At 36.6% G+C, this 57,671-nt stretch carries 49 protein-coding genes (2 of these 49 cut by a window edge); 28 read left to right on the top strand and 21 right to left on the bottom strand.

Annotated features, from left to right (window positions below; translation table 11 throughout):
* On the top strand, positions 1-126 hold the 3' portion of the coding sequence (locus tag B154_RS29205) for a hypothetical protein (protein WP_018616090.1). It extends 468 nt beyond the left edge of the window; the window shows 126 of its 594 coding nt (coding positions 469-594); its start codon lies off the left edge, out of view; the stop codon is at positions 124-126.
* A gap of 21 nt (positions 127-147) precedes the next feature.
* Here the strand turns inward: B154_RS29205 and B154_RS29200 are convergent, their stop codons facing one another.
* The 3 genes from B154_RS29200 to B154_RS0119900 all read right to left on the bottom strand — a co-directional run bounded on the left by B154_RS29200 (position 148) and on the right by B154_RS0119900 (position 3,094).
* On the bottom strand, positions 148-918 hold the full coding sequence (locus B154_RS29200; RefSeq protein ID WP_018616089.1) for a carboxypeptidase-like regulatory domain-containing protein: 771 nt from the start codon (positions 916-918) through the stop codon (positions 148-150).
* Between the two features lie 93 nt (positions 919-1,011).
* Positions 1,012-2,094 carry a mannose-1-phosphate guanylyltransferase gene (locus tag B154_RS0119905; protein ID WP_026260321.1) on the bottom strand — a complete coding sequence of 361 codons (1,083 nt, stop codon included), beginning with the start codon at positions 2,092-2,094 and terminating at the stop codon, positions 1,012-1,014.
* 34 nt (positions 2,095-2,128) lie between these two features.
* Positions 2,129-3,094 carry a KpsF/GutQ family sugar-phosphate isomerase gene (locus B154_RS0119900; RefSeq protein ID WP_018616087.1) on the bottom strand — a complete coding sequence of 322 codons (966 nt, stop codon included), beginning with the start codon at positions 3,092-3,094 and terminating at the stop codon, positions 2,129-2,131.
* A 295-nt stretch (positions 3,095-3,389) separates the two neighbouring features.
* Between B154_RS0119900 and recQ the strand changes: the two genes are divergently transcribed.
* The 3 genes from recQ to chrA all read left to right on the top strand — a co-directional run bounded on the left by recQ (position 3,390) and on the right by chrA (position 8,037).
* Positions 3,390-5,702: a DNA helicase RecQ gene (gene recQ, locus B154_RS0119895; RefSeq protein WP_157580886.1), complete on the top strand. Its 2,313-nt coding sequence runs from the start codon at positions 3,390-3,392 to the stop codon at positions 5,700-5,702.
* Between the two features lie 136 nt (positions 5,703-5,838).
* Positions 5,839-6,783 carry an isopenicillin N synthase family dioxygenase gene (locus B154_RS0119890; protein ID WP_018616085.1) on the top strand — a complete coding sequence of 315 codons (945 nt, stop codon included), beginning with the start codon at positions 5,839-5,841 and terminating at the stop codon, positions 6,781-6,783.
* A gap of 81 nt (positions 6,784-6,864) precedes the next feature.
* Complete coding sequence (chrA, locus tag B154_RS0119885; RefSeq protein ID WP_018616084.1) at positions 6,865-8,037, top strand: chromate efflux transporter; 1,173 nt, start codon at positions 6,865-6,867, stop codon at positions 8,035-8,037.
* Here the strand turns inward: chrA and nadD are convergent.
* Together nadD and B154_RS0119875 are read right to left on the bottom strand one after the other, a co-directional pair.
* Positions 8,025-8,597, bottom strand: a complete 573-nt coding sequence (nadD, locus tag B154_RS0119880; RefSeq protein ID WP_018616083.1) for a nicotinate (nicotinamide) nucleotide adenylyltransferase — start codon at positions 8,595-8,597, stop codon at positions 8,025-8,027. The genes chrA and nadD overlap by 13 nt on opposite strands.
* 11 nt (positions 8,598-8,608) lie before the next feature.
* Complete coding sequence (locus tag B154_RS0119875; protein ID WP_018616082.1) at positions 8,609-8,833, bottom strand: FeoA family protein; 225 nt, start codon at positions 8,831-8,833, stop codon at positions 8,609-8,611.
* A gap of 68 nt (positions 8,834-8,901) precedes the next feature.
* On the opposite strand from B154_RS0119875, the gene ybeY reads away from it, so the two are divergent.
* From ybeY to B154_RS0119850, 5 genes are all read left to right on the top strand, one after another.
* Positions 8,902-9,336: an rRNA maturation RNase YbeY gene (gene ybeY, locus B154_RS0119870; RefSeq protein ID WP_018616081.1), complete on the top strand. Its 435-nt coding sequence runs from the start codon at positions 8,902-8,904 to the stop codon at positions 9,334-9,336.
* Position 9,337: 1 nt separating this feature from the next.
* Positions 9,338-10,012 (top strand): CAP domain-containing protein, encoded by a 675-nt coding sequence (locus tag B154_RS0119865; RefSeq protein ID WP_018616080.1) that lies wholly within the window; start codon positions 9,338-9,340, stop codon positions 10,010-10,012.
* Between the two features lie 86 nt (positions 10,013-10,098).
* Positions 10,099-11,967: a tRNA uridine-5-carboxymethylaminomethyl(34) synthesis enzyme MnmG gene (mnmG, locus tag B154_RS0119860; protein WP_018616079.1), complete on the top strand. Its 1,869-nt coding sequence runs from the start codon at positions 10,099-10,101 to the stop codon at positions 11,965-11,967.
* 142 nt (positions 11,968-12,109) lie between these two features.
* On the top strand, positions 12,110-12,343 hold the full coding sequence (locus B154_RS0119855) for a hypothetical protein (RefSeq protein WP_157580885.1): 234 nt from the start codon (positions 12,110-12,112) through the stop codon (positions 12,341-12,343).
* Positions 12,344-12,354: 11 nt separating this feature from the next.
* Positions 12,355-12,627 (top strand): hypothetical protein, encoded by a 273-nt coding sequence (locus B154_RS0119850; protein WP_018616077.1) that lies wholly within the window; start codon positions 12,355-12,357, stop codon positions 12,625-12,627.
* A 37-nt stretch (positions 12,628-12,664) separates the two neighbouring features.
* On the opposite strand, the gene B154_RS0119845 is transcribed toward B154_RS0119850, so the two are convergent.
* The 3 genes from B154_RS0119845 to B154_RS0119835 form a co-directional block, all read right to left on the bottom strand.
* Positions 12,665-14,128, bottom strand: coding sequence for a S41 family peptidase (locus B154_RS0119845; RefSeq protein ID WP_018616076.1), 1,464 nt, complete (start codon positions 14,126-14,128; stop codon positions 12,665-12,667).
* 135 nt (positions 14,129-14,263) lie between these two features.
* Positions 14,264-15,292 (bottom strand): thiamine-phosphate kinase, encoded by a 1,029-nt coding sequence (gene thiL, locus B154_RS0119840; RefSeq protein ID WP_018616075.1) that lies wholly within the window; start codon positions 15,290-15,292, stop codon positions 14,264-14,266.
* Positions 15,293-15,306: 14 nt separating this feature from the next.
* Positions 15,307-16,101: an inositol monophosphatase family protein gene (locus tag B154_RS0119835; protein WP_018616074.1), complete on the bottom strand. Its 795-nt coding sequence runs from the start codon at positions 16,099-16,101 to the stop codon at positions 15,307-15,309.
* A gap of 217 nt (positions 16,102-16,318) precedes the next feature.
* Here B154_RS0119835 and B154_RS0119830 point away from each other — a divergent pair, with 217 nt between their 5' ends.
* From B154_RS0119830 to mtgA, 3 genes are all read left to right on the top strand, one after another.
* The gene (locus tag B154_RS0119830) at positions 16,319-17,845 is read left to right on the top strand and encodes a GH3 family acyl-acid amido synthetase (protein ID WP_018616073.1); all 1,527 of its coding nucleotides are present in this window, start codon (positions 16,319-16,321) and stop codon (positions 17,843-17,845) included.
* A 22-nt stretch (positions 17,846-17,867) separates the two neighbouring features.
* Positions 17,868-18,494: a LysE family translocator gene (locus B154_RS0119825; RefSeq protein ID WP_018616072.1), complete on the top strand. Its 627-nt coding sequence runs from the start codon at positions 17,868-17,870 to the stop codon at positions 18,492-18,494.
* A 164-nt stretch (positions 18,495-18,658) separates the two neighbouring features.
* Positions 18,659-19,381 carry a monofunctional biosynthetic peptidoglycan transglycosylase gene (mtgA, locus tag B154_RS0119820; protein WP_018616071.1) on the top strand — a complete coding sequence of 241 codons (723 nt, stop codon included), beginning with the start codon at positions 18,659-18,661 and terminating at the stop codon, positions 19,379-19,381.
* Here mtgA and B154_RS0119815 read toward each other — a convergent pair.
* On the bottom strand, positions 19,374-19,937 hold the full coding sequence (locus B154_RS0119815) for an AAA family ATPase (RefSeq protein ID WP_018616070.1): 564 nt from the start codon (positions 19,935-19,937) through the stop codon (positions 19,374-19,376). The genes mtgA and B154_RS0119815 overlap by 8 nt on opposite strands.
* 425 nt (positions 19,938-20,362) lie before the next feature.
* Between B154_RS0119815 and fbaA the strand changes: the two genes are divergently transcribed.
* From fbaA to B154_RS0119800, 3 genes are all read left to right on the top strand, one after another.
* Entirely contained in the window at positions 20,363-21,430 is a 1,068-nt protein-coding gene (gene fbaA, locus B154_RS0119810) for a class II fructose-bisphosphate aldolase (RefSeq protein ID WP_018616069.1), read from the top strand.
* Between the two features lie 232 nt (positions 21,431-21,662).
* Positions 21,663-23,753 (top strand): TonB-dependent receptor, encoded by a 2,091-nt coding sequence (locus B154_RS0119805; RefSeq protein WP_018616068.1) that lies wholly within the window; start codon positions 21,663-21,665, stop codon positions 23,751-23,753.
* A 147-nt stretch (positions 23,754-23,900) separates the two neighbouring features.
* Positions 23,901-25,058, top strand: a complete 1,158-nt coding sequence (locus B154_RS0119800) for a Gfo/Idh/MocA family protein (protein ID WP_018616067.1) — start codon at positions 23,901-23,903, stop codon at positions 25,056-25,058.
* Positions 25,059-25,446: 388 nt separating this feature from the next.
* On the opposite strand, the gene B154_RS0119795 is transcribed toward B154_RS0119800, so the two are convergent.
* The 5 genes from B154_RS0119795 to B154_RS0119775 form a co-directional block, all read right to left on the bottom strand.
* Positions 25,447-26,082 carry a hypothetical protein gene (locus B154_RS0119795; RefSeq protein ID WP_018616066.1) on the bottom strand — a complete coding sequence of 212 codons (636 nt, stop codon included), beginning with the start codon at positions 26,080-26,082 and terminating at the stop codon, positions 25,447-25,449.
* A gap of 314 nt (positions 26,083-26,396) precedes the next feature.
* Positions 26,397-27,392 carry an L-glyceraldehyde 3-phosphate reductase gene (gene mgrA / locus B154_RS0119790; RefSeq protein ID WP_018616065.1) on the bottom strand — a complete coding sequence of 332 codons (996 nt, stop codon included), beginning with the start codon at positions 27,390-27,392 and terminating at the stop codon, positions 26,397-26,399.
* Between the two features lie 173 nt (positions 27,393-27,565).
* Positions 27,566-28,015, bottom strand: coding sequence for a GlcG/HbpS family heme-binding protein (locus B154_RS0119785; protein WP_033412145.1), 450 nt, complete (start codon positions 28,013-28,015; stop codon positions 27,566-27,568).
* A gap of 37 nt (positions 28,016-28,052) precedes the next feature.
* Positions 28,053-29,567 carry a TolB family protein gene (locus tag B154_RS0119780; RefSeq protein ID WP_018616063.1) on the bottom strand — a complete coding sequence of 505 codons (1,515 nt, stop codon included), beginning with the start codon at positions 29,565-29,567 and terminating at the stop codon, positions 28,053-28,055.
* A 165-nt stretch (positions 29,568-29,732) separates the two neighbouring features.
* Positions 29,733-30,626, bottom strand: a complete 894-nt coding sequence (locus tag B154_RS0119775; protein ID WP_018616062.1) for a sugar phosphate isomerase/epimerase family protein — start codon at positions 30,624-30,626, stop codon at positions 29,733-29,735.
* 216 nt (positions 30,627-30,842) lie between these two features.
* Here B154_RS0119775 and B154_RS0119770 point away from each other — a divergent pair, with 216 nt between their 5' ends.
* On the top strand, positions 30,843-31,691 hold the full coding sequence (locus B154_RS0119770) for a 3-keto-disaccharide hydrolase (protein ID WP_018616061.1): 849 nt from the start codon (positions 30,843-30,845) through the stop codon (positions 31,689-31,691).
* Positions 31,692-31,773: 82 nt separating this feature from the next.
* Positions 31,774-32,967 carry a Gfo/Idh/MocA family protein gene (locus B154_RS0119765; protein WP_018616060.1) on the top strand — a complete coding sequence of 398 codons (1,194 nt, stop codon included), beginning with the start codon at positions 31,774-31,776 and terminating at the stop codon, positions 32,965-32,967.
* A 105-nt stretch (positions 32,968-33,072) separates the two neighbouring features.
* Here the strand turns inward: B154_RS0119765 and B154_RS0119760 are convergent, their stop codons facing one another.
* Together B154_RS0119760 and B154_RS0119755 are read right to left on the bottom strand one after the other, a co-directional pair.
* Complete coding sequence (locus B154_RS0119760) at positions 33,073-36,531, bottom strand: ThuA domain-containing protein (RefSeq protein ID WP_018616059.1); 3,459 nt, start codon at positions 36,529-36,531, stop codon at positions 33,073-33,075.
* A 204-nt stretch (positions 36,532-36,735) separates the two neighbouring features.
* Positions 36,736-37,053, bottom strand: a complete 318-nt coding sequence (locus B154_RS0119755) for a heavy metal-binding domain-containing protein (RefSeq protein ID WP_018616058.1) — start codon at positions 37,051-37,053, stop codon at positions 36,736-36,738.
* Positions 37,054-37,389: 336 nt separating this feature from the next.
* On the opposite strand from B154_RS0119755, the gene serC reads away from it, so the two are divergent.
* The 4 genes from serC (at position 37,390) to B154_RS0119735 (ending at position 42,773) form a co-directional block, all read left to right on the top strand.
* Positions 37,390-38,457: a 3-phosphoserine/phosphohydroxythreonine transaminase gene (gene serC / locus B154_RS0119750; protein WP_018616057.1), complete on the top strand. Its 1,068-nt coding sequence runs from the start codon at positions 37,390-37,392 to the stop codon at positions 38,455-38,457.
* Positions 38,458-38,554: 97 nt separating this feature from the next.
* Positions 38,555-39,787, top strand: coding sequence for a DUF1015 domain-containing protein (locus B154_RS0119745; RefSeq protein ID WP_018616056.1), 1,233 nt, complete (start codon positions 38,555-38,557; stop codon positions 39,785-39,787).
* A 54-nt stretch (positions 39,788-39,841) separates the two neighbouring features.
* A complete protein-coding gene (locus B154_RS0119740; RefSeq protein WP_157580882.1) occupies positions 39,842-40,894 on the top strand; it encodes a tetratricopeptide repeat protein in 1,053 nt (350 codons plus the stop codon).
* A 91-nt stretch (positions 40,895-40,985) separates the two neighbouring features.
* Positions 40,986-42,773 carry an AMP-dependent synthetase/ligase gene (locus B154_RS0119735; RefSeq protein ID WP_018616054.1) on the top strand — a complete coding sequence of 596 codons (1,788 nt, stop codon included), beginning with the start codon at positions 40,986-40,988 and terminating at the stop codon, positions 42,771-42,773.
* Positions 42,774-42,884: 111 nt separating this feature from the next.
* Here B154_RS0119735 and B154_RS0119730 read toward each other — a convergent pair whose 3' ends face one another.
* Positions 42,885-44,339: an NAD-dependent succinate-semialdehyde dehydrogenase gene (locus B154_RS0119730; RefSeq protein WP_018616053.1), complete on the bottom strand. Its 1,455-nt coding sequence runs from the start codon at positions 44,337-44,339 to the stop codon at positions 42,885-42,887.
* A 164-nt stretch (positions 44,340-44,503) separates the two neighbouring features.
* Between B154_RS0119730 and B154_RS0119725 the strand changes: the two genes are divergently transcribed.
* The gene (locus B154_RS0119725) at positions 44,504-45,601 is read left to right on the top strand and encodes a DNA topoisomerase IB (RefSeq protein ID WP_018616052.1); all 1,098 of its coding nucleotides are present in this window, start codon (positions 44,504-44,506) and stop codon (positions 45,599-45,601) included.
* Positions 45,602-45,726: 125 nt separating this feature from the next.
* On the opposite strand, the gene B154_RS0119720 is transcribed toward B154_RS0119725, so the two are convergent.
* From B154_RS0119720 to B154_RS29195, 3 genes are read right to left on the bottom strand one after another with little or no spacing between them, the layout of a single operon-like run.
* Positions 45,727-46,143, bottom strand: coding sequence for a hypothetical protein (locus B154_RS0119720; protein WP_018616051.1), 417 nt, complete (start codon positions 46,141-46,143; stop codon positions 45,727-45,729).
* A gap of 2 nt (positions 46,144-46,145) precedes the next feature.
* Positions 46,146-46,490, bottom strand: a complete 345-nt coding sequence (locus tag B154_RS0119715) for a phage holin family protein (RefSeq protein ID WP_018616050.1) — start codon at positions 46,488-46,490, stop codon at positions 46,146-46,148.
* Positions 46,491-46,548: 58 nt separating this feature from the next.
* Positions 46,549-46,908 carry a YtxH domain-containing protein gene (locus B154_RS29195; RefSeq protein WP_018616049.1) on the bottom strand — a complete coding sequence of 120 codons (360 nt, stop codon included), beginning with the start codon at positions 46,906-46,908 and terminating at the stop codon, positions 46,549-46,551.
* A 491-nt stretch (positions 46,909-47,399) separates the two neighbouring features.
* On the opposite strand from B154_RS29195, the gene B154_RS33995 reads away from it, so the two are divergent.
* The 5 genes from B154_RS33995 to tamL all read left to right on the top strand — a co-directional run bounded on the left by B154_RS33995 (position 47,400) and on the right by tamL (position 56,490).
* Positions 47,400-47,666 carry a SemiSWEET transporter gene (locus tag B154_RS33995; protein WP_018616048.1) on the top strand — a complete coding sequence of 89 codons (267 nt, stop codon included), beginning with the start codon at positions 47,400-47,402 and terminating at the stop codon, positions 47,664-47,666.
* Positions 47,667-47,772: 106 nt separating this feature from the next.
* Positions 47,773-48,243, top strand: a complete 471-nt coding sequence (locus B154_RS0119700; protein WP_018616047.1) for a low affinity iron permease family protein — start codon at positions 47,773-47,775, stop codon at positions 48,241-48,243.
* Positions 48,244-48,284: 41 nt separating this feature from the next.
* Positions 48,285-48,452, top strand: coding sequence for a hypothetical protein (locus B154_RS32830; RefSeq protein ID WP_169337682.1), 168 nt, complete (start codon positions 48,285-48,287; stop codon positions 48,450-48,452).
* Between the two features lie 297 nt (positions 48,453-48,749).
* On the top strand, positions 48,750-54,185 hold the full coding sequence (locus tag B154_RS29190; protein WP_018616045.1) for a translocation/assembly module TamB domain-containing protein: 5,436 nt from the start codon (positions 48,750-48,752) through the stop codon (positions 54,183-54,185).
* Positions 54,175-56,490: a translocation and assembly module lipoprotein TamL gene (gene tamL / locus B154_RS0119685; RefSeq protein ID WP_018616044.1), complete on the top strand. Its 2,316-nt coding sequence runs from the start codon at positions 54,175-54,177 to the stop codon at positions 56,488-56,490. The genes B154_RS29190 and tamL overlap by 11 nt, the downstream gene beginning before the upstream one ends.
* Positions 56,491-56,644: 154 nt before the next feature.
* Here the strand turns inward: tamL and B154_RS0119680 are convergent, their stop codons facing one another.
* The gene (locus B154_RS0119680; protein WP_018616043.1) at positions 56,645-57,340 is read right to left on the bottom strand and encodes a YjjG family noncanonical pyrimidine nucleotidase; all 696 of its coding nucleotides are present in this window, start codon (positions 57,338-57,340) and stop codon (positions 56,645-56,647) included.
* 63 nt (positions 57,341-57,403) lie between these two features.
* Here B154_RS0119680 and B154_RS0119675 point away from each other — a divergent pair, with 63 nt between their 5' ends.
* Positions 57,404-57,671, top strand: the 5' end (the start) of a protein-coding gene (locus B154_RS0119675) for an SDR family NAD(P)-dependent oxidoreductase (protein ID WP_018616042.1). 434 nt of this gene lie beyond the right edge of the window; only the first 268 of its 702 coding nucleotides appear in the window; the start codon lies at positions 57,404-57,406; the stop codon falls past the right edge of the window.

Raw genomic sequence — 57,671 nt, 5'->3', positions numbered from 1 at the left:
GATGCTGAGTTAGAAGGTAATGACCAGAACACAGTAGGGCAGGAAGACGAAGAAAACAGTTACTACAGCCTCGGTGGTGATGAAATGGAGAAATTAGAGGAAAATGATGATCAGAATAATTTTTAATCGAACTTGTAATAAGTATTTCTACTCCTGTGTTCTTGTAAAAGCCTGTTTGTTAACCTTTATTCCTGCTTTATAATACTTAAATGCTTCTACAATAAATTGTCCAAATTCAAGATCGTTAAATTGAGTTGTCATTTCAAAGGTTGGCCGGTACTCGTTCATAAAGCTATCTATTTCAGGGGCGTTTAATCCTGTGAGTTTTTTAACTAGGCCTTTATTGAACCGGTGATCGATGTACTTTTCCTTTTCGTCCTGCTCCAATCTTCGTTGAAAGGCCAGCATCCTTTTATTCTTTTTGAATTTAAACATGTTTATAAATTCATCCAGATCTAAACCCACCGGGGCATTAGCTTCATAAGGATTGATTGAGGTTTTAAATCCTGGTTTTCGGTAATCGAAAATTTTCTGATAGTCTAACCTGTTTTGCAAAGAATCCAAATGGTAATTTCTTTGTTTTACAAATACTTCAGGTAACTCTTTCACTTTTCTTAAAATAGAAATATCAAATGATCCGGGATTCTGAATATTTTTTACGAAATATTTGGGAGTTGGTTTATTTAAAAATGAAAAATAGATAGAATCGGTTTCGTTTACGGTCAGATTATATTGTCCCAAAGAATCTGTGACTGTTCCTTTCCCTGAAGTACTTACAACACTTACAAATTCTATGGGTGTTTTTTTGGTTATATCATATACTGTTCCGCTTATCGTTATTTTTTGAGAAATTCCTACCTGTGCACTTAAGAGGATTAAAGAAAGACAAAAAGATATTTGAAGTTTATTTTGAAACAATAACAAAAATTTTAATCTTCAATATTACACATGTACAATTGTTATCGATTTCGTAATTGGTCTTTTAACTACAATTTGGGAAACAGAAACTGCCTATAGATATTTATCTCCAATGTTTCTTTTTACTTCTGCTACATATTCCTTGATTTCCTGTTCTTTTTCTTTTTTGCATATTAATAAAACATCCTCTGTGTCTACAACAATAAAATTGTTTAGTCCTTGCAGAACCAAAAGCTTCTCATGGGGAGCTGAAATCATACACTGTGTAGAGTCTATTACCATAACCTTGTCTCCTGCTATTGCATTTCCCAGGTAATCCTTTTCGAGGTTATCATACGCACTAGTCCAAGTTCCCAAATCACTCCATCCAAAGCTGCTTGGAATTACATACACGTTGTCTGCTTTTTCCATTATAGCATAATCAATCGATATGCTTGTGCATAAGGGGTATATACTGTCCAATGCATTTTTTTCTTCTTCAGTATTAAATTTTTCTTTTTCTGCAGAAAAAAGTTCAAAAATTTCTGGCTGGTGAGTTTCAAACTTGTTGATAATTGTAGATACTTTCCAAATGAAGATACCCGCATTCCATAAAAAGTCGCCGCTTAATAGAAAAGTCTTTGCTAGCTCCAGGTTAGGTTTTTCGGTAAAGGTTCTTACTTTAAATATATTATCTTCTACAGACTCTGCCTCGTGCTGTATATAGCCATAACCTGTATTGGGGTAAGTGGGCTTAATACCTAAAGTTACTAGGGCGTTATTACTATGTACAAATTCAAATGCTTTTTTACATGTTTCTTCAAAGGTGGCATTATCTAATATGAGATGATCTGCGGGTGCAATTATTAGTGTAGCATCCGGATTTGTCTGCATTATTTTAAATGAAATAAATGCAATACATGGCGCTGTGTTTTTACGACTTGGTTCTGAAACTATATTTTCTTCATTTATTTCAGGCAACTGTTCTTTTACTATTGCTGAGTATTCCTTTAAGGTAATAATATAAATATTTTCTTTTGGAATAAATTGCTGAAAGCGTTCAAAAGTATATTGAATTAATGTTTTGCCTGTGTTTAATATATCAAGAAATTGTTTTGGATAACTTACCCTGCTTTTAGGCCAAAATCTACTGCCTATACCGCCGGCAATGATTGCTACAAATTGATTTTTATTCATTTTGGAATTTATGGTGTAATAATCCTTTTTTTTATTATACAATTCCTTCTTTTACCAGGTCATGTAAATGAAGCATGCCAAGATAAAAATAATCTTTCGATATAACTATTAGTTGACTAATATCACAATTTCGTAAAATTTCCAGCGCATTCACTGCAAGTTCATCTGCTAAAATGCTTTTTGGATTAGCAGTTAATATATCTGTAGCCTTTATATTTTCAAGAGTGCTGCTTGATTCAAGCATTCTTCTTAGGTCACCATCAGTTATAATTCCACACACCTTTCCATCTGGTGTTGTAACTGCAGTTGCTCCTAATCGGCTCTTTGTTATTTCTACAATTATCGCTTTCAACCCTGCCTCAGGTGAAACTGCGGGTTTTGCATTAGAAACGTATAAATCTTGCACCTTTAAGTATAATCTTTTTCCGAGGTTGCCGCCCGGGTGATATTTCGCGAAATCTTCACCCTTAAACCCTGCCATTGTCATCAAACACACTGCAATAGCATCTCCCATTACCATTTGTGCTGTTGTACTACTGGTTGGAGCAAGATTATTAGGACACGCTTCTTGAGAGACTGCGGTATTTAAAAAATAGTTGCAATTTTTAGCAAGAAAAGAGGTATTGTTTCCACCCATTCCTATTAGTATATTACCGAAATTCCTAATTAACGGAATAAGTACTTTTATTTCAGGGCTTTCACCGCTTTTGCTTATCAGCATTACCACATCTGGTTTTTGAACCATTCCTATATCTCCGTGTATAGCATCAGCAGCGTGCATAAACACACTGGGAGTACCAGTACTATTAAGGGTAGCAACTATTTTTTGTGCTATTATTGCACTTTTGCCCACGCCGCTGATTACTAATCGTCCTCTACAATTAAAAATTGTTTCAACTGTTTTTTCGAAATCGCTATCAATGTATTTGGACAATCCCGCTATAGATTCAGCTTCTAACCGAATGGTTCTCAAGGCTGTAGTAGATATCATTTCATTCATTGATGGTAAAAATACTATTGATTAATTTAATATAATCGACTGCGATATTAAGATTCAGAAACTCCAAACAAAGAAATACCTTTTGCCTGTTTAAATATTTATTTAGGCAAGGTGTAGAGTTAAACTTTAACAAATGGCCTTTTTATTTAACAGCGGTCATTCACTAACTTCGCTAACCATAAAAATTTTGAGGTTTTTATCAAAACTTTAAATACTAAAAGTTTGGTAAAGAATTGTTTTATCTAAAACGACCTTAAGAAAACTGCCGTATAGGTGAAATGGAAACAATTAAATGATGCCGAGTAAGACAACTATAAAAAAAACAGCAGCGAAGAAAGTATCTTCAGAAGGGACAGTATCTAAAAAAACAACTACATCAGCAGTTTCTCAGGTGCACGAACACAATTATGACGTGCATAAATATCTGGTAGAGTATTTCGGTTTTGATAAATTTAAAGGCACACAGGAACAAGCGATTAATAGTCTTTTAAGTGGTAAAGACACTTTTGTTATTATGCCAACCGGCGGTGGAAAAAGCTTGTGTTACCAGTTACCTGCTTTGATGATGGAGGGATGTGCTATTATAGTAAGTCCTCTCATTGCTCTAATGAAGAACCAGGTAGATTTGGTAAGAGGCTATAGTGAAAAAGATCATGTTGCTCATTTTCTTAATTCATCTCTTACTAAGGCGCAACAGCGCGAGGTGAAGTCAGATTTGACGGAAGGCAAAACAAAGTTGCTTTACGTAGCACCGGAAACGCTGACAAAACAGGAGAATCTCGATTTTTTTAGTGATTTAAAAATATCTTTTTTCGCGGTAGATGAGGCTCATTGCATTTCTGAATGGGGACATGATTTCAGGCCCGAATACCGCAGGCTGAAAGAAATGATGTCTGTCATTAATCCTAACGTAGCTATTATTGCCCTAACTGCCACCGCAACACCTAAAGTACAGAGTGATATTTTAAAAAACCTTGGTCTTCGTAATCCTACTATTTTTATTTCTTCTTTTAACAGGGAGAATTTATATTATGAAATTCAGCCAAAAATTAAAAAAGATCAGACAATAAAAAATATTGTTCGGTTCATTTCTCAAAATGTTGGTAAAAGTGGCATAATATATACCCTAAACAGAAAAACTACTGAAGAACTTGCAGAAATTCTTGTTGCGAATAAAATAAAAGCGGTGGCTTACCATGCAGGTTTAGATGCAAAGCTACGAGCAGAAAGGCAAGATAAATTTTTGAAGGAAGATACGCAGGTAATTGTCGCTACAATTGCATTTGGAATGGGTATTGACAAGCCTGATATTCGTTTTGTTATTCATTATAATATTCCAAAAAGTATTGAAAACTACTACCAGGAAACAGGAAGAGCAGGTCGAGATGGATTAGAAGGAAAATGTATATTATATTATTCTCATAAGGATGTGTCTAAATTAGAACACCTTATGCGTGATAAGCCATTAAGCGAACGTGAAGTGGGCGCCCAATTAATTAATGAAACGGTCAGTTACGCTGAAACAAGCGTTTGCCGTCGAAAAGTGTTGCTTCATTATTTTGGTGAGGATTGGGATACTTCCAAGTGTGCTGGAACAGGGGGTTGCGATAACTGCACGCCAAAGGAACAAATAGAGGCAAAAGACAGTGTTGTAAAAGTTCTTAAAACAGTAAAGGCGTTAGACCAGAGATTTGCAATAGATTATGTTGTTAATGTAATTATGGGCAAGCTGACACCTCAGATACAGATGTACAACCATAATAATTTGCCTGTATTTGGTACCGGCAGCGATGAAGATTCACATTATTGGAATAGTCTTATAAGGCAAATGCTTCTGGCTAACCTTCTTGTAAAAGACATAGAGGAATACGGTTTATTGAAATTTACTCCAACTTCGGAACTTTTTATAAAGAAGCCTTCAAGTTTTCTTATTTCTTTAAATAATAAGTTTGAAGATGCTAATTCTGAAGATGACGAAGAGCCGGATGCGCCTGTAGCCGCAGTAGGTTCAGCAGCTGATAATGTTCTATTTGAGATGTTAAAAGAATTGAGACAAAAAGAAGCAAAAAAGAAAGGTTTGCCTCCGTTTGTTCTTTTTCTTGAAAATTCTTTACAGGACATGGCAACCATCTATCCTACAACTTTAAAAGAATTGGAAAAGTGCCAGGGAGTGAGTGTAGGGAAAGCATTAAAATATGGTAAGCCTTTTGTTGAACTGATTGGGAAGTATGTAGAAGAAAATGAAATAGAGAAACCAGATGATTTCGTAATGAAAAGTGTTGCTAATAAAAGCAGCAATAAAATTTTTATTATACAAAATGTAGATAAGAAAATTCCTTTGGAGACAATAGCAAAAACAAAAGATTTAAGGATAGACGATTTGTTGGAAGAAATGGAGACTATTGTTGCAAGTGGAACTAAGCTTAATCTTGGTTACGCAATAGATAATATGCTCGATGAAGATGAGCAGGAAGAAATAATAGATTATTTCCGCAGCTGTGAAACTTCTTCACTAGATGTTGCTCAAGAGGAATTAGCGGACGGTGGATATGATTGGGAGCAGCTTAAAATCATGCGGATAAAGTTTTTGAGCGAATATGGTAACTAAAATTATTTGAACCCCACCTGTAATGTGGGGTTTTTTATTATTGTTATTTTTGAGCTCGTAAGTCGTGTTTCAAATTCGAGAGCAGTTGTAAGTTAAACTAGAGTAATTTTTTAATTTTCTTTCTTTAATATTATTTATGTCAGTTCCAGCTGTTGATCTTTCTGACTTCTTAAGCGGTTCGGTTAACTTAAAAACGTCTTTTGTTAAGAAATTAGGAAAAGCCTACGAAGAAGTTGGTTTTGTTGCTATAAATAACCACGGAATACCTGGAGAAACAATTACAAAGCTTTACAAATGTGTTAAGGACTTTTTCTCATTACCAATGGAGAAAAAAACGCAGTATGAGATTCCCGGTTTAGCCGGCCAGCGCGGTTATACAAGTTTTGGAAGGGAGCATGCAAAGGGGAGTAAGAGTCCAGACTTAAAAGAGTTTTTTCAATACGGTCAAACAGTTAAGGATGGAGACGTGGTTAAAAGGGAGTATCCTAATAATGTTGAAGTGCATGAAATTAAAGAATTCAATGAAATTTTAGCACAAGCTTTTACAAATTTTGAAAAAAGTGGCACTCATATTTTACAATCAATTGCTTTATACTTAGGGTTGGATGAACATTTTTTTGATGAGCATATTTATAATGGCAATAGTATTTTAAGATGTATTCACTATCCGCCCATCACAGCTGAGCCAAACAGTTCTATACGGGCAGAGCAGCATGAAGATATAAACCTGATAACTCTATTAGTAGGAGCAAGCGCAGATGGTTTAGAGATACTGACAAATAAGAGACAGTGGGAGCCTGTTATTTCCGCGCCTGATCAAATTGTAGTAAATGTTGGTGATATGCTTCAAAGGTTAACAAATAACAGGCTTAGGAGTACAACTCATCGTGTTGTTAATCCTAAAAGAGAGCTGTGGGGCGCGTCAAGGTTTTCCATTCCCTTTTTCTTGCATCCGAGAAGCAGTATGAGTCTTGCAAGCCTAGACAACTGTATCAGCAGTTCACATCCAAAAGCTTATCCGGATATTACCGCTGGTGAATACTTAGATGAAAGACTTAGAGAAATTGGATTAAAAAAGTGACGATCTTTCACTCTTATTAATTACTTCTAATTCTCCTGATAGTTATTGAAGATCATTAGACATATACCTTTTTTAAGGACAGTGCTTCGTCATAGTCTTACTGCTTTTGGCGGTCCTCAGATGCATTTTGTAAGAATGCACAAGTTATTCGTTCAGCAACATAAATATATATCAGAACAAGAGTTATTGGAGATAAATGCTTTCGTTCAACTTCTTCCTGGTGCCAGCAGTACCCAAACTGTTACCTTAATAGGATACAAAAGGGGAGGAGTAGCTTTAGCAGTTCTTACCCTGGCCATTTGGATTATTCCTGCGTGCGTATTGATGGGTGGCCTGGGTTTTTTACTTGAATATAATAATAAGAACCTCGACTTTATTTTTAGGTTTATCCAACCTATGGCAGTGGGATTTTTGGCCTATTCTGCTTTTAAAAGTTATTCAATATCTATAAAAAACCCAGCGACCTTTTTTATAATGCTGGGAGCTGCATTAGTTACTTATCTCGTAAAATCACCCTGGGTATTTCCTTCGCTTATTATAGCCGGTAGTATTGTAAGTAATTTTAGTGATAAACGTATTCCTAATTTTGATTCTAAAAAGTATCCGGTTAAGTGGCAAAACCTTTGGCTATTTGCGTTTATATTTTTGGTTGCGGGGATAGCCAGTGAATATGTCCGTATTCATAATTTACCTATAAGAAGACCTATTAGTTTATTTGAGAATTTTTATCGTTTTGGCAGTATTGTGTTTGGAGGTGGGAGCGTATTAATTACAATGATGTTTGAGCAATATGTTATTCGTGCTAAAACTCCTTATATGTCTGCTTCGGACTTTCTTACTGGTGCTGGTATGGTTCAAGCTTTTCCAGGTCCTATTTTTTCTATTGCAAGTTTTGTTGGTGGCATGGTTTTGAAGAATTGGGGTCCTGGCTTTCAGCTTCTAGGATCTTTAATTGGCACGATCGGTATATTTCTTCCTAGTCTTTTGCTTGTACTTTTCTTTTACCCTATTTGGAATAACTTGAAAAAGTATGTCATTATTTTTAGGGCTATGGAAGGTATAAATGCGGTGGTAGTGGGTATTATGTTTAGTGCTACTATACTTTTATTTTTATCTATTCCCTCGCGTTTTACTTCTGGAAATGTTATTGCTGTTATTTTGACTTTTCTTATGCTTCAATTTACCAAAATTGCATCGCCTTTTATTGTTGCTTTTTTCCTCCTCGCCGGGTGGCTTTATAATCAATTCTTATAATAGCCATTCCTTTCTATTTCTTCTAGAACTTTATCTGGAACCAGATATTGAATTGATTTTCCCTCTTGGACTGCTTTCCGAATATATGTAGACGAAATATCAAGAAGTGGAGCAGTTAGGAAATGTATATTTTTTTCGGAAGAAGTTGCTAGTTCAAATCCTGGTCTTTGATACACGTTGAAAGAGTAGTTTTTCAATAATAATTCACTGTTTTTCCATTTACTAATGTTTTGCAAGCTATCAGAGCCTAGTATCACGGTAAACTCATTTTCAGGGTATTTTTCTTTTAGATATGTCAAAGTATCAATAGTATATGAGGGACGCGGAAGTTTGAATTCTACATCAGATGCTCTAAATCTAACATTGTTCTCTATAGCCGCTTGAACCATATAAAGTCGATCGTATTCATTTAAGAGTGTCGAAGATTTTTTTAAAGGATTTTGTGGAGACACGACAAACCATACCTGCCGTATATCTGAATACTGTGCAACAAAGTTGGCAATAATTAAATGACCAACATGTATGGGATTAAAGGAACCAAAATATAAACCGATCTTCATAATTAACCAGGCTAAATTTCTTCGACTAAAATCATTTCGGCCTCATTCAGCCGTAAACTAAGGTTATAACCGGCAACAAATATTGAAATGGGATCTCCTAAGGGAGCAATTTGTTCAACTTTAATTTTTTCACCCGGTACGCAACCCATTTCCATTAATTTAATAAAAATGTCATCCTTTTCAAAGGAATGAATAACTACTGTTTTGCCTGCTTTAATCTCAGATAATTTTTTCATGATTTGTAATAGCAAAAGTAGATGCTAAATCCGTTTTTTCTTGCGATTTTTGTTTTGAAATATTGATTATGGCTCTAATACGCTTTAACTATGCAGATGTGCCGCCAATTTCCTTAAGCCGAAAGAAGTTGATTAAGGATCACATCAGGGAGATTTTTTTAAAAGAGGGAAAGCAGCTTCGTTCACTAAGTTTCATTTTTTGTTCTGACCAATACTTAATAGAAATAAACAAAACGTTTTTAAAGCATGATTTTTATACAGATATCATAACTTTTGACTTGTCTGAAGGTGAAGAGACTGTAGGTGAAATCTATATAAGCGTGGAAAGGGTAAAAGAAAATGCCGTTGACCATTCCTCATCTTTTACTGATGAACTTCTGCGTGTCATTTTTCATGGTGCGCTTCACTTATGTGGATATAGAGACAAAAAGAAAAGTGAAATAACGACAATGCGCGAAAAAGAGGATTATTATTTGCAGACATTTCAGAAAAAAACTTCCTAGTATGTTTCACGTGAAACAATTTATTCTGCTTTTTATTCTATTTCCTTTTATATCGTTTTCGCAGCATTTCGGATCAACAGTTTTGCCCGTAAAGCCTTTACCAGTTTTGCCGGCTAAAGATGCTTTGATTTTGGATCTTCTTCAAAGTGCTCCTGAATATAATTCTCTTAATCCTTATCAGAAAGAATGGTTTTACTGGACCAACTATAGCCGGAGGAATCCTAAGGTGTTTTGGGACAGTGTTGTGGTTCCTATTTTAGAGAATTATCCCACACTAAATAATTCCAACACTGTTAGTCTTAAAAGCGATTTATACAATTCAACCCCATTGCCACCAACCAAACCGAGTTTGAAGTTGCTGGAAACATCTCAGCGTTTAGCATCAGAACTTTCTTCTAAAACAGCTTCTCCTTCTCATACGTCTCCGTCGGGTGCTACTTTTTCTGACCGGATGAAAGCTTCCGGTATAACTAAATGCGCTGGAGAGAATATAAGTTTTGGTCCGTTAAATCCGGTACTTATGCTTGTTTTATTATACCTAGATGAAGGGGTGCAGGGTGTCGGACATCGAAGAGCGCTTCTTAATCCTTCTTTTGTTGAAATGGGTATTGGGATTGCTGATTATCCTGATAATAAAGCGATCGTTGTACAAGATTTTGCCTGTGAACAAAAGTAGCAGAAACTGTTTCACGTGGAACAGGAGTAGTTAAATAAGTAACTCTTGCCGTTATAGGATTTATCTTTGCCTCTTAATAATACTGAATGTTTAATAAGTACGATGTAATTGTGGTTGGCGCTGGGCATGCGGGATGTGAAGCCGCGGCAGCGGCAGCAAATCTAGGAAGTAAGGTTCTTTTGGTCACAATGAATATGCAGACATTTGCTCAAATGAGTTGCAATCCTGCCATGGGAGGAATAGCTAAGGGTCAAATCGTTCGCGAAATTGATGCGTTGGGTGGTTACAGCGGTATTGTTACCGATTCTAGTCTCATTCAGTTTAGGATGCTTAATAAAAGTAAGGGCCCTGCTATGTGGAGTCCGAGAGCGCAAAGTGATAGGATGCTTTTTTCGCAAAAGTGGCGGGAAATGCTGGAAAACACTCCTAATGTTGATTTTTACCAGGACACTGTTAGTTCTTTGATAATAAAAGACGGAAAAGCATGCGGGGTTATAACGGGCCTTGGGCATTCTATTTTTTCGACCTCAGTTGTAATTACTAGTGGGACCTTTTTGAATGGCGTTATTCACATAGGGGAGAAGAGGTTCGGTGGAGGAAGAATGGCAGAAAAAGCGTCTACGGGTATCACAGAACAGTTAATAGAGTTAGGATTTGAAAGCGATAGGCTAAAGACAGGAACCCCGCCACGAATAGATGGGAGAAGCCTGGATTATAGTAAAATGGAAGAGCAAAAAGGTGACGAAGAGATAGTAGGGTTTTCTTATACTGATATTGATAAAATTAATCCTGCCCAGCAAAGAAGTTGCTTTATTACCTATACCAGTCAGGCCGTTCACGACACGCTTAAGACCGGTTTTGATCGAAGCCCAATGTACCAGGGAAGAATAGAAGGAGTGGGGCCGAGATATTGCCCAAGTATAGAAGATAAAATAAATCGATTTGCAGAGAGAGACAGGCATCAGTTGTTTGTAGAGCCTGAAGGATTCAATACTATAGAAATTTACGTTAATGGTTTTTCAACATCTTTACCAGAAGAAGTTCAGTTTCAAGCGCTTCAAATGGTGCCTGGGTTTGAACATTGCAAGATGTTTAGGCCTGGCTATGCAATAGAATATGATTATTTTCCACCTACTCAACTGCTATACTCCCTTGAAACAAAGGTTATAGAAAATCTTTTTTTTGCCGGACAGATAAACGGCACGACGGGATACGAAGAAGCGGCTTGTCAAGGATTGATTGCCGGAATTAACGCTCACCAAAAAGCATTTCATTTAGAGCCGCTTGTATTAAAACGGAGCGAAGCATATATTGGAGTATTGATCGATGATCTTATAAGTAAAGGAACAGACGAACCGTACCGGATGTTCACCAGTCGTGCAGAATATAGAACACTGCTTCGCCAGGATAATGCGGACCTAAGGTTGACGGAGAAGAGTTATAAATTAGGACTCGCATCGCAAGAGAGAATGGAGAAAGTAAGAGATAAAAGGCAGAATGTAGAATCCATTAAAGCAATAATGAAAGAATATGCCGTAGATCCGGAAGATATTAATACTTATTTGCAAACTGTAGGTTCTGCCCCTTTAGTTAACAAACAAAAGCTGTCTCAATTATTACTACGACCTGGTTTAGAGCTAAAAGAGATGATAGCTTTTTCTCCTAAAATCAGTGAAATTTTCAATACATTTTCTCCTGATTCTTTAGAACAAGCGGAAATACAGGTAAAGTACGACACTTATATAAACAAAGAGAAGGAATTGGTGCAGCGAATGAGCCAGTTGGAGGAGCTGGTTATTCCTGATACTTTTAACTATGAGAAGATCATTTCACTTTCTAACGAGGCGCGTCAAAAATTTAATAAGATTCGGCCGAGAACGTTAGGTCAAGCGAGTAGAATTAGCGGTGTTAATCCAAGTGATGTTCAGATTTTAATGGTCTATATGGGTAGATAATAATACCAATAGAAAAGTTTGGCTATTTCTATTGGTATTTAATTTGTGCAAAGACGGTGGTCTTCCTAACATACTTTCTTTTATAAATAAGTTTGATCATGGCCTGATTATTTTATTTCATTATCTGCATAAACAAAATAAGATGAAACCTATAATTATTAGATTAGACCTGGCAGGAACAACAGTGCATGTAAATGCAAACCATATTTTATATTACTATGCAAAGCACGCTGAAAGTGGAGGAGTTGTGACCGAATTATTTTTCACAGAGAAGTTCGGTTTGGAAGTGTCAGAGACGCCCGCTGAAATAGATGCTCTAATAAATAGTAGCGGAAAAGTCGCGGAGTTAGTAAATGCTGCAGGTGATAACATTTAATAACTAAAGTTATGAACAATAAAATTTATGTCGTTGATCCTAACGTAACGGATCCTGATAATCCAGGAATTGATCAGGCCCCTGTTGATCCTAGCAATACAAGTAACATTGGTCAGAGAGTCGAGCAAGGCGTTATTAGCACCAAAGAAGGAATAAGTGAACAAAGTAGCGAATGGGAGGATAGCCAGGAACGAAATATTCCGAAAAGTAGCGGCATTAGTAACAAGGGTGAAAACTATTTAAAAAATCCGTCTCCCGAGGAAAGAAATGACAGTGACAGGTAAAAGAGATTGAAAAAGGAGAGAGAAACATTCTGAAAATTTAATGGATCTTATCTTTTTTCCTGATCATTTGAAGTACCCTTTCCAGTTTTCTGTCTTCGTTTTTTCTTATAGATTCAGATGAAGGCGTTACTTCTACGTCAGGAAAAATACCTCTGCCATTTTTTATACGGTGGGTGTTTAAAACCATTCTATAAAGAGGTAGGGTAATTCGTAAGCCGGTATTGGGTAGCACGATGTTGGTTAAAAGCATCGCGGAGTTTCCATAAGCACCTCCACCAGTTTCTTCACCTACAAGTGTTACGTTATGCTGATCTTTTAAGTTTCCGGCTACTAATGTGGCTGCTGAAAAAGTGTAGCCCCCGGTTAAAATATAAATATTACCATTAAAATGGTTTTTGTTTTTCGGCTTAAAGTAGTGTTTTTCAAAATACTGAAAATGTATCCTTTTATCTTCGTATTTTCTTCCAGAAAGATGCATGCTTAGCCAATAAATTAGCCAGGGTTTGATGTACCGCTTATAACGGAATGAACGGGTATATGCTGCGACGGTGTCTGCGACATGAAAAGGTTTATCAACAAGATATTGGCAAAGTCTTGTACAAGCCATTACACTGCCCCCGCTATTTAACCTTAGGTCAATCACAACATTCTCGATATTACTATTTTTGATTTGCTTAAAACTACTTCGGAAAAAACGTATTAGTTTTCCGGTACTAAAAGTATTTATCGAAATAATCGCAGTTTTCAAAGATGAATCTATCTCAAGGTTTCTTTCTGCTAATAAGCTAAAGCGACGGTGGTTTTTCCTGGTCATTTCTATTGGTAAAAGCTGCTGTGTTGAACGCAGCGACGCTACGTTACCTTCGAAGTTTTTACATACAATTTCTTTTGGCGTCCCCGTGCTGTCTATAAATCCAACCCTATAGGTACTGTCAAGCCCGTAGGCATTTTTGTAGAAAGCCGGAAAGTTAAAGCTGATAACCTGGTATTTGAATATGTTGGAATATCCGTCGGCACTGATTAGCTGACAAATGCTATCAACTACATTTTTAATAGGAGTTCCATTAATAGCCGTTACAGCTGTTCCCCGCTTTATGATTTTGTCTCCTGCTGTTAAATTGTTTATTACAACTGCGCTGTCACCCCAAACTTTTAAATAAAATGGAAATAATTTAGTTTTCCGGGTAGTAAAATATTTTGAATACGCTTTTGACGGTCTCGCAATTGTATGCCCGCAATGAATTTTACTTAAAGCCCATGCAACTCTTTTCCTAAACTGCTCTTCGGTAAGGGAGTCTTGAATAGAATTATAAGTGCCGTCAAAAAAGCTGGAAATAGAATCCGGAGTTGAATACCAGTATAAGCTTGGATGATTAGTCTTTAAAATTGCAGTTAAAATGGAAAAATCTTCGTGTAGTTGTGAAGAACTGTATTTTGCATTCGGATTGTAAGAACTTTTTTTAATAATATTACATGATATACATGAAATAAGTATTAACAAGTAAAAGTTCTTTTTCACTACTGCAATATACTACTCCCTTTATTTACCGAGACGTATAATTGAAGATTTAGGTGCATAAAGCTAAGGCCTACTTTGATATATACTAAAACAGGGAAGTGTAAGGAAACAGGTAGATTAAGTAAAGGCATTCCAGCCTTGCGCTGTAAGTTGATGAGTGTTTCCCCCTTTAGTTGTTATGTTAACCCCTTCTTCAATATCGGTAATATAGCCTATTACAGATATTTGTTCATTTAGAACAAGTTTTTCATAATCTCCCTGGTTTAGTGTAAACACAAGTTCATAATCCTCACCGCCATTTAAAGCACACATGGTAGGATCTAACTTAAGTTTGTAAGCAAACTGCCTTGCATGATCATTTATCGGTATTTTATCTTCATATAATAAACAACCTACATTGCTTTGTTTGCAGATATGTAAGATTTCACTACTGAGGCCGTCACTTATATCCATCATACTTGTAGGCAAGATGTCTTCACTAGAAAAAAAATCTATAATGTCTCTTTTTGCCTCAGGTTTTAATAACCTTCCAATTATATACTGCTCATTTTCAAGGTCTGGCTGAATCGATGGATTTTCGAGATAAATCTTTTTCTCTCTTTCTAACAGGGTTAAGCCTAAAAATGCAGAACCAAGATCTCCACTTACGCAAACTAAATCACCTTGTTTAGCCCCGCTTCTTTTTACGATTTTCTCAGGGACTATTTCGCCGATTGCAGTGACGCTTATAATAAATCCTTTTTGAGATGAACAGGTATCGCCGCCAACCAGGTCAACATTATATTTTTCACAAGCCGCATACACTCCCTCATAAAACTCATTCAGTGCCTCCACCGAAAAACGATTGCTAAATGCAATATTTAATGTGATTTGAGTAGGAGCGGCGTTCATAGCATAAATATCACTAAGATTGACGATGACACTCTTGTAACCAAGATGCTTGAGGGGTGTATACATAAGATCAAAGTGAATCCCTTCTACCAACATATCAGAGGAAATAACGGTTTGTTTTCCAAAATGATCAATTACCGCAGCATCATCACCTATACTTAGTATAGTAGATGCGTTCTGGATCTCAAAGTTTTTAGTCAGATGATCTATCAGGCCAAACTCACCAAGGGAAGATATTTCTGTTCTGTTATTCATAAAAATGGTAGTAACTAACGTTTGCTGTTATCAAGATTCCATTTGCCATTTAAAACTAATAGAAGATCATCATGAATTTTTCCATTAGTCGCTAGTAAATTCGGTTGGTAAGGCGAATAATAATTTCCCTTGAAGTCCGTAACAGTTCCTCCTGCTTCTTCTACGATTAGAAATCCTGCTGCACTATCCCAAGCCTTAAGATTGTGCTCATAGAAGCCGTCAAATCTGCCGGCGGCAACCCAACAAAGGTCAATTGCGGCACTACCCAATCTTCTCATAGGAATGTTGTGTCGAATTAATTTATCAAAAACTTCAAGAGGTCCATTCGGTTCATCAAGGTATGAATAAGGAAAACCTGTGACCAGGCAACTTCTAAGAACATCACTTTTATCACTAACGTTAATTCTTTTATCATTCATGGTTGAACCAAAGTCTTTCTCAGCAAAGAAAAACTCGTTTATAAATGGATTGTATACAGCCCCAAGAATCATTTTACCATCTTTTTCTATACCTATACTTACGCAACATATTGGAATGCCATTGGCAAAGTTTACTGTTCCATCAATAGGATCGATGATCCATTTAATATTGCTATCCATTTTAAATTCTCCTGACTCCTCACTTAAAATGTAATGCTCCGGAAACTCACGTCTTATTACTTCAAAAATTGCTTGTTCTGATTCATGGTCAGCTTGAGTAACTAAATCATTGATGTTTGATTTACTGCTGATAGTAAAACTGCCGTTAAAGTACTTCTGTAAAATTTTTGCGCCTGCAAAAGTCGCTTCAATTAGTGTTTGTTTTAGCATTGTGCAAATATACTGTTACTAACAACCTAACTCAAAATCAACCTTTTTTTTAAAAAAAAGGGAATTTGTACATTTTTCCATTTACAAGTGTTTTTACGACTATTAATGAAAATAAGTTCGTTTTGTATTGTTAAGGAATAATTGTTTTACTTCAGCCTTTAACTGTTTCTTTTCATTTTAATGTATTTTCGTAAACTTTTCTTAATTCAAACTTTGCATGGCCATCTTCGATATTAAATTGCCTTCCCGGTTAGCAAAAACCTTAAAGCTCCCTGAAAACAATATAAAGGATCAGCAGCTGAGAGTTTTAAAAAGGCTTTTGCGCAAAGCGAGATTTACAGAGTTTGGACAAAAGTTTAGGTTTGACGAGATATTAATGAGCAAAGATCCGGCTAGACGTTTTCAACAGCTTGTTCCCGTATACGATTATAATAAAATATATAAGGAATGGTGGCACAAGTCGTTAGAAAATATACCAGACGTTTGCTGGCCCGGAAAGATAAAATATTATGCGCTTAGCAGCGGCACCAGTGAGTCGGCCAGCAAATATATTCCCATAACAAATGATTTATTGCATGGAAATAAAATGGCGATGATAAAGCACCTGTTTACACTTCGTCATTATCATTCACTTCCTGTTAAATCAATTGGAAAAGGCTGGCTAACTATAGGAGGAAGTACTGCTCTTGAAAAGCAACAGGGATATTACGCGGGAGATCTAAGCGGAATTACACAAAAAAAAGCGCCTTTTTGGTTTCAGCCTTTCTACAAACCGGGAAAAAAAATAGCTAAAAACAAAAATTGGGATAAAAAAATTGATGAAATAGTTGAGAAAGCTCCGGAATGGGATATTGGTTTTATTGTAGGTGTTCCTGCGTGGGTGCAGCTGACCCTGGAAAAAATAATTGAACGTTATAACGTGAAAACGATACACGACATTTGGCCAAATCTTGCTTTTTTTGTTCATGGAGGTGTAGCATTTGAACCATACAAAAGAGGTTTTGAAAAATTGCTGGCAAAACCTCTTTTTTATATAGAAACCTATTTAGCTAGCGAAGGATTTATTGCTTATCAGAACGGTCAGAGTGCGAAAGGAATGCGATTGGTAACTTCAGAACATATTTTCCATGAGTTTATTCCCTTTGATGAGAACAATTTTGACCTGGACGGAAATATGGTAGAAAAGCCGCAGGTCTTACTATTGGATGAAGTAGAGGAGGGTAAAAATTATGCACTACTGTTAAGCACAAGCGCAGGAACATGGAGATACCTCATAGGTGACACTGTAAAATTTGTAGATAAGGATAAAGCAGAAATTATAATAACAGGAAGAACTAAACATTTTTTAAGTCTTGTAGGTGAACATCTTAGTGTAGATAATATGAACAAAGCTGTGAAACAGGTAGGTGAAGAAATGAACATATCTATTCCCGAATTTACAGTTGCAGGTGTTCCGTATAACAACTTTTTTGCTCATCATTGGTATGTTGCTTGCGATGACAGCGTAGACGCAAATATTTTGCGTGGCAAGATTGATGAAAAGCTAAAACAGCTAAATGATGATTATGCGGTTGAAAGAACCAGTGCGCTTAAAGAAGTATTTCTTGATGTTTTGTCGGAAGAAGATTTTATGGAATTTATGCGGCAGAAAGGAAAAATAGGAGGGCAGCACAAGTTTCCGAGAGTATTAAAGGGTGAAATGCTTGAAGAATGGCAAAAATTTTTACAGGGTAGAGTGGTTTAAATAAAAAATTGTAGATATAAGTATGATGGGCTCGGCTTTATTGAAAGGACTTGCATTAGGATTATTGCTCAGCATTTCAGTTGGCCCTGTTATTTTTTCTATTATTAAACACAGCATAAATCATGGTCACAAAGGTGGATTCGCTTTTATTGGCGGTGTATCAGCGAGTGATATAACCATTGTTGTGATAAGCAATTTTTTTACGCAAATGTTTGATGATCTGCTTGAATATAAGATATCGATCGGTCTTGGGGGCAGTGCATTACTTGTGGCATTGGGCATTTATGTAACCTTTTTTAAAAAGATTAAGGTTAACGAGTCTGGTCTGCAGGTGATAGAAATGGAAACTCATCATTATGTAAAGATATTTTTGTCTGGATATTTTATGAATATCCTCAATCCCGGTGTTATTGGCTTTTGGCTCCTCACATCTACTTCTTTGTTGGTTCAATCGCAGAATTACAGGATAATTGTTTATTTCACCTGCCTTGCCATTGTGGCCAGCTTCGATATATTCAAAGTAATGCTTGCCGGAAGAATACGGGAAAAGCTAACGCCTCATAACATTCATATCATTAACCGCATTAGCGGGTTGATATTGATTGGTTTTGGCATAGCACTGACATGGGGAATACTTGCTTTAAGATAACTGGTTCAAACAAGTACACTATCTATTCTCCACGGTTTTTTTTCTGTTAATAAATTTATTGAAAATGACATCTCTTTTTTAGATGTGGGAAAATTAATGCGATTAAATAACATCTATGCTATTTGCATAAACGTTAGAATATTACCTTGCTGCTTATTACTTCAATGACTGTTAAAGACCTTTTTTCCAGAATATTCCGTAAAATACTAAAGTGGTTCCTTTGGGCTTTCTTTCTTTCAAATCTTTATCTGCTTATGTGCAAGTGGGTGATTCCGCCGATAACACTTACGCAACTAGGCAGTTTGTTTGGAGGATACGGATTGAAAAGAGATTATGTTAATATGTCTGAAATAGCGCCATCCGCAAAACTAGCCGCAATGGCTAGTGAAGATCAGCTTTTTCCGGACCACAATGGATTTGATTGGAAATCTTTAGAAAAAAGTTTGCAGGGAAATTCAAGAAAAAAGAAAAAAGTGGCAGGAGCCGGAGCAAGCACCATTAGTCAGCAGGTAGCCAAAAATGTTTTCTTGTGGCAGGGTAGTGGTATCAGCAGGTATTTGCGAAAGATACCAGAGGCTTATTATACTAAAATGATTGAATGGGTTTGGGGTAAAGAGAGAATACTGGAAGTTTACTTGAATGTTGCGGAAATGGGCGAGGGTGTTTTTGGAATTGAGGCAGCGTCACAACAGTATTTTAGAAAACCGGCAACTCGTTTAAGCCGCGCAGAAGCTGCAATGATCATAGCCTGCCTTCCTAACCCCAAAAAGTATTCAGTTAAACCTATGAGTCGTTGGGTTAGCTGGAAATATCCTAGAGTTTTGCAGCAAATGAGAAATATTGAAGACGACCCTGACATTCAAAAACTAATTTATACACCTAAGTAAAAGCATTATTAATAGTGTTAATGGCTGTCTGCAGTCTTTCTTCATAATTTCCGGAGATAACAGCCCAGGGAACACTTTGGTTAATAAGAATGTTCTTATAAATTTCATACAATTCTTTACGTGTTTCCAAATCAGGATATTCCCGCAGTTCATCTTGCGCCCACGGTAGATCGACATTGCATAGGAGGTAGAAGTCTGCTTTTCTTTCTGTTATCTTATCCTCAATATAGGCGTGACATTTACCAAATACATACTCACACCATACTTTCATAACATACATATCGGTATCTACAAACAGCATGGGATTCTCAAAATCTTGATTTTTTACCTCGAACCGCTTTATTGACTTACCAATATACTCATCTTCCAGCGCCACCTGTCCTTTGGCAATCGTTAACAGATTGTCGTAAGTATAGTTTGTGCCATTAGTAAGTAAATATTCCCTGGCAAATTCGGGAACCCAAAAGGTCTTAAAGTGTTTGGCAAGTAACTCGCACAAACTGCTTTTGCCTGTGCTTTCCGGTCCTATAACTACTATTTTTTTAAGCTCTTGCATATCTAGCTTTTTTATGCCACGACATCAATCCAATGAATGCCAAAATTGATAGCGCCACGAACTGAAAACTGGTAAAGACTCTATTCCCCTATATATTTCAACCTTCTTTTTTGCATAACAAACAGGCCATTGTAAGCGGTAGCTGAGGCATAAGTATTTTCGTCTGAGAGAACAATACACTTATAATTTCCTTGTGCAACTGCAACAAATTTTAAAAACCGCCTTTATTGTAAGGCAGCAAAAAAACAGGTGTAGAATTCAGGTAAATGCAATATTTAATTTTTGTAAAGATAAAAGTACGTTTACCAAAATGTTGGAAAGCAAGAGAAAACGATAAAAATATTGATTAAGTAAATTTAATTTGACTTCCTTACAGTTACTTTGTAGTTATAATTTATAATAAATATTTTAAATCAGTCCAGAAAATGAAAAAATACAAAGCTGGTGTATTGTTTGGCGACGAATTGGAAGCTCTTTTAAAAGATGCTAAAGAAAATGAATTTGCGTTGCCTGCAGTAAATTGTATTGGAACTAATTCTATTAATGCCACATTGGAAACAGCGGCGAAAGTGAACTCTCCTGTTATTATTCAATTTTCTAATAGTGGTGCACAGTTTATTGCTGGTAAAGGAATGCCAAATGATAAAATGCAGGCAAATATTTATGGAGCTGTTTCTGGTGCTATGCACATTCATACCGTTGCAAAATATTATGGTGTTCCTGTAGTTATACACACTGACCATGCTGCTAAAAAGTGGTTGCCATGGATAAGTGGCCTTATTGATTGCGGTGAGCAATTTTTTAAAGAAAAAGGTACGCCTTTGTTTAGCTCTCACATGCTTGATCTGTCTGAAGAACCTGTGGAAGAAAATATTGAAACTTCAGTTCAGTTCTTTAAACGATTGGCCCCTTTAGGTATGGCTGTAGAGATAGAATTGGGTGTAACTGGTGGTGAGGAAGATGGAGTAGATAACAGTGATGTAGAAAACGACAAACTCTATACTCAACCCAAAGATGTTGCGTACGCTTACGAGGAGTTGCGAAAAGTTGGTAACCTGTTTACAGTAGCTGCAGCTTTTGGAAACGTACACGGAGTGTATAGTCCGGGAAATGTAGAACTACGTCCGATAATTTTGAAGAACAGCCAGGAATACATTAAAGAACAATTTGGAACCGAAGAGAAACCCGTGTTTTTTGTTTTTCATGGCGGAAGCGGTTCTCCTCAAAATCAGATTCGCGAAGCAATCAGCTATGGTGCTATTAAAATGAACATTGATACTGATATGCAATGGGCTTTTTGGGAAGGTGTTTTAAATACCTACAAAAAAAATGAAGCGTATCTACAGGGGCAACTTGGTAATCCTGAAGGTGCGGACAAGCCCAATAAGAAGTTTTATGACCCACGCGTGTGGTTACGCAAAGGTGAAGAAGCATTTGTTAAACGCCTGGAAGTTGCTTTTGAAGATCTGAATTGCATAAACAGAAACGCATAATTTTTATTTTTATTTTTACCGTTGAGTGCAATTAAGATCAACATTTGGCAATGAAAGATGATGCAAAATTTTCTTTTTAACCTTGTTTCGAAGATTGATCGTAGATATATTTTTGATAAGACGGCAATAATAGCCGTCTTATTTGCTTATTACTTATAGCTACGGCTGTTACACCTACATGCGAATCTATTTTGTGTTTCAAAAATTTATATTAATCATATTTAAAAAATCTATGAAGAAAAATCTCCTTTGTTTTTTTATCCCTGTCCTTTTTTATGCCAAGTCTTTTGCTCAACAAGCAGAGCAGGATACTTTGTCTGTAAAAAAATTAGAGGATGTGGTTGTAAAGGGATATGAACAAAACCGGAAACTTAATGAAACGGCAGGAGCAGTTGGCGTCGTAAACAAACAGCAGCTTGAGAGGTACTCAACCATTTCCGTTTTACCTGCTATCAATGCAGTTCCAGGAGTTCGCATGGAAGAACGCTCTCCCGGAAGCTACCGTTTAAATATCAGAGGCAGTTCTCTGCGTTCTCCATTTGGGGTACGCAATGTCAAAGTTTATTTGAATGGCATACCTTTTTCTGATCCCGGTGGCAATACTTATTTAAATCAGTTGTCGTTTTACAATTTTTCATCTGTAGAAATATTAAAAGGACCCGGCAGCAGTTTGTATGGAGCCGGAATGGGTGGTGTAATGCTTATTAATAGTGTTCCAAATACAAGCAATAATCAATTATCTATAAATTATTCAAGAGGAAGCTATAATACTAATAATGTAAACATATCTGCCAGCGGTGGCAGTGAAACCTATCAAAACTCAATATCATATACCCACCAATCAAGTGATGGATACAGGGAGCAAAGTGCTATGAGGCGAGATATTATAACATGGGATTCAAAAATTACTGCCAGTAAAAAGCAAGAACTTTCTGCCCATGTTTTGTTTGGAGATTTGTTTTACCAAACACCCGGTGGATTAACTAAGACGCAATTTCTTAATAATCCAAAAGCTGCAAGACCTGCTGCTGGAATTTTTCCGGGAGCTATTCAAAACAATGCGTCTATTCAACAAAAAATGTTTTGGGCGGGAGTAGACCACCAGTACAACTTTACTGAGCATTTTAAAAACAATACATCTGTGTATGGTGCCTTTTCAAAAATAGATAATCCTGCCATCCGCAATTACGAAAAAAGATTAGAGCCCAATTTTGGAGGGAGAACAACTTTTAGTTATAACACCAATGTTAAAAAAGCGCAGTTAAATTTAATTGCAGGAGCAGAATTTCAAAAGGGCTATTCTACTATTAAAGTTTATAAAAACACGAGCGGTAAGCCTGACTCATTGCAGACAGATGATGAAGTGAATAATTACCAGGCTATTGTATTTGCCCAGGCAGAATTAAGTTTTTCAAAAGGCTGGATTGCAACTGCCGGTGTAAGCCTGAATACATCTTCCATCGAGTTTAATAGGCTCTCTATTGTTCCTTCCTTTAATTATAAATCTCATTTCAATAATCAATTTTCTCCCAGGTTTTCTTTATTAAAGAAACTAAATGAGAAAGTCTCAGTTTATGGTGTCGTATCCAAAGGATTTTCTCCGCCAACTGTAGCAGAGTTGTTGCCCTCTACAAGTGTTATTAACACTAATTTGCAAGCAGAAAAAGGTAACAATTTTGAATTAGGTATCCGCAGTTATTTAATTAGTAACAGGCTATTTATAGATGTTAATGCATTCACATTCCAATTACAAAATTCAATCAGCCAGAGACGCGATAGTAGTGGGGCCGACTATTTTATTAATGCAGGAAAAACACAACAGAAAGGAATAGAAACGGCTTTAAATTACACAATTAGCCGAAATCCCAATCAATTTATAACTAACTCAGGCTTGCAGGTGAGTTATTCTTACCATCATTTTCAGTATAAACAATTCAAGCAATTAGATGCGGATTATTCAAATAACCGCATCCCCGGTGTCGCTCCTCATACAGTTGCTGCGCTGCTAAACGTAGAAACGAAACCTGGTATATATGTAAACGCGAATTATTTCTATAGTAGCAAAATAGCTTTAAACGATGCAAATGCTGATTATGCAAGTGCTTATAATTTGTTAGGATTTAAAGCAGGATACAAGCATGTTTTTAATCAACATATTAATGCTGGTTTCTTTGTAAGTGGCGATAATCTTTTAAATGAAACGTACAGTTTAGGAAATGATATAAATGCTGCTGCTAATCGGTTTTACAATGCAGCACCTGGTATTAACTTTCTTGCGGGTATTTCCTTTCAATATGTCATTAGTCCAAATAAAAATTTATAAAAATTGTTGGTGCTGATAGGTATGCTTTTGGAAGTAATTATTTTTTTCAACTCCTTCTTAGTGTTAATGAAAAATAAAATGATAGTTTTACAACCCTTATAGAAAAAGTCAAAACTATTATTAACTAAAATAGAACTATTACTTGCTATGAACAGAAAACTTCGTATGGGTATGATAGGCGGAGGTAAAGACGCCTTTATTGGAGCCATTCATCGTATTGCAGCCAATATGGATGGTTTGGTAGAATTAGTTTGCGGATCGTTAAGTATAAATAAGGAAATTGCGATTGACAGCGGACGTTCTTTATTTCTTCCTGAAGATAGAATTTATACTACTTATGAAGAAATGCTTGAAAAAGAAAGCCAGTTACCGGCAGACAAGCGAATGGATTTTGTAACTATTGTTACGCCTAATTTCGCACACTTCGGACCTGCGATTATGGCCCTGGACAAAGGTTTTAATGTTGTGGTTGAAAAACCTGTTACCCTGTCTCTGGAAGAAGCGAAAAAATTGAATGAGAAATTGGAAGAAACAGGCCTTACATTATGCCTTACCCACACATATACCGGCTACCCTATGGTAAAGCAGGCAAAAGATTTAATAAAGAAAGGCACCCTTGGAAAAATAAGAAAAGTATATGTAGAATACAGGCAAGGTTGGTTAGCCAGGCTAACCGAAAGAGAAGGAAACCAAGGTGCAGCATGGAGAATGGATCCTAAAAAATCAGGTAAAAGTGCTGTAATGGGCGACATAGGAACACATGCTTTTAACCTTGCAGAATACATTACTGGGTTGGAAGTTACCAAGTTGTGTGCAGACCTGACTACTGTTGTAGATGGTCGCGGCCTCGATGACGATGGTAGTGTGCTTTTGAAGTTTAACAACGGTGCTTCAGGTGTTTTATTTGCAACACAAGTTGCGGCAGGGGAGGAAAATAACTTGTCAATAAAAGTGTATGGTGAGAATGGCGGTATTGAATGGCACCAACACGAACCGAATACATTATTGCTAAAATGGATTGATAAACCCGCAGAAGTGCTCAGAGCGGGTTCTGCATATCTAAGCGATATAGCTAAACAAAATACCCGTACCCCGGGCGGTCATCCCGAAGGATATTTAGAAGCTTTTGGTAACATTTACAGAAATTTTGCGCTAACCATATCGGCTAAAATTAATGGTTCTTCAATAGATAATAGTGTAATAGAATTTCCTTCTATAAAAGAGGGGATAAGAGGAATGGCGTTTATAGAAAGTACCGTTAAGAGCAGCCAAAGCGATGAAAAATGGGTTGATTACACGATATAAGCTTTTAAAGAGAGAGCATAATAACAATACGTTTATACACTTAACAAGAACTTCCGTTTCTTTAAAAGGCCGGAAGTTTTGTTTTAAGAGTTTTTTTAAATGAAATAAAAATAATACTTATCAAATTAGCTTTGAAGCTTTTGAAATATTTGATAAGGTTTTATTTATAAAACGGCAAAAAAGCGTGGAAAAGTTAACGATGAAACATTTGTTAAGCCCGACCGCAAAGATGTAGTAATAGAAGAAATAATGAAAGCGGTAACAAAAGAGGGATTAAATATAAATATTATTTGTCGTAGATGAAGCACCTCCCTCAGTTCAACAGAAACCGCATTTATTAAAAGAGTATCGAGGGTGCGTAATGTGTTCTTAAATAAAAAGTTCATTCTTATTTAAGAAATCCAAAGTCGACAACCCGTTTAAGATATTTTTTATCCTGTATTACCCAGGTGACCTCGTAACTTCCGCCCGACTCTTGTTTTAGCATATAAACATATACCTTCTTGCCATCAGCAGATAGATATACCTTGTTGTTTGATTTTTGAACACCGCCTTCTGTAACAGTAAAAATGGGATTATATAAATCAGAAAAAGCAGTTTGGGGAATAGGAACTGTATCGTTGTCTATAACCACAGTAATATTTTCAATGATACTGCGCGGAACCTTTCCATAATCGCCGAAGTAGGGCTTATTATCTATTTTTACCAGGTACTTGCTATCGAAATATCCCAATTTATGCTTTGATGGGTTGAAAGATGCACCAGTAATGGTGACGTTAATATTGCTGTTTGCAAAAGAAATAAAATTGGCCCCAAAAGACGTTATAGGAACAGTTTTTAAAGGAACTTTTCCTATGCTTTCATCAATACCTCCCATGCTGTAAGAAGCAAGATCACTTCTTATATCTTTCTCAACGATCCTGTTAAATGTTTCTTTTTTACTTCTATAATCGGGGTACTCGTTGTCCTGAGCATTACTCAAAAAATTAAGACTAACCAGCAAAACAAGAAAAACAAAACGCATATTATTGATTTAATAACTAATATTTAAAACTAGTTATTAAATCAATACAGCTTACTCAATTGCTCTAGAAAGAGTTGAAATGTATGTTAATTGTATAAGGTTTGTTTTTTCGACAAACCGTATACAATCATCAATGGTTAACGCTTTTCATCATTCACCTGGTTTATTGTCTTAAGAGGTGTTGAACCAGTTTAAACATCATAAGCGTGAGCTTTAATCCGTTCTACCTAATAACTGTGCACAAAGAGAGTCTAATAGTCTTTTTATGGTAATACAATTAGTAACTGCACAAATTGTGATTTAAAGAAATCAACTTATTTTAAAATGTTATTTATTTTATCCAGTTCTTCCTGGCTAAATGAATAGTTTTCAAGGCAACGAATGGAATCTGTTACCTGTTCTGGTTTGCTTACACCAATTAATACCGATGTAATTCGTGGATCTTTCACAACCCATGCAAGGGCCATTTGTGCAAGACTTTGTCCACGTTCTTTTGCCAGTTCGTTTAGTTGTTGAATTTTTTTGATCTTGCTTTCTGTTATCTGGTCTTCTTCCATAGCCCCGTTGCCTAAGTGTCGTGCGGCTCTCGAATCTTCAGGAATTCCATTTAAGTATTTATTTGTCAGCAACCCTTGCGCCAATGGTGAAAAAGGTATGCAGCCAACGCCTTCAGCGTCTAATACATCTAATAACCCACCTTCTATCCAGCGATCAAACATAGAGTATTTGGGCTGGTGAATTAAGCACGGAGTACCTAACCGCTTTAAAATCTCAATTGCTTTTTTTGCTTCTTCCGCCCGGTAATTGGAGATACCAACGTATAGTGCTTTGCCCTGTCGAACTATCAGGTCTAAGGCAGACATGGTTTCCTCAAGAGGTGTTTCAGGATCAGGACGGTGATGATAAAAAATGTCTACATACTCAAGTCCCATTCTTTTAAGGCTTTGGTCCAAACTTGAAACAAGATATTTTTTTGATCCCCAATCACCATAAGGGCCAGGCCACATTGTATAACCGGCTTTTGATGAAATTATTAATTCATCTCTATAAGGCTTAAAATCTTTTTTTAGGATTGTTCCGAAATTTTCTTCTGCCGAACCGGAAGGCTGTCCATAATTATTTGCCAGATCAAAATGAGTAATGCCGCTGTCGAAAGCTGTTCGCAAAATAGCCCGGCACTTTTCTAATGGATCGATATGACCGAAATTGTGCCATAAGCCAAGAGATACTGCAGGAAGTTTAAGACCGCTGCGACCACAACGGCGATATTCCATCGACTTGTAACGTTCAGTATTTGGTGTATAAGACATGATAACTTTTAAAGTAAAATTTTTTATTATTAGAAAATCTGAGACATAACGAATAATCGGTTAAGAAACACAACTGATAGAAGCAAATTTATAATCAACGGTTATTTGTAAGTGACAACAATGTTGCAATGAAATATTAAGTCGACTAGCTAAAAAAACAAAAAATGTATAACTTATTTTTTAATTACTTCTGCCAGTGCCCTGACAACTATTTCCAGGTCAACAACTCCGCGAAAACCACTAAAGCCAACGGAAAGGATTGTTCCATCGGGTAAGGTTATTGGTTGTCCTCCTTCCCATCCTATATAATCCGGTCTTTCAATTCCAAACTTATTTTCATCAAGTTCATTATTAAAAGCAAGTTTTTCATATTCGCCTGTTTTCATTCCCGTTATGTGTACCTGGCTTGCTTTGGTCCAGGCAACTCTGAAAGATTCTCGTGACCTGATTTTATTGGTTCCATACATTCTTCCATAAATTTTTCCATCAGGATCAATAATACAAATAGATACATTTCCATTAGCTATTCTTTTGTCTTCCTCATTTTGCATATAATGAGGAATTAGACTTTCAGCTTCTTTAATAATTTTTTCGATCGTTTGCGATAATTCGGCGGTTTGCATTAAAAGGTGTTTTTTTAAATTCAAAAAAATCAGGTGATTACCTGGCAACAACAGTATTGCTGATAAAGGCAATTCTTTTACTATCTGGCGACCATGAAGGTGTGTTCATTGTTCCTTGTCCCCCGTAGACATAAGCAATTACTTTGGGCTCTCCACCTGCAATAGGCATCAACCTAAGATAAACATGTTTGTAAAAAGGATGATCTCCCGCAGGCACTTCCTCCTTCAAAAAAGACACAAATGCAATCCATTTTCCATCGGGTGAGACATGGGGGAACCAGTCGTGATAGTCTCCTTTTGTTACAGGTTCCTGGTCACTGCCATCGGCTTTCATTCGCCAGATTTGCATAGTTCCTGTACGGTTAGAATTGAAGTAAATGTATTTTCCATCAGGAGTAAATTCAGGTCCATCATCTAAACCTTTAGCTGTAGTTAATTGCACTTCTTTTCCTCCTTTTGAAGGAACTCTGTAAATATCAAACTCGTTGTTGCGCTGACCAGTGAAGACCAGGTATTGGCCATCAGGAGACCAGCCATGAGTGTAAGACGGACCTTTTGGGGTTATCTGCTTTGGTGTTCCTCCGGTTATGGGAACGGTATAAACAATAGAACCACCGAGGGCCTGTACTCCGCTGCTTAACCCAAGCATTTTTCCATCAAAAGAAATTACATGATCATTGTTATTATTTTTTACATCTCCAGTTGGTATCTCTTTAGGCTCGCGGGAGGCCAGATCAAAATTGTAAATGAATCCTTCGCTGTTATAAATAAGGCTTTTTCCGTCTGGAGTCCAGTTTGGAGCCTGAAGTGATTTTGGAGAGGTATAGATAATTTGACGGTTTCCACTTGCAATCTCTAACAACTCAATATTACTTCCAAGATAATCTTTATAAGGAACTAACCCTTCCCATGCCGGAACTGTTATACGGACATCGCGAAAAACACCTGTTTCTGCAACATCAGCATTGTGCGACCCAACAAATAGTCCCACATATACTTCATCGCCTAAATCTAGATCAGCTACCTGCTCGGTTACAAATGGCTCACCATATTTTGCCACCCTCATTGTATATGTTTTTCCTTTTCTTTCCAGCTGAATAATATTTGCGTGAGTCATTTTAGACTTAATTTCTTCTGTTGTAGCACCGTCTGTTCTCCGAAATTGTAAAGAAGTTAAACCATCACCATGCTCAACTGCATTTATTTGGGCAGATTTTCCATCAAGACTTTTTCTAACCATCCAGCCAACTTTACGATGTTCTTCAACTCCATGCCAGCCAACAAATTCAGCCCTGGTATACAGAATAAAATCACCTTTCATTTTTTTATACACATAATGAAACTCATCATGATCGAACCAGATGTTATAGCCGGCACCCGAAATAACATATTGATCGTTTTGAGGAATATAAGTTGCAGAACCGGCTTTTACATTTGTGCCAATATCTGCTTGTCCATCAAAAACGCCGATCTTTTGCTGGGAATAAGCTGACAAACTAAGAAAAGTTAAAAGGGAAAAAAGAGACTTTTTTGTAAAGTGAAGTTTTTTCATATAAAAATTAGTGAGTATTTGAGGGTCAAAGTTTTTTAAATAAGCGAGAATTGTATTAATAAAAAAGGAGGAATTTCAATTGATATTAAAATTCCTCCTTGTCGCTTAAGCACATCGTTTTATTTACTTGTTTTCTTTGTCTGAATAGTAAGAAACAAAACTTTATCAGGCACTTTTAAGCAATGTGCCTTTTATGTAACTAATGCTTTTTGCAATGCTATCAAAAGGATCTCCGGGAGTTTTATCCTGTTCTACAAAAAAGTATTTTAATCCTGCCTTATTTGCGTTAGCAAGTATTCTTTTAAAGTCAATTGTTCCGTTTCCGACTTCTGTAAAATTTTTATCGGGTGTATTATCCATGTCTTTTAAATGAAACAAAGGAAATCTTCCCGGATATTTATTAAACAATTCAACGGGATCTTTCCCGGCTTTGCTTATCCAGTAAATATCCATTTCCATCTTTACAAGATTTTTATCCGTTTCATTCAAGAGAATTTCATAAGGCAATTTTCCATCCTGGCTGTCAAATTCAAAGGCATGATTGTGATAGCAAAGTTGAATATTTGATTTTTTGCAACGTTCGCCCGCTTTATTCAATTGTTCTGCTACATATTTATAATGATCCAATCCTCCACGTTCACTGTCAGATAAGTAAGCACAAACCATATATTTAATACCAATAGATGATGCATCGTCTACAGCTTTGTCCCAATCGTGCAAGATTGTGCCCTGCACAGGTTCATTGTTTGCTTTTTCCTCGCCCAACCTGTAGTGACTGCTAGGCATTATTAAACCATTGTCTTTTAAGAGCTTGGAAAAGGCGGCAGTGTCCATACCGTAAAATTTCTCACTTCCTGTATATGTTGCTCCTTCCACCGAGTTGTACCCTAGTTTAGCTACTTTAGCCAGGGTACCTGCGGGGTCGCTTTGCATCGCATCGCGTACTGTGTATAACTGTAAGCCGATATATTGTTTAGAGGGTTTAAAACCTGAAGGTTTCAAATAAGCTCCCGCGGTAAGGAGTGACGCGGATTTGATGAATGAACGTCTTGAAGACATGCTATCGTTGTTTGAGTTAAAAATTATTATTGCGCAATAAAATTAGCGATTTACATGCCAATGTTGAAGCTTTTTTACCAATCATGAGGTTTAAACATCAAAACGTATGAAATATGCAATTAAATTTCTAAACAAGCCAAAAAGTATTATCAAATTTTACAGTTGAAAATCTTAACCTTTTACATTTAATACAATTATTTTTATGAAAACGATAATATGAAATTTCTCCAGCCTGTATTTCTACTTTTTCTTTTTTTTATTTCGGTAGTAAGTTTTAGCACGATAAGAAGAAATGACGATTGGACTTCATTGTTCAACGGAAGGGATTTGACGGGATGGAATACTTATCTTGGTCCTGATTTAGACAGTACAGGCAAGATAATTGGTAAAACGCCTGTTGGACTTGATAATGATCCTAAGCATGTTTTTACGATAGTAAAAGAAGACGGTGAAAACATAATACGTATATCAGGAGAGAGCTGGGGCGCTATCTCTACCAAAAATGAATATGAAAACTATCATTTTCAGTTGAAGTTTAAATGGGGTAATCTAACATGGGGACAAAAGAAAAACAAGAAAAAGGACAGTGGTTTATTGTACCATTCCGTAGGTCGTTATGGGGCTGATTATGGTGCCTGGATGCGTTCGCAGGAATTTCAGATAGAAGAAGGAAATTGTGGCGAATATTGGGGAGTAGCAGGAGGAATTGCAGATATTCCAGCTATTCAAAATTCGGATAGTGATTATGTGTATAACCCAAACGGAAAAATGTTTACTTTTAGCGCAGACGGCCCTGTGGGTCGGCATTGTCGAAAAGCAATAGACGCAGAAAAACCATCAGGGCAATGGAACACGCTTGATTTATACAGCCATGGAGATACAAGCGTGCATATGATAAATGGAAAAGTGATGATGGTTTTATATAATTCAAGACAAATGGAAAATGGGAAGACATTGCCTCTTGCGAAAGGAAAACTGCAAATACAATCAGAAGGCGCAGAAGTGTTTTATAAGGAAATAAAAATTCAACCGTTGTCCCAACTTCCGGCTGAGTTCTTCAAATAATGAGCGTAATCTTTTTAATATCAATATTTGATATTGCTTTATTTAATTTTTCAATATTAATAACGAAAATAAAACAAAAAAAATGCAACGTATTGCTATGCTCGGTTCCGGGTTCATCGGACGGTTTTATGCTGAATCTCTACAGGGGTACAGAAGCAGAGATAAAATTGTAAGCATCTATTCCCGTAGAGAAGAGTCTTCAAAGAAATTTGCAGAGGACTACAAAGTGAATCATCACACTACCAATATGGAAGAATCTATTGCTCATCCTGATGTTGATATTGTTTGTATAGCGCTGCCAAATAACCTGCACGAAGAAGCTGTAATGCTCTGCTGCAAACACAAAAAGGCCGTAATGACAACTAAACCGTTGGGAAGAAATGCGGCAGAAGCTAAGCGCATGCTTGAGGCAGTGGAAAGTGCAGGCATATTTAACGGGTATCTTGAGGATCTGGTATATACCCCCAAATTTATAAAGGCACACGAAAGTGTGAAGAATGGAGCCCTGGGAAGAATACTGTGGGCTAAATCAAGAGAGACTCATCCCGGTCCACACAGCGAATGGTTTTGGAATATAGAACAGGCCGGAGGTGGATGTATACTCGATCTTGGCTGTCACTGCGTGGAAATAGCAAGGAGCTATATAGGAAAAGATATCAAACCTATAGAAGTAATGTGTTGGGCAGACACACAGGTAAAACCGATAGATGCAGAAGACCACTCAATAGCATTGGTAAAATATGAAAATGGTGCGATAGGCCAGTTTGAAGTAAGCTGGACTTTTCGGGGAGGGCTTGATCTTCGTGATGAAGTAATGGGTACTGAAGGAACTATCTGGATAAATAATTTTTTACGTACAGGATTTGAAATGTTTACGACAGGTATAGGTGCAGATTACGTAGCTGAAAAGGCAGAAAGCAATACTGGTTGGCTTTTTCCTGTTGGGGATGAACTGAATGAGTTGGGCTACAACCACATGTTTATGGATATGTTTAATTCATTGGAAAATGGAAGTTCGCCTAAAGAAACTTTTTATGATGGTTATATTGTTAATTCTGTTTTAGATGCCTGTTACCGCTCAGCCAAATCTAAACAGTGGGAACCGGTACAACTTGACATATGGAGAGGAAAAGAAGGAATATCTAAAGACAGCCATTTAATCGAATATGACAATGATCATTATCTAATTAAAGAAGAAGTAACCCATTATGGAGCAAAAAAGGTTATTCTTAAAAACAAACAAACAGGGCGAATCTTTGAGAAGGAAGTAGGATAAACCTTTATTAAATAAATAGAAAACAAAAAGCCTGTAAATTATTTTACAGGCTTTTTGTTTTCTACAAGTATCTTTTCAAAGTTGAAAGATAAGTTCTATAACCTTTTATTGCCCACTAAACTGTACTGAAGTTATTCCAGCTTGTATAGGAAGTTTAGTATCTTTTGGTTTGTAAATAAAGTACACAGAATGAAACTTTCCATCACTTGCACCTTGAAGGTTAATATGAGCAACAGCACCTTTTTGCCCTGCTTTAGGTGTTGGTAAGCTTCCCTGGCCAATAACTTTCCCATCGTTACCATCAAGCCTTACTTCAAAATCTAAAGGCGTTTTTGGAGCTTCCTGCCAGCCCATTGTAAGATTGGCAGACTTAACGCTGGTAAGATCAACACTGTCAATTGCAAACCATCCTCCGGTCTGAGGAACCAATAATAAGCTCATTCCATTAAATTTCATAGAAGTGAAACCCTGTACTTTCTCAGTGCCTCTAAAAGTAATGGTGTTGCTGTGAAGCGCTACAGAATTACTGCCGGTAAGTGCTTTTATATTATTTCCACCTTTGTCAGTGTAACTAGCCGATAAAACCAAAACAGCGTTGGGCTTTTGATTAGCCAATGGAGTGATCGTGCCAGATTGGGGCAGCGATTTTTTAACTGCTGCTTTATTCCCAAGAGATAATATCCAGGTTACCAGTTGGGTTGCATCGCTTTGAGATAGTGTTGGATGTGCGGGCATAGCAACCTCTCCCCAGACGCCGCTTCCACCTTTAATGATTTTTTGTGTCAGGTGGTTCATAGCGTTCGGATCTTTCTGATATTTCTGCGCCACCATTATGTATGCAGGTCCGATTGATTTTTCATTCTCTTTATGACAGCTCTTACAATCAAGAGAAAGCATTAAACTTTTTCCGCTTATTGAAGCTTGCCCTTGCTGATGACCCAAAGTTGCGCCTGCTTTATCAAAACCCTCAATATAATCTACTGACACATACAAATTCGCAGGATCTATTTTCGCAGTATCATTATCTTTTACACTTACAGAATAGTTGATCGGTTTACCCGGAATATAAAAAGACTTGTTACCTCCTGTTAGCTGTATAGAAACTTTTGGTTCTTCGTTGCCTGCGTAAATACTTAATTCATCACTCTTTGTAGTTGCTCCTTCCTTGTCTTTTGCAATAACTGAGATTTTATAATCACCGGGATTAGTATAAGTATAATCAACTTCCGGAGTTGATGTTTCTTTTTTGGTGCCATTACCCATATCCCATATATAGGTAAGTTTTTCCTTTTCAGGGTCTTTAGCGGAAACGGTGGCTTTAACTGCAAATGGAAGAGTTCCGGAGGTTTTATCAACATTTATCGCTGTAATTTTTGGTGCGATATTACCAGCATTGTAATCAATACGTGATAACCCCGCATCAGGATTTTTGCTAAACCAGCCTGAACCGTACTCCAGTAAATATATCTTTCCATCTGGTCCTACTTCCATATCAATACAGTTGTTAAGCTTCGTATGTTCCATAAAAGGTTCCATTTTATCAAAATCGCCATTTGGCAACATCGTAACTGCTTTTATCCAACCGCGAATCCAGTCGTAAATAAAGAGTTTACCATTATAATAATCTGGCAGGCGGGTTTCTTTAGGCCACATATCAGTGTAATAAACGGGACCAGCCATAGCATTTCTGCCACCTGTACCTACCTGAGGAAAATCAGGTGAAGCATCGTAAGGATACCAGATGAATGCGGGCTGTGCAGGAGGAAGATTTGTAAGCCCTGTATTGTTCCTTGAATTGTTTACCGGGTGGGCTGGGTCAAAGGCAGCACCACTTTGACCAGTTGCATAATTATATTCACGGTAAGGATAGTTGTTACCAACAAAAAGTGGCCAGCCAAAATAGCCTGCTTTTCTAGCTTGGTTCACTTCATCATATCCACGTGGTCCGCGTGTATTAAAGCTGTCAGCGTTGGCATCGGGACCTACTTCACCCCAATACAAGTTATTGTTTTTCTGGTCAACCGAAATGCGGTAGGGATTTCTATCACCCATTACGTAAATTTCTGGCCTTGCTTTATCTGTTCCTTTAGGAAAAAGGTTGCCTTCCGGAATTTCGTATGTACCATCGTCTTTTACCCTTATGCGCATAATTTTTCCGCGAAGGTCATTTGTATTGCCTGCAGACCTTCTTGCATCATACTGCATGTGACCGGGAAGATCGTTCAAAGGAGCAAATCCATTGTTAACATATTTTGCTTTAGGCTCGTTAAATGGCGTAGAATTATCTCCGGCTGAAAGATATAATAAACCATCTTTTCCAAAAGCAATAGATCCACCGGTATGGCAACATATCTCGCGCTGTGATTTTACTTCAAGAATTACTTTTTCAGAAGCATAATCTATCGTGTCATTTTTAAAAGTAAATCTTGATAAACGATTTACTGAAGAATCAATTGGACTATAATACATATATATCCAATTGTTTTTTGCAAAATTAGGATCTTTACTAAGACCCAATAATCCCTCTTCTGCATTTACGCCCGGAGTATGTTGTGTCTTCCAGTAGACATTAAGATATCCAACTTGTTTTACGTTTTTTGTCTCATGATTGTATAACATAATTTCTCCACGACGCTGAACAACTAGTATATCAAGATTAGGAAGAACAGTCATTTCTGTTGGTTCAAAAAATGTGTCTTGTACAAGTGAAGTTTTGGTAAAGCGGTCTTCCTCGGGAGGCATTTGAGTCTTTGCTTTAGCATAATCAAGTTTTACGTTGTCACCTATAGCATATTGTATTCCTCCTAAAAGGTGTTTTAAGTAAAGTGGATCTGTATAAGACTCTTCTGTGTGACCTAACGCGGTATAAAAAGCGCGTCCACCATCGAAGTCATGATACCAGGCCATTGGGTGATTGCCCATTCTCTTTCCACCGTGGTAACTATTTTCATCCAGAGTAATGAGAACTTTTACATCATTTGGTTCCTTCCTGAAACTGTAAAATTCGTCAGTTCGTTTCCATTCTTTTGGAAGATGTTTGGTTGAAATGTTGTTTTGATCAACTACGTTAAACATGCCTTCCTGTACATTATGAAAGGTATCATGTATACCGGGGTGATCATAAAAATGAGCGCCTACAAGCCTGTCGTACCAGCCCCAATCATATTCTGTATCTGCAGCAGCGTGCACTCCAACATAACCTCCACCCGCCTGTATGTATCTTTCAAAAGCTGCTTCCTGCCGATAATCTAATACATCTCCGGTTGTGCTAAGAAATACAACGGCAGAATAATTTTTTAAAGAATCTTCATTAAAATAATCTGGATTTGTTGTTGTGTCAACCTGGAAATTATTTTCTGCTCCCAGTTTTTGAATTGCGGCAATACCATTTGGTATAGAAGAATGGTGCCATCCCATTGTTTTAGCAAATACCAAAACTCTCGCTTTTCCTGCTCTTTCACCCTTGCCGCAGGATATAACAAATAAAATACTAATTATCATTGGTATTATTGCATACCATTTTGCCATTGATAACTTATCAATAGCCTGTTTCAATTTTTTCATGGAAGCTTCCTTTGTTTCTTGTTTTGAGCAAATATTAAAAAATAGATAAATGAAGACGGTTTGAAGATTTTTAGCGGCAATTTATTATTATTCCGCTATCATTAACAATTTTATATAGAATTTCCGCAAAAAAAGTAAGTCTTTTTATTATAATTAACAGTCTTTAAGTTTTTTTATAGTATGAAGAAGGTCTGCGAAAGAAACTTATATTCGTACGGCTGTTCCTGTTGCCATTACCATCAGCATACTTCCTGATGCGCCTATTGTTTCAAAATCCACATCTATACCAATTATAGCATTTGCACCTATGCTTTGTGCTTTTTGTATAAGTTCATTCAGGGCAATCGTTCGCGCCTCTTCAATTACTTTTTCGTATGTTCCACTTCGTCCACCGGCAATATCGCGCAGACCGGCAAATAGATCTTTAAAAATATTTGCTCCTATAATCGACTCCGCACTCACAATACCAAGATAGTGCTGTACAGGATGACCTTCAATAGCATGAGTAGTTGTAGTAATCATAGTCAGGTGGTATTTAACTGCAAGTTTAAAATTGTTGAAATTACAGAATAAAGGTGCAAACTAATTAGATTCATTAATGAAAGATTGCCAGGCAGTTCTAAGTTTTAAAAGCCAGAGAAGTTGAAATAGAATTATAAAATAAGCTTCGCTCTTCACTATGTAATTGATTGCATCAGCAGAAGTATTAGTGTTTACAGGTCAGAATAAAATGAATGGAAAGAGTGTTATTTATTGGTCAATTGCTATCTCGTCGATTCCCAGATCCAACTGTCATTAAAAATATTGCGTTGAACTTTTAAAACCCTTTCGTTTACTTTGCACTTCAATTTTTGAATAATGGTCCATAATTTTAATGCCGGTCCAAGCATTCTTCCGTCTGAAGTCTTTAAGCAGGCAAGTGAAGCACTTTTAAATTTTAACAACAGTGGTTTATCAATACTTGAAATAGGTCATCGCACTCCTTTGTTTGAGGAGGTTATGAATGAGGCAGTTTCGCTGGTAAAAGAACTGATGCAGTTAGATGCAGACCATGAAGTTTTGTTTCTGCACGGCGGTGCTAGTACACAGTTTATGCAGGTACCCTATAATTTATTAAATGAAGATAAAACTGCTGCATATATTGACAATGGCATATGGGGTAGTAAAGCGATAAAAGAGGCAAGGCTTTTTGGAAACGTAGAGGTAGTCTCATCTTCTAAAGATAAAAATCATACATATCTGCCAAAAAGATTTGAAGTGCCGGCAGATGCGGTGTATCTACATTATACTACCAATAATACAGTTGAAGGAACTCAGTGGCATACTATTCCTGAGACAGATGCTCCTCTTGTGGCCGATATGAGCAGCGATATTTTAAGTTGTCAAATGGATTTTAACCGTTTTTCGCTTATTTATGCCGGAGCACAGAAAAACGTAGGAATTGCAGGTGTAAATCTTTTGGTGGTCAATAAGAATATTTTGGGAAAAGTAACGCGAAAAATTCCAACTATTCTAGATTACCGAAATCATATCGAAAATAAATCGATGCTGAATACTCCGCCCGTTTTTGCTATTTATGTCAGTATGTTAACGCTGAGATGGATAAAAAAAATGGGTAGTGTTGCTGGAATAGAAAAACTAAATAACGAAAAAGCAGCTTTATTTTATTCTGTTCTTGACGATCTGCCCATTTTTAAAGGTCCGGTTGTAAAAGAAGATCGTAGTAAAATGAATGCAGTTTTCACAATAGAAGATCCTGCGCTTGAAAAACAGTTTCTGGAAGTTTGTAAAAAAGAAAATCTGTATGGCATAAAAGGTCATCGCTCGGTGGGTGGTTTTCGCGCTTCTTTTTACAATGCATTACCGTTAAGCAGTGTAAAGGTGCTGGTAGAAGTAATGAAAGAATTCTCAAACAAATTTGGATAAAGATTGAAAGTTGATACAGTAGAAGTTAGTGTTAATCTGTAACTATCCCACCTTTAACCCCAACACATTTATTATCTTGCAAAAATAATTTATATTAATGGCGAAAATTTTACCTTTTAAAGCGCTCAGGCCAGCGGCAGAACTTGCTTCTAAAGTAGCTTCACGACCTTACGACGTGCTTAGCAGTAAGGAAGCTAAAACAGAGGCTCAGGGCAATTCTTATTCCTTTTTACATGTAACAAAAAGCGAGATAGATCTTCCTGAAAATGCGGATATACATAGTATGGAAGTTTATGATAAGGCAAGGCAAAATCTTCATGCGTTTATTCAGCGTAAGGTTCTTTTCATGGAAAGCAAGCCGTGTTATTATATATATGAACTTGTGATGAATGGAAGAAGTCAAACCGGGCTTGTTTGCGGTAGCTCTGTTGAAGATTATGAAAATGACATTATTAAAAAACATGAATTTACCAGGCCAGAAAAAGAACAAGACCGCATCAATCATATTAAAATAACAGGGGCACAGACAGGCAACGTTTTTTTAGCATACAGAAATGTCGAAGCAATTGACAATCTACTGAACCAATGGAAGAAAGACAGAAATCCCGTATACAATTTTACTGCTGACGACAACATTCAGCATACCATCTGGGTTATAAATGATTCGTCTTCAATCAGCAATATTACATCTCTTTTTGAGGAAGAAGTTCCTAATACATATATCGCTGACGGCCATCACCGGGCTGCCTCAGCAGCAAAGGTGCGTGCAGCGTTAGGAGACAAAGCCAGTGAAGAGGCAAACTATTTTTTAACCACTTTATTTCCTGCCAGCCAGTTGCATATTATGGATTATAATCGGGCGGTGAAAGATCTTAATGGTTTATCGGTAGATGAGTTTTTGAAAAAGGTCGGCGAGAACTTTGAAGTAAAATTGACTGGTCAGAACGAGGTAAAGCCAGAGGCATTGCATCAATTAGGCATGTATATTGACAAAAACTGGTATTCAATTACGGCTAAGGAAGGCACTTATACTAATGATCCTATTGGTATTTTAGATGTCTCTATTCTGCAAAACAATATTCTAAGCAAAATATTAGGCATTCATGATCCTCGTACCGATACCAGAATAGATTTCATCGGTGGAATTAGAGGCTTATCTGAACTCGCCAAAAAAGTGGACAGTGGTGAAATGGCAGTTGCCTTCAGCTTGTTCCCAGTAAGTATTGAGCAATTGTTTGATATTGCTGACAGCGGAAATGTTATGCCACCTAAGAGTACATGGTTTGAACCTAAGTTGAGAGATGGATTGTTAACACATCTTATAGATTAATTGGAAAAAGAGGATCTAAAATTGATTACCTCTTTGCTGTTTAAGTGGAATTTTATGAAAAAATATTTCTTTGTCGTTTTTGTTTTTATCTCTTCTTTTTGTTTTGCTCAGTCCACGCAAAATGCCGATACGCTGCATGCAACTGCTAAAACTTTTTTGCAGCAAGGCGATTATGATAATGCTGTTTTGGTATTGAAGAAAGCATTGCAGATACAACCCGATGATCTGCAAATTACCAAGGATCTTCTTTTTGCCTATTATCTTAAAAGAGATTTTGCTAAAGCCATGGAGGTGGGTAAACCATTAGTTGAACGCAAAGATGCGGACGTGCAAAGTTTTCAACTGCTTGGGTTAACTTATAGAGCCATTGCTGAAGATGATGAGGCGGAAAAGCTTTACAAAACGGGCTTAAAAAAATTTCCGGATGAAGGGGTACTGTATAGTGAGTATGGTGAACTGGTCGCCGACAAAAAAATGGACCTCGCAGTAAAACTTTGGGAAAAAGGCGTTGACGCTGATCCTAATTATAGCAGTAATTATTTCTTGCTTGCAAAACAATATGCTTTAAGTGGGAATAGTTTATGGAGCATTTTATACGCTGAAATGTTTTTAAATATGGAAAGCTTTACTGCAAGAAGCACTGAAATGAAAAACCTGCTTCTCGATCAGTACAAAAAGTATTTTGTGGCCGGTTATGTACCTCCCAAGATTACAGAGAAAAAAAATATCGACAAAAAAGCGGATAAAAAATTTGTACAATTTACAACAGCCGTAGCAGAGACGCTGAACAAGCAGCAAAGTCAAACATCGCTCGGAATTACTCCTGAGACACTCACCGTTATCCGAACCCGTTTTATACTTGACTGGTATAATACTTATGGCGATACTTATCCATTCAGGTTATTCGAACATCAGAGACAGTTGCTGCAGGAGGGAATGTTTGAGGCGTACAACTTTTGGCTATTTGGTCCAGCGGCTAACCTTAAAGCCTATCAGACCTGGCAACAATTCCACCAGCAGGAGTTGAATACTTTTCTTACATTTATACGGAGTAAAGTGTTTAAAGTACCCGAGGGCCAGCAGTACTACTACATTGCAGCGAAATAGCGCCTTTTTTTGCCTATCATGTAAAGTCTGAGCATACACAACTTTGGCAATATAAGCCTCTCGTCTTTAGCTATACGTTAACTATTGTCATATGGAACTAAAACGATTATTTGACTGTATTGAGTACCAGTTGTCTAAGTTTCCAAAAGAAACTATGTTCGCCGAAAAAGTTAACGGTTCCTGGCGCTCTTATAGCACGTTAGAAGTAAGTGAAACAGTTAATGCATTAAGCGGGGGTCTTATAAAAAAAGGCTGTCAGGGTAACAATATGACAGTTGAAGCAGCTGATAAAGTTGCTATTATCAGCAATAATCGTCCTGAGTGGGTTTTTACTGATATGGCTGTTCAACAAACCGGTGCAATACTCGTTCCGATTTATCCTACAACTAACCCTATTGAGCTCGAGTTTATATTGAAGGAATCGGGGGCTAAAATGATCTTTGTAAGCAATCAGGAGTTACTTGAAAAAGTATTAAGCGTTTCAGAAAGGGTCGATACCCTGCGTGATATTTATTCTTTTGATGAAATAGAAGGTGTAAAAAACTGGAAAAGCTTGTTGACAACCGGGTCCAGTGAATTGAAAAAAGTTTCGGATATAAAAGCAGCAGTCTCACCAAAGCAAGTAGCCACCATAATTTATACCTCTGGCACTACAGGCATACCCAAAGGCGTTATGCTCAGCCATGAAAATATTTATACCAACGTACAATTTAGTAAAGAAAGTTTTCCTTTTCCTGATGATCCAAAGCTTAAGGTTTTAAGCTTTTTACCACTGAATCATATATTTGAGAAAATGGCTACTTATATTTTTTTGTATAGTGGCATTAGCATTTACTATGCCGAGAGTTTGGGTACGATAGCGGATAATTTAAGGGAAGTAAAACCTGACGGTTTTACAACAGTACCTCGTTTATTAGAGAAGGTTTTTGAGAAAATTATGGCAAAAGGAAGTGAACTTAAAGGAGCTAGGCGAAAGTTATTCTTTTGGGCAGTGGACCTGGCTGAAAAATATGATAATAACGTAAGCGGAGGTATCTGGTATAGAACGCAGCTTGCACTTGCCAATAAGTTGGTTTTTAGTAAATGGAGGGAAGCTTTGGGTGGAAATATCTCATTTGTTATATCTGGAGGAGCCGCGTGTCAGGTAAAACTTCTTAAGATTTTTAATGCTGCTCAGATTCCTTTATATGAAGGTTATGGGCCAACCGAAAACAGCCCGGTTATAAGTATTAACAGGCGAAAGCCGAAGAGTGATACAAAGTTTGGCACAGTGGGTCCACCTATTGATGGAATTGAAGTAAAGCTGGCGGAAGACGGAGAAATACTGGTAAAAGGCCCCACCGTAATGGCAGGATATTACAAACGTCCTGACCTGACTGCCGAAGTAATAGTGGATGGTTGGTTACATACGGGTGATATTGGTACCTGGGACTCCGGTAGATTTTTAAAAATAACTGACAGAAAAAAGGAGCTGTTTAAAACAAGTGGCGGAAAGTATGTTGCGCCACAGGTAATTGAGAATAAATTAAAAGAAAGTAATTTTGTAGAACAGGTACTTGTAATTGGTGCTAACAAAAAGTTTGTCGCTGCATTAATTGTTCCTGCTTTTCCCATGTTGCGACAGTGGATGAGAGATAATGATGTACGATTTGTAAGCAATGAAGAGGCCGTTAAAAATCCTAAAGTTTTAGATTTGTATACAGACCTAATTGACTCTTTTAATAAATATTTTAATCACGTTGAGCAGATAAAGAAGTTTGAATTGTTACCACGTGAATGGAGTATTGATACAGGTGAAATGACTCCAAAAATGAGCGTAAAAAGAAAAGTAGTTTTAGACGAATATCATGACGTCGTGGAGAAAATCTACGCCTGCTAATTTACACATAGCATCTAATTCTCTACACTACAAATAAAATTGATCCAGTTGATTAAAGTAACAGTTTTACGAATCCTTTTTATTTAAAGTCTAACAACTGGGCGCAAATGATTACATCCCTCCAAGGCAGAGATATTTAATCTCAACATATTCTTCAATTCCATACTTGCTCCCCTCTCGTCCTATACCGCTTTCTTTCATACCTCCAAACGGTGCTTCTGCGTGTGATACTACCCCCTCATTTATACCAACAATTCCATAATCCAATGCTTCTGCAACTCTCCATGCTCTTGCCAAATTTTGGGTAAAAAAATAAGAAGCTAAACCATATTCTGTATCATTTGCAAATCGTATAGCTTCTTCTTCTGTATCAAATTTATATATGGCAGAAACAGGTCCAAATATTTCTTCTTTGCTTAGTGCCATTTCCTGGTTGCAGTTTTCAACGATGGTAGGTTGGAAAAATAACTTACCCGCCATGTGATTATTTCCACCTGTTGTTATTTCAGCTCCTTTACCTACTGCCTCATGTACCAGCCTGTTTATTTTTTCAATCGCTTTTTCATCTATCAATGGCCCGATTTCTACACCCGGTTGCGTACCTTCTCCTACCTTTAAAGAAGTAACTGCTTTTTTATATTCCTGAATGAATTGGTTGTAAATTTGATCCTGAACATATATTCGGTTTGCACATACACAAGTCTGTCCTGCATTTCGGTATTTGCTGGCAAGTGCACCTTTTACAGCCTGCTGAATATTTGCATCGTCAAACACAATTAGTGGTGCATTACCTCCAAGTTCTAATGAAACTTTTTTTACTGTAGAAGCGCATTGTTGCATTAGCATTTTTCCCACACCTGTAGAACCTGTAAATGAAAATTTCTGAACAAGTGGATGTTCAGTCATTACTTTACCAATCTCTGCTGCATTATCAGACGTTATAATGTTTATAACCCCATCAGGAAAACCAGCTTCTTTTGAAAGGTAGGCAAGGGCTAAGGCACTTAAAGGTGTTTGAGCAGCAGGTTTAAGTACAACTGTACAACCAGCGGCAATTGCCGGTGATATTTTGCGGGTAATCATCGATATAGGAAAATTCCAGGGAGTAATGGCAGCAACAACACCAATAGGTTGTTTTATCACAACAATTCTGCGGTCATTTAAAGGAGTCGGAATTACGTCCCCATATACCCTTCTGGCTTCTTCGGCAAACCACTCTATAAAAGATGCTCCATAAGTTATTTCTCCTTTTGCCTCTGCTAACGGTTTTCCTTGTTCAGTCGTCATTAGCAATGCAAGGTCATTCCGGCTATCATTTACCAGGTTAAACCACTTTCGCATTATTGCCGATCTTTCTTTTGCAGTTTTTTTACGCCATACTTCAAAAGCTTTTGTCGCGGCTTCAATGGCTTGTTCCGTCTCTTTGGGCGTACAATTAGCCACCCGGGTTATTACATCTCCTGTAGCCGGATTAGTAACTTCAAACGTTTTTCCACTTTGCTCTGAAACCCATTCGTTATTTATAAAAGATTTATTCTGAAGAAGGTTTTGCTGTGATAATCGCATGACTGATAATTTTTTTAAAAGAAAGAAAAATCAGGCCTCATTATGTTTTGTAGAAATGCTTCCGCATACAAATTAAACAAAATTATAACTGTTATTATTATTTTATGTAATCCTCCAATTTATAGTAGGTACGATTTTCGACTAATATTTATAAATAACAATTTATGGATTCCACGATAGCTGCTGATGCTATAGCAAGTATTCCAAAAAGAAGGATCAGGTCGATTTTGAAAAGCCCTGTTAAAACTGCGGAAGCAGTTAACTTGGTCTATTTGAGTGATAACGTTCCTGGTATAGAACGAATAAAAACAAATGATGGATTTGAATACAAATACCAGGGGAAAAAAGTTACGGACGAGGAAACTTTATTAAGAATAAAAAGACTTGTGTTACCACCCGCCTGGGAAAATGTATGGATATCACCTAAAGATAATGGTCATTTACAGGCAACCGGTATTGATACCAAAAACCGGAAACAATATAAGTATCATGCTTCATGGAATGCGTTAAGAAATCGAACAAAATTCTACAGGCTTTATCAATTTGGGACGGTGCTACCATCATTAAGACTAAAAGTTGAAAAAGACCTTTCTTTGCCGGGCTTGCCGGTAGAAAAAGTTTTGGCAACTGTCGTTAGCCTTATGGAAAGAACTAATATACGAATTGGCAATTGCTCTTATGAAAAAGCAAATGGCTCTTATGGCATTACCACTTTAAAGGACAGGCATGTAAAAATTCAAGGTACAAGCATTAAATTTTCCTTTAAAGGAAAAAAAGGTGTATATCATGATATTGACATTAAAAGTAAAAGGCTGGCAAAAATTGTGAAAAAATGCCAGGACATACCGGGGAAAGAACTTTTTCAGTTTATTGATGACGATGGACACCGTAGAAGCATTGACTCCGGAATGGTTAACGACTATATAAAAAGTATCGGTGATGGAGATTTTACTGCCAAAGATCTTAGAACGTGGTCAGGAACTGTTCAGGCGCTATTAGCATTTAAAGAGCTGGGTCTTAGTGATACACAAAGCGAAACAAAAAAAAATATTGTAGCAGCGCTAGATATGGTTGCAGGCGCGTTAGGAAATACGCGTACCGTTTGTAAAAAATATTATGTCCATCCACTTATTGTTTCTTTATATGAAACAAAAACACTTGAAAAACATTTAAAGCATTTAGACTCCCTTGAAGATGATGACAACAAAGCAGATCTGACAAAAGAGGAAAAAATCCTGATGGAAATTTTAAAGTCCAACTAAGACGAAAGGCTCATAACTAGTTAGAATAAGATATGCCGACACAGGAGTAGATACTTATAAAAGACAAAAGCTATTTATCTTGTAAATAGCTTTTGCTAATTTTTGATGTATTAATAATTAAATATTTACCTATATTTTACCAAAGGATAAATAGGAGAGTCCGGTGGAGTATGTTTCCTGAAAAGTGAAATTCCTTTAGAAAGCAAGCTTTGCGGATGTTTGTTTTCGAGTTTAGTGATCTGATGATTTACAAGATTTTCTACTGTTCTGTTTAAAGATTGTTCAGACAATAGTTCTACAGCCTTTTTTGATGCATAGCCCAAAATAAACCCTATAGCTGTATTTACCAGCGTTCTTTGAACTTCTGGTGTTTCAGCCACATAGCTAAAAGTATTTTTAACCACTCTTTTAGGGTTAAGATTTACCTTTACTTCGTCGTAACTATCTTTAATTTCCTCTTCATCGAGCTTCACTTTTCTTTCAAGTTCTTTTATAGCTGCTTGTAAATCAGCATCATTAGTAATTTTTCTCCTGTTTGCCATCCTTATAAAAATTTACGTATGAGCATTCCGGTAATAGGTGTCTTAAAGAACTTATTTCTACCCTTAAGTAAAACAAGTCCGGCGATTGCATACAACGCAGCTAAAATCAAAAATCCTAAATATGATTTACCAACTAAATCACCTATAAGCAGGGCTATACCAATGTTAAGCACAATAAAAAATATAAAAAATACAATAACTAAAGCAATACCTGCAACAACAGATGAGGCAATATTTGATGTCTTATCAACTGCCTTTAATTTATATAATTCAAGCCTGTCTGATGCGTACTCTTTAGATTCGCTAAATAGGGATTCTATTAAAGTTAAAGTTGGCTGTCTGTCCATAGCTGGTTTTTAATAATCGCCGGAAACCTGTTTGATACAAGTGCCTTAGAAAAGAAATTTATGATTGATATGATGAAGCTTTATCTGCAGCTGACTGTGCACCGTTTGCAGTAGCCTGTGCCCCTGTTGCTACAGCTCCTGCAGCGTCAGATTTTAAGGCATTAGCAACATTTGAAGCTTTAGCTTTTCCCTGCTCAATAAGGTCGGTAGCGCTTTCTTTTACGGTTTCATACTTATCAGCAAGGCCATCAACAAATTCGCTAAATTTGTCTTTCAAATTTTGTGATAGGTCTTTACTGCCATCAGAAATCTTCTTTCTTGTTTCCAAGCCTTTATCAGGAGCAAATAAAACTCCTAAAATAGCACCTGTAGCAGCCCCTGCCAATACGCCTAATAATACTTTTGATCCTGAGTTCATAATAATGGTTTTTAATTGTAAAAAATTATTTTTAACGCATTTGTAAATGATATTTTAAAAAAATAATGCCAAAAATAATAGGTGTCGTAGTGTTAATAATACCAACATAATAAATGAGTTATGTCAATTTTGTGGAATTATTTTCCCATCGAATTATTGTTTTTTACATATTTATTTTCCTACTTTACAAATGTTATTTATGCTAACGATTCATTATTAAAATTAAGTTTTTCTCTTTACTTTTTTTACTAATAGTCAACGGGTAAGGCGATCGGTAGTCCACGGAAAACTCTAGCACCTTTGAAAGGTAGAAGAAAAAATGGAATTATTAAATAAAAAAGGTAGACAACATTGTAGCAATTGAAGTAAAAACAAAAGCTGGTATGATAGGTGAATTAATATAAGAAGAGATACAAAGCTTTTTTAAGGAAATAGGTTCGAAAAGAAGCTTTAACAATTGATATTATTTTTAGAAACAAAAACTAACCGGTTTGGAAATAACAGGGGCTATTGGTATAACAGCAGGAATTCTGACATCTTCTTCACTTCTACCACAACTAATTAAAATAATAAAAGAAAAAAAGGTTGAAGCATTGTCTATAGGGATGTTTATAACTTTAATGATAGGTATATTACTATGGATATATTATGGAGTATTAAGAAAGGATACTCCTATAATTGTGACCAACAGTTTTTCAGTTTTTCTAAACTTTCTGATCCTTTTCTTTAGGTTTAAATATCGAAATAACGATAAGTAGCTTAACTACTGGCATTGTTTTTTTCAATTTATTCATAGTACTATGAAATTAAACAAGCTATAATTTGTTGCACAGTACAGTACCCCTAAACCTCAATAGAATTTTTATGAATATAAAAACTGATAACAAAAAAAACAATAAACCTTTCGATAAGTTTTCGACAGTTGTCACAAAAGCTACAGGATCTTCATATGCATTTGTTGTTGCTGTTTTGTTTATAGTAGTTTGGGCCTGCAGTGGCCCCGTGTTTCATTTTTCCGATACCTGGCAATTAGTAGTTAATACAGCAACTTCGGTTATTACTTTTCTTATGGTTTTTATTATTCAACAGTCTCAAAATAAAGATACAATGGCATTGCAATTAAAATTGAATGAATTAATTGCTGCCAGCAGTAAAGCAAGCAACCGATTGATTGATGTGGAAGATCTTACAGACGATGAATTGAAGCAGTTAAAAAAGTTTTACTGCGACTTGGGTGAACTTGCAGAAAAAGATAACAACCTGTTTACTTCTCATTCCGTGGAAGAAGCTAAAGATATCCAGAATAAAGAAAATAAAAATCTTAAAAGTTTATAGAGGGCATAAATTTTATAATTATAAAATAAAAAATGAAAAAAATGAGGAATAATTTAATACTTGCAACCATCTTTTTAGCAGGTTCTACTTTACTTACAAGTTGCCAGGCCATAGCCGATATTTTTAAAGCAGGTATGTGGGTAGGAGTAATTGTAGTAGTACTGATTGTAGCGCTTGTTTTATGGCTGATTGGAAAAATGAGAAGATAAGGATCTTATAAGAATATAAGTTTTTAGAATATTAATAATGACTGCGTTAATAATTTAAACTAGTTTAACTGCCATAGGAAGTCAAATAATGTTAAATATTATCTTTTATAGGAAAATTCGGGTTTTTAATCTCGGTTTTGTTTAATGTGCATGAGGAATTATTTCTACAGCAAATATCATTTCCCCTTATTTTTTTACCTGTCAAAATGATTGGCTTAAATTTTAGAATGCCTTTTCGCTGGTGTGCATTTTGTCCTATAAAATATTTATTAGAAGATAAAAGATTAGGTAAGTGCTATGGAAGAAACTAAAACTCACACAAAAAAAAGATCACTTCTTGCAAAAATAGGACGTGGATTTGGCATTTTTATACTTTCAGTGTTAGCACTAATTGTATTGCTTCTTATTGCAATTCAAACTGCTCCGGTTCAAAATTTTGCCCGAAAAAAAATCGTTGCATTTCTTGAGAATAAGCTTAAAACCCGTGTTGAAATAAAGCGGCTTGACATTGATTTTCCAAAAATGCTTGTTCTGCGAGGGGTATATATTGAAGACAAAACTAAAGATACTTTAGTAGCAGGAAATGAATTGAAGGTAGATATTGATATGTTTAAATTGCTTCACAAAGAGATACAGATCAATGAAATTAATTTAAACCAGATTACTGCAAAAATTAAAAGGCAGCTTCCTGACACTATTTTCAACTACCAGTTTATAGTAGATGCCTTTGCTTCGCCCAAAGACACAACAGTAAAAGATACGTCAGCAATGAAGATGGCGATTGAAAAAATAATTGTTGATAAAACTCGTCTTGTTTATTTCGACGTGGTTACAGGTAACGATGTAGATGTTTACCTTAATCATTTTGATACGCGCATAGATACATTCGATCCGGCTAATCTTCGCTATGATGTTCCAAGTATTACATTAAATGGTTTTAAAGGACGAGTACACCAGTCGCAACCGATGGCAGTAACGGCAGTAGTGGCCAACCCTGATTCAACAGTCAGTAATGAACCTCCCAAATTTTTAAATTTTACCAATAAGGAAATTCTTTTAAAAGACATAGATCTTAATTACACCAATGACGTGTCAGCAATGACAACAAAAGTCTCTTTTAAAGACTTAAATATTCACCCTCAAAGTTTTGATCTTAAAAATTCAGTTATTGCTATAAAAGATGTTGAACTTAATAACCTCAAGGGATTTTTAAGATCAGGTAAGCAGGCAACGGCTAAAGTAGTTAAACTAACCGATGAAAACGCAAAAGAAGTACCGGCAGAGGCAATGCCTTGGAAGTTTACAATCGCGTCAGTAAAATTTAACGACAACAATTTTCAATACGACGATGATTCCAAACCCAGGCTATCAAAAGGAATGGATTATGCTCATCTTGATATAAAAGATCTTACTCTGCATGCAGATAATTTTTTGTTTCATAATGACACTATAGCTACCAATATCACAGAAGGACAAATGACAGAGCGAAGTGGGTTTGTTTTGAATAAATTTCAGGCAAATGTTATTTATACTGACAAAGGTGCTTCTTTACATGATATACTCATTCAAACCCCCGGCTCGGAAATAAAGCGAAGCGCTGTTATTCGGTACCCGTCTCTCGCAGCTATTCAAAAAGAAATGGGATTGCTTGAAATGGATATTAACATTGATAACAGCTATTTGCAGGTAAAAGATATTTTAACCTTTATGCCTACCCTTTCGGCTCAACCTGCCTTTAGAAATCCCGAGGCGAAATTGTATGTAAACACAATCTTACGGGGAAGCCTGGCACGTTTGGTAATAGATCGTTTTCAACTGAGAGGTCTGCGAAATACAAATGTAGATGTGTCAGGAACAGTAAATAATGCTATGGATGCTAAAAACGTAAGTGCAGATTTAAGCATCCGCAGATTTAACACGAGCAGGGATGATATTATGTCGTTGGCTCCAAAGGGAAGCATTCCTCAAAATATCAGTTTACCTGAGACAATGGCTCTGAACGGAAAGATAAAAGGTGGAATGAAAAGATTGGAAATTACCCAGTTTCAATTTACAGATTCGCGCAACACCAACATAGATATTTCAGGAATAATCAACAATGCTACCGATACTAAAAATGCAAATGCTGATATAAATATAAAAAGGTTTAATACAAGCAGAGGTGAAATTGTAGCTTTAACTCCTGCAGGAACTATCCCTAAAAATATCACCATTCCTAACACAATGTCTTTAACTGGCAAAATTAAAGGAGGAATGAAAAGCGCATTTGCAAATCTTACCTTAAATACTTCTTTAGGATCAGCAAAGGTTGATGGAAAAATAAGCAATGCATTAGACTCAATAAATGCAGTATACAATGCAACAATTTCCACTTCAAATTTAAATCTTGGTGCTATAATGCAACAGCCTCAAAACATGGGTGCATTATCAGCAAGTTTTACTATTGACGGTCGCGGTTACGATCCGGAAAAAGCAAATGCAAGCTTAAAGGGAATAATCAGTTCAGCAGAAATAAAACAATATACTTACAAAAATCTGAATTTAGAGGCATCAATTGCTGATCAGAAGTTTACTGCGAATGCTAATATGGATGATCCAAACATTCATTTTGCTATCCAGGCTCAAGGAGATATGAGTGGCAATCTTCCGGGCTTTGTCGTAAACGCAGATATTGACAGTTTAAAAACTTTGCCATTACATTTAACTCCTAATGCAATTGTATATCACGGCAAGATAACAGCAAATGTTCCTGAGTTAAATCTTGACGCATTGAATGGAGAGTTACATGTGGTAAACTCCGTTTTAGTAATGAATGGCCAGAGAATAGCTATGGATTCTGTTTCAGTAGTGGCCAGCCATGTAAATGATGAACAGATTATTGCTCTTAAAACAGATTTTGTAAATGCGGTAATACGAGGCCAATACAAGCTGCAGCAGTTAGGCGATATCATGATGGAAGCAATTCAACCATACTATGCTATCAGTCCTCCGGCTCCGAAACAGGTAAATATTGACCCTTATAATTTTACAATTAATGCCAACGTAGTTGACCACCCAACTATTCACCAATTTGTACCCAATCTGCAACGTTTTGATGGAATAACTATTAAATCAAATTTTTCAAGCAGTGATGGATGGAATGCTAATGTTTCGGTACCGTATATTTTATATGGAACCAACATAATAGATAACTTAAAAATGAATGCGGCCACTGCAAATAATGCCCTTAACGTTACAACCAGTGTTAACCAAATTGCTGCAGGTACAAGTATAATTTTATATAAACCCGCTATAGCAGCTAATATTTCTAATAATACAGTAGATTTTGGTATATCACTTAAAGACAAGGCATCGAAGACAAAGTATCGTTTTGGAGGTTTATTTGCGCAGGAGCCTGATAGTATTTTTACCTTCTCATTAAAGCCTGACAGTTTAATGCTTAATTATGATACATGGTCTATTAACAGAGATAATTTGATACGATTCGGATCGACAATTGTTAATGCCAAAAATTTTAACCTGAACAAAGGCGAGCAACATTTAATCATAAACAGTATCAATTCGTCTGCAAACAGTCCATTAGAAGTAGATGTAAGAAAATTTGATCTCGCTACTCTTTCCGCGTTTGTACAATCCGATTCATTGCCTATTGAGGGAATGCTTAACGGAAATGTAATGGTAAAGGATGTTCTGACTCAGCCCAACTTTACCACAGACCTAACGTTAAATAACCTGGCTCTTAAAAGAGATACTATAGGAGATGTAAACATTAAAGTAAATAACAATACTGAAAATGTTTTTGCAACAAACGTCACGATTACGGGAAGAGGAAATGACGTAAACCTAACAGGAAATTATTATCTCAAGCCTGCTAATAACAGCAACTTTGATTTTAATCTTAATATTAACAGGCTTCCCTTCAAAACTGTTGAGGCTGCAAGTATGGGAGCTATAACCCAGGCAACAGGTAACCTTACAGGAAAAGTAGCTATTAATGGTACAGTTACATCTCCTAATGTTGATGGAGGTATAAGCTTTAATAAGACCGGTTTTAATGTGGCTATGTTGGGTAGTTACTTTAGAATAGATGGTGAAACTATCAAAGTCAATAGCAAAGGAATTAAATTTGATACTTTTACCATAAAAGACTCGGCAAATAATAGCCTCGTGTTAGATGGCTTGGCTGGAACAAATAACTTCATCAATTATAACCTCGATCTCACCTTAAAGGCGCGAAATTTCAGGGCAATTAATACTACAAAAAGGCAAAATGCTTTATACTACGGGCAGTTGTATTTCAATACCAATATGAGAATAAAAGGAACAGAAACTGCCCCGGTTGTAGATGGAAATTTGCGAATAAATGAGAATACTAACTTGTCAATAGTGCTGCCACAGCCTGAACCGGGTGTAGTGGATCGAAAGGGAGTTATTGAATTTGTTGATATGGATGCGCCTGGTAGTGATACTATATTTAAACGTACGCTTGCCAAATATGACTCTTCATTTAATACAACTGCCGTTACAGGTATGGATGTATCTATCAACCTCGAAATTCAGAAAGAGGCAACATTTAATATAATTGTAGATGAAGGGAATGGAGACTTCCTGCAAGTAAAAGGAGCAGCTCAATTAACTGCTGGTATTGACCCTAGCGGAAAAACAACTATGGCTGGTACTTATGAAATTGAATCAGGAGCCTATGATCTGTCATTTAATTTTATTCACCGCAGATTTGATATTCAAAAAGGAAGTAAAATAACCTGGACAGGAGAGCCCACAACAGCCGATATTGATATTACTGCCGTGTATGTAGCAAATACTTCTGCTATGGACCTGGTACAAAACCAGATTAATGATAATACACGCAATTATTATCAGCAAAAATTGCCTTTCCAGGTAAAGCTTATGATGAAAGGACAATTGATGCAGCCTGAACTTACCTTCGACATTGCTCTTCCAACCGAAAATAATGTAAGGGTTTCAAACGAGGTATTAACGACTGTCAATACTCGTCTTGACCAGGTAAGAACAGAACCATCGGAGTTAAATAAACAAGTTTTTGCTCTACTACTTTTAAATCGTTTTGTATCAGAAAATCCATTTGAAAGCAGTGGAGGTGGCGGAGGCTTTAGTGCTGGATCATTTGCAAGACAAAGCGTAAGTAAAATACTGACTGAACAGCTTAATAAGTTGGCCGGTGATCTTATAGCGGGGGTCGATATAAGTTTTGATGTTAATTCTGCCGATGATTACACTACCGGTGAAAGACGCGACAGAACAGATTTTAATGTAAATCTTTCTAAACGACTTTTAAATGACCGGTTAAAGGTAACAGTAGGCAGTAACTATGAATTAGAGGGACCGCAACAGAGTAAGCAGACTGCAAGCAATGTGATAGGAAATGTTACGATTGATTACAATTTAACGCAGGATGGCAGACTTTTACTAAGAGGTTATCGCAAAAATGACTACGAAGCGGTAGTAGAAGGGTATGTGATAGAAACAGGACTTAAGTTTATAATATCTGTTGATTATAATAAGTTCAAAGACATTTTCCGTAAAAGAAGAAGATTTCAGCAACAAAAAGAAACGAAGTCGCAAGCAACGCAAGCAACTACAAGTAATACACCCGCAGAGAATGACCAGGTAATTTCAGATAGTGAAAAAACCGTGGCAGATGACAGAAAATCAATTCCTGCTTCAGTAAAAGATTCAACAGATGGAAATTAAAAAAAATTGCCTTACTCTCATTTATTTATTTGTTGCTGCTGTAATCATTGTTTCATCAGGGGGATGCAGTGCTACAAAGAAGGTTCCTGCAAACGATGCCTTGTATACTGGCGCATCTTTGAAACTTGAAAATTCTAAAGCAAGCAGAAAACAAAATAAAGTTCTCAAAACTGATTTGCAGGGTCTTATCCGTCCTAAACCTAATTCAAGAATTTTAGGTATTCCCTTTAAGTTACTCATCTACAATATGGCGGGCAAGAAGAATAATTTTATTAATAGGTTTCTTAGAAAAACAGGCGAGCCGCCTGTTCTGTTAAGCCGAGTCAACGTCAACAAAAATGTTCAGGTGTTGACAAATACTCTTGAAAATAAAGGTTTTTTCCATGCAAAAACAATAGGAGACACTACAGTAAAAAATAAAAAGGCAAGTGCGCATTACGTAGCTAACGCCGGAGTTCAATACAAAATAAATGAAGTTTCTTTCCCTAAAGACAGCAGCGCGATAAGCGAGGCAATTCGTGCCATAGCGTCAAAATCGATATTAAAAAAAGGAGACCCTTTTAGTCTTGATGTAGTTAAAGGCGAAAGATTAAGGATTGATGCAGCTTTAAAAGAACAGGGTTTTTATTATTTTAGTCCCGATCATCTCATTGTTGCTGTAGACAGTACAAATGGAAGTGACCTTGCTAATTTGTATGTAAATCTAAAGCCTGATGTGCCGACCGAAAGCATGCATGCATATACTATCAATGATATTTATATTTATTCAAATTATAATTTAAATTCTGCAGCCAGAGATACCTTAAAGCCCGACTCGGTATTTTACAAAGGCTATTATGTAATAGACAGAAAGAAAACTTTTAAGCCACTCGTTTTTGAACAAATGATGCGGTTTGAATCAGGTGAATTATATAACCGGACAGAGCATAATCTTACAATTAACAGGCTTATTAATTTAGGCACATTTAAATTCGTAAAAAACCGTTTCGAACCTATCGCAGATTCTTTTAAACTAAATACTTACTATTACCTAACTCCTTTACCAAAAAAATCTTTAAGTGCAGAAATTGGGGGACTTTCAAAATCAAATAACGTCAATGGGTCGGAGGTAACCGTGAGATGGAGAAACCGCAATGCATTCAGGGGAGCAGAGTTGTTAACCATAAACGCATATGGAGGTTTTGAAGTTCAATATAGCGGTCAGTTTAGCGGTTACAATACATTCCGGTATGGAGCAGAAGCAAATCTTACTTTTCCACGATTTTTAATTCCCTTTTTCCAGCTAAATACCGAAGGTTCCTTTGTTCCGAGAACGAATATTCAATTTGGGTACGACATACTGCAGCGTCAGAAGTTATATACTTTAAATTCTTACAGAGGACAATTTGGATATACCTGGAAAGAAAGTGCACGAAAAGAGCACACGTTCAACCCGATTGTAGTAAATTATGTTCAATCGCTTAATGTTACAGATTCTTTCACTAAGTATCTTGCAAAATATCCTACCCTGAAACGCACTGTTGCTAAACAGTTCATAATTGGATCTAACTATAATTTCAACTATAACCAGTTAGTAAACCGGGAGAAAAATGCGGGAGGCCTTTACTTTAATGGTTTGATTGATCTCTCGGGAAATATCGCAGGGCTGATTAGTGGAGCGGATGCTAAACAAGGAAAAACAGTAAAATTATTCGGTACTCCTTTCTCCCAGTACGTTAAGACTGAATTCGATACAAGGTATTACGTAAAAGTGGGTCAAAATGATCAATGGGCCAATCGTGTGATTCTTGGTGTAGGCATACCTTATGGTAACTCAACCATTCTTCCTTTTGTTAAACAATATTTTGCAGGTGGAAGTAATAGCTTAAGAGGCTTTAGAAGTAGGTCAGTCGGGCCGGGAACTTATGGTGGCGGTCAACGTACTGCAGATAGTACAGGTATTTTGCCTGATATTACGGGTGATTTAAAATTTGAATTCAATACCGAATACAGGGCAAAACTCGTTAGCATTTTAAACGGAGCCGTATTTGTAGATGCAGGTAATGTTTGGTTGTACAACGAAGATCCAAATCAGCCAGGGGCTAAGTTTAGCAAAAACTTTTTAAAGCAACTTGCAATAGATGCGGGGCTAGGTTTACGAATAGATCTAACAATATTACTTCTACGTTTGGATGTCGCTATCCCCTTACGTAAACCATATCTGCCCCCGGGCCAGCGAAATGTTATTAACCAGATTGACTTTGGTAACAGTGCCTGGAGAAAACAGAACATTGTTTATAACATAGCTATAGGTTTGCCTTTCTAAGAGGAAGGTGAAAAAGTGCAGGCAAGTGAAGAGACTTCAACATAACAAAATAAACAACGCTAATCTTCTTGTTGCTGCAAAAAAGATGCAACTCGACCGAAATTCTATTAGTGTTACTTCAGCAGGATTCTAAAGGAATGATGCAGTTGAAGCGTTAGAAAATTTCTTCCAGTTCTTGTAAATGGTAGATGATATGCGTTGGTTGTAGCGTAGTTTCTTCATTTATATGGTTTACAAATATGGTGTCCATACCCGCATTCATTGCTCCAAGTATATCAGCATCTAAATTGTCGCCAATCATAATACTTTCCTGGTAGCAGCAATCGGCTTTACCGATGGCAAAGTCAAATATTTCTTTATGGGGTTTTAGGCAACACGCAGTCTCAGATGTAGTGACAGAGGAAAAATAATGAGCTATTTCCGCATTATCCAACTTGCGCCACTGTACTTCCTCAAAACCATTAGTAATAAGGTGAAGTTTATATTGTTTGTTTGTAAGGTAACTGAGAATCTCTCTCGTGTATGGAAAAAGTGCCTTTTTAGACGGCAAAATCTGCAAATATTCTCCGCTTAGCTTTTTTGCGAGCATTTCATCGCCAATTTTATATTCAAGCAACGTGTGCCACATACGTTTCCATTTTAACTCGTCCTGCTTTATAAAGCCGTGATTGTACCTGTGCCACAATCTTTTGTTGTGGTATGAATACTTTTCAAAGAAAAAATCAAAATCAGGAGTTACGGTTTCATGAAGGCGATTTGCTGAAAATATTTCGCGAATAGTTTCTTTCGAATTTGTTTCAAAATCCCATAAAGTGTGATCGAGGTCGAAAAAAAGATGCTGATAAGTCATTCAATGCAGATTCGAGTTCTGTTTTCTTAGATTTGCGTGCAATCTACTTTAAATACAGAAAAAATGAATGTTATAATTACCGGAGCTACCAAAGGAATGGGTCGGGCAATTGCAGAAAGGTTCGCTGAGGCTGGCTTTAATCTTGTTGTTTGTGCCCGTTCAGAAAATGACTTAGAAAAGCTGAAGAAAAGCTTTTCTGAACGGTTTCCTTCAATATCTGTTGAAACTAAAGGTGCCGACATTGGTAATGTTAACCAGGTTAAAAACTTTGCTAAGTGGATATTGGATTGTGGTTTCTCACCTGATGTTTTAGTTAACAATGCCGGTTATT

The organism is Segetibacter koreensis DSM 18137, from assembly GCF_000374045.1.
GTDB lineage: Bacteria > Bacteroidota > Bacteroidia > Chitinophagales > Chitinophagaceae > Segetibacter > Segetibacter koreensis.
The sequence above is the reverse complement of the archived record's forward strand: the minus strand, read 5'-3'. Positions and strand labels throughout refer to the sequence as shown.

What these genes read in the sequence shown, in the direction of transcription:
- B154_RS0119730 (WP_018616053.1), bottom strand. Translation starts at nt 44,339, where the DNA reads ATGCGATTATCACAGCAAAACCTTCTTCAGAATAAATCTTTTATAAAT.
- B154_RS0119850 (WP_018616077.1), top strand. Translation starts at nt 12,355, where the DNA reads ATGAACAATAAAATTTATGTCGTTGATCCTAACGTAACGGATCCTGAT.
- B154_RS0119905 (WP_026260321.1), bottom strand. Translation starts at nt 2,094, where the DNA reads ATGAATAAAAATCAATTTGTAGCAATCATTGCCGGCGGTATAGGCAGT.
- mnmG (WP_018616079.1), top strand. Translation starts at nt 10,099, where the DNA reads ATGTTTAATAAGTACGATGTAATTGTGGTTGGCGCTGGGCATGCGGGA.
- B154_RS0119815 (WP_018616070.1), bottom strand. Translation starts at nt 19,937, where the DNA reads ATGCAAGAGCTTAAAAAAATAGTAGTTATAGGACCGGAAAGCACAGGC.
- thiL (WP_018616075.1), bottom strand. Translation starts at nt 15,292, where the DNA reads ATGAATAACAGAACAGAAATATCTTCCCTTGGTGAGTTTGGCCTGATA.
- recQ (WP_157580886.1), top strand. Translation starts at nt 3,390, where the DNA reads ATGCCGAGTAAGACAACTATAAAAAAAACAGCAGCGAAGAAAGTATCT.
- mtgA (WP_018616071.1), top strand. Translation starts at nt 18,659, where the DNA reads ATGACTGTTAAAGACCTTTTTTCCAGAATATTCCGTAAAATACTAAAG.
- B154_RS0119785 (WP_033412145.1), bottom strand. Translation starts at nt 28,015, where the DNA reads ATGCAAACCGCCGAATTATCGCAAACGATCGAAAAAATTATTAAAGAA.
- B154_RS0119680 (WP_018616043.1), bottom strand. Translation starts at nt 57,340, where the DNA reads ATGACTTATCAGCATCTTTTTTTCGACCTCGATCACACTTTATGGGAT.
- mgrA (WP_018616065.1), bottom strand. Translation starts at nt 27,392, where the DNA reads ATGTCTTATACACCAAATACTGAACGTTACAAGTCGATGGAATATCGC.
- B154_RS0119715 (WP_018616050.1), bottom strand. Translation starts at nt 46,490, where the DNA reads ATGGACAGACAGCCAACTTTAACTTTAATAGAATCCCTATTTAGCGAA.
- B154_RS0119745 (WP_018616056.1), top strand. Translation starts at nt 38,555, where the DNA reads ATGGCGAAAATTTTACCTTTTAAAGCGCTCAGGCCAGCGGCAGAACTT.
- B154_RS0119800 (WP_018616067.1), top strand. Translation starts at nt 23,901, where the DNA reads ATGAACAGAAAACTTCGTATGGGTATGATAGGCGGAGGTAAAGACGCC.
- B154_RS29190 (WP_018616045.1), top strand. Translation starts at nt 48,750, where the DNA reads ATGGAAGAAACTAAAACTCACACAAAAAAAAGATCACTTCTTGCAAAA.
- B154_RS0119720 (WP_018616051.1), bottom strand. Translation starts at nt 46,143, where the DNA reads ATGGCAAACAGGAGAAAAATTACTAATGATGCTGATTTACAAGCAGCT.
- B154_RS0119780 (WP_018616063.1), bottom strand. Translation starts at nt 29,567, where the DNA reads ATGAAAAAACTTCACTTTACAAAAAAGTCTCTTTTTTCCCTTTTAACT.
- B154_RS0119735 (WP_018616054.1), top strand. Translation starts at nt 40,986, where the DNA reads ATGGAACTAAAACGATTATTTGACTGTATTGAGTACCAGTTGTCTAAG.
- B154_RS0119865 (WP_018616080.1), top strand. Translation starts at nt 9,338, where the DNA reads ATGTTTCACGTGAAACAATTTATTCTGCTTTTTATTCTATTTCCTTTT.
- B154_RS0119770 (WP_018616061.1), top strand. Translation starts at nt 30,843, where the DNA reads ATGAAATTTCTCCAGCCTGTATTTCTACTTTTTCTTTTTTTTATTTCG.
- fbaA (WP_018616069.1), top strand. Translation starts at nt 20,363, where the DNA reads ATGAAAAAATACAAAGCTGGTGTATTGTTTGGCGACGAATTGGAAGCT.
- B154_RS0119740 (WP_157580882.1), top strand. Translation starts at nt 39,842, where the DNA reads ATGAAAAAATATTTCTTTGTCGTTTTTGTTTTTATCTCTTCTTTTTGT.
- ybeY (WP_018616081.1), top strand. Translation starts at nt 8,902, where the DNA reads ATGGCTCTAATACGCTTTAACTATGCAGATGTGCCGCCAATTTCCTTA.
- nadD (WP_018616083.1), bottom strand. Translation starts at nt 8,597, where the DNA reads ATGAAGATCGGTTTATATTTTGGTTCCTTTAATCCCATACATGTTGGT.
- B154_RS0119760 (WP_018616059.1), bottom strand. Translation starts at nt 36,531, where the DNA reads ATGAAAAAATTGAAACAGGCTATTGATAAGTTATCAATGGCAAAATGG.
- B154_RS29195 (WP_018616049.1), bottom strand. Translation starts at nt 46,908, where the DNA reads ATGAACTCAGGATCAAAAGTATTATTAGGCGTATTGGCAGGGGCTGCT.
- B154_RS0119700 (WP_018616047.1), top strand. Translation starts at nt 47,773, where the DNA reads ATGAATATAAAAACTGATAACAAAAAAAACAATAAACCTTTCGATAAG.
- B154_RS0119825 (WP_018616072.1), top strand. Translation starts at nt 17,868, where the DNA reads ATGATGGGCTCGGCTTTATTGAAAGGACTTGCATTAGGATTATTGCTC.
- B154_RS0119875 (WP_018616082.1), bottom strand. Translation starts at nt 8,833, where the DNA reads ATGAAAAAATTATCTGAGATTAAAGCAGGCAAAACAGTAGTTATTCAT.
- B154_RS0119755 (WP_018616058.1), bottom strand. Translation starts at nt 37,053, where the DNA reads ATGATTACTACAACTACTCATGCTATTGAAGGTCATCCTGTACAGCAC.
- B154_RS0119795 (WP_018616066.1), bottom strand. Translation starts at nt 26,082, where the DNA reads ATGCGTTTTGTTTTTCTTGTTTTGCTGGTTAGTCTTAATTTTTTGAGT.
- B154_RS0119900 (WP_018616087.1), bottom strand. Translation starts at nt 3,094, where the DNA reads ATGAATGAAATGATATCTACTACAGCCTTGAGAACCATTCGGTTAGAA.
- tamL (WP_018616044.1), top strand. Translation starts at nt 54,175, where the DNA reads ATGGAAATTAAAAAAAATTGCCTTACTCTCATTTATTTATTTGTTGCT.
- B154_RS0119830 (WP_018616073.1), top strand. Translation starts at nt 16,319, where the DNA reads ATGGCCATCTTCGATATTAAATTGCCTTCCCGGTTAGCAAAAACCTTA.
- B154_RS0119855 (WP_157580885.1), top strand. Translation starts at nt 12,110, where the DNA reads ATGAAACCTATAATTATTAGATTAGACCTGGCAGGAACAACAGTGCAT.
- B154_RS0119835 (WP_018616074.1), bottom strand. Translation starts at nt 16,101, where the DNA reads ATGCTAAAACAAACACTAATTGAAGCGACTTTTGCAGGCGCAAAAATT.
- B154_RS0119765 (WP_018616060.1), top strand. Translation starts at nt 31,774, where the DNA reads ATGCAACGTATTGCTATGCTCGGTTCCGGGTTCATCGGACGGTTTTAT.
- B154_RS32830 (WP_169337682.1), top strand. Translation starts at nt 48,285, where the DNA reads ATGAGGAATAATTTAATACTTGCAACCATCTTTTTAGCAGGTTCTACT.
- B154_RS0119805 (WP_018616068.1), top strand. Translation starts at nt 21,663, where the DNA reads ATGAAGAAAAATCTCCTTTGTTTTTTTATCCCTGTCCTTTTTTATGCC.
- B154_RS0119725 (WP_018616052.1), top strand. Translation starts at nt 44,504, where the DNA reads ATGGATTCCACGATAGCTGCTGATGCTATAGCAAGTATTCCAAAAAGA.
- B154_RS0119890 (WP_018616085.1), top strand. Translation starts at nt 5,839, where the DNA reads ATGTCAGTTCCAGCTGTTGATCTTTCTGACTTCTTAAGCGGTTCGGTT.
- B154_RS0119775 (WP_018616062.1), bottom strand. Translation starts at nt 30,626, where the DNA reads ATGTCTTCAAGACGTTCATTCATCAAATCCGCGTCACTCCTTACCGCG.
- serC (WP_018616057.1), top strand. Translation starts at nt 37,390, where the DNA reads ATGGTCCATAATTTTAATGCCGGTCCAAGCATTCTTCCGTCTGAAGTC.